We start from the raw sequence: 56545 nt of genomic DNA, 5'->3' as shown, positions 1-56545 counted from the left end.
TGGTGCCTGTCCTGGGCGCCGATCGTTAGACACGTACGTAATCTCCGGCGACACGCCGGAACAGGTCCGTGAGGGGACGCACAATGGCGATGACGGCTGCGGTCAAGGACGAGCTGAGTCGGGTCGACGTGCCCAAGCCCTGCTGCCGGCGGGCGGAGATGGCCGCGCTGCTGCGCTTCGCCGGCGGGCTGCACATCGTCTCCGGCCGGGTCGTGGTGGAGGCCGAACTCGACACCGGGGCGGTGGCCCGGCGGCTGCGGCGGGAGGTCGCCGAGGTCTACGGCTATCCCAGCGAGATCCACGTGCTCGCCTCCGGTGGCCTGCGCAAGGGCAGCCACTTCATCGTCCGGGTGGTCAAGGACGGTGAGGCCCTGGCGCGGCAGACCGGGCTGCTCGACGTCCGGGGCCGCCCGGTGCGGGGGCTGCCGCCGCACGTCGTCGCCGCGAACGTCTGCTGCGCGGTCTCGGCCTGGCGGGGCGCGTTCATGGCGCACGGCTCACTGACCGAGCCCGGTCGCTCCAGCGCGCTGGAGATCACCTGCCCGGGGCCCGAGTCGGCGCTGGCCCTGGTGGGCGCGGCCCGCCGCATCGGCATCACCGCGAAGAACCGCGAGGTGCGGGGCGTGGACCGGGTGGTGGTCAAGGACGGCGACGCGATCGCCGCGCTGCTCACCCGCATCGGCGCGCACTCCAGCGTGCTGGCCTGGGAGGAGCGCCGGGTACGCCGCGAGGTGCGGGCCACGGCCAACCGGCTGGCCAACTTCGACGACGCCAACCTGCGCCGCTCCGCGCGGGCCGCGGTCGCCGCCGCCGCCCGGGTCACCCGGGCGCTGGAGATCCTCGCCGAGGACGCGCCGAACCACCTGACCTCGGCCGGCCGGCTGCGCCTGGAGCACCGGCAGGCCTCGCTGGAGGAACTGGGCGCGCTGGCCGACCCGCCCCTGACCAAGGACGCGATCGCCGGCCGGATCCGCAGGCTGCTGGCGCTGGCCGACAAGCGGGCGCGCGACCTGGGCATCCCGGATACGGAAGCGGCCGTCACGCCCGACATGCTCGTGGTCTGATGGGACGGTGAGGCGTCGCGCCGTGGCCGGGATCTCCACCCGCCGCAGCGTGGCGGCGCACGCTCGGATAGGGTCGCTGCGTACGGCAAGGGGGCCGGCACAGGCACTCCTCGTCGTGCCCACCGCCTCCGGCGGTCAGGTCGTTCGGGACCGCGGCGGGGTGGCCGAGATGTAACGTCAACGGCCGGCTCCACGGTCGGCGCACACACCTCCGCCGGCCCGGGTCTTACGCCGGCGGACCAGAACGCGAGGAGATGGGACCTGTGACCATCCGGGTTGGCATCAACGGCTTCGGCCGGATCGGACGCAACTTCTTCCGGGCAGTGCTGGCGTCCGGCGCTGACATCGAGGTCGTGGCGGTCAACGACCTGACCGACAACGCGACGCTCGCCCACCTGCTCAAGTACGACAGCATCCTGGGCCGCCTCCCGCACGAGGTGAAGGCCACCGCGGACGAGATCACCGTCGGTGGCAGGACCATCAAGGCGTACGCCGAGAGGGACCCGGCGAAGCTGCCGTGGGGCGACGCCGGCGTGGACGTGGTCATCGAGTCCACCGGCTTCTTCACCGACGCCACCAAGGCGAAGGCGCACGTCGACGGCGGGGCCAAGAAGGTCATCATCTCCGCCCCGGCGAAGAACGAGGACGTCACGGTCGTCATGGGCGTCAACCACGACCAGTACGACCCGGCCAAGCACACCATCATCTCGAACGCGTCCTGCACCACCAACTGCCTCGCCCCGATGGCGAAGGTCCTGCACGACACGTTCGGCATCCAGCACGGTCTGATGACGACGATCCACGCGTACACCCAGGACCAGAACCTCCAGGACGCGCCGCACTCCGACCTGCGTCGGGCCCGCGCCGCCGCGCTGAACATCGTGCCGACCTCGACCGGCGCGGCGAAGGCGATCGGCCTGGTGCTGCCGGAGCTGAAGGGCAAGCTGGACGGCTACGCCCTGCGGGTGCCGATCCCGACCGGCTCGGCCACCGACCTGACCGTCAACGTCGACCGGGAGACCACGGTGGACGAGGTCAACGCCGCGCTGAAGGCCGCCGCCGAGGGCCCGCTCAAGGGCATCCTGGTCTACAACGAGGACCCGATCGTCTCCTCGGACATCGTCACCGACCCGGCGTCGTGCATCTTCGACGCGCCGCTGACCAAGGTCGTCGGCAACCAGGTCAAGGTCGTCGGCTGGTACGACAACGAGTGGGGCTACTCGAACCGCCTCGTCGACCTGGTCAAGCTGGTCGGTAAGTCCCTGTGAGTGCGAGGAGTGAGCTCGCGAGCCCCGCGGTCACGAACGGAGGGCTGGCCTAAGTGAGCATCCGTACCCTCGACGACCTGCTCGCCGAGGGGGTGTCGGGTCGGCGTGTGCTGGTGCGCGCCGACCTGAACGTCCCGCTCGACAAGCAGACCGGGGACATCACCGACGACGGCCGGATCCGCGCCGTCCTGCCGACGCTCGGCGCGCTGGTCGAGGCCGGCGCCAAGGTGGTCGTCTGCTCGCACCTGGGTCGCCCGAAGGGCGCCCCGGACCCGCAGTTCAGCCTGCGTCCGGTCGCCGGTCGCCTCGGCGAGCTGCTCGGCGCGCCGGTGCGCTTCGCCACCGACACCGTCGGCGAGTCCGCCCGCTCCACCGTCGACGCGCTCGCCGGCGGCGAGGTCGCGCTGCTGGAGAACCTGCGCTTCAACAAGGGCGAGACCAGCAAGGACGACACCGAGCGGGGCGCCTTCGCCGACCAGCTCGCCGCGTTCGGCGACGCGTACGTCGACGACGCGTTCGGCGCGGTGCACCGCAAGCACGCCAGCGTCCACGACGTGCCGGCCCGGCTGCCGCACGTCGCGGGCCGGCTGGTGCTGCGCGAGGTGGAGGTCCTGTCCCGGCTGACCGGCGAGCCGGAGCGCCCGTACGTCGTGGTGCTCGGCGGCTCGAAGGTCTCCGACAAGCTGGCGGTGATCGAGGCGCTGCTGCCGTCGGTCGACCGGCTGCTCATCGGCGGCGGGATGTGCTTCACCTTCCTCAAGGCGCAGGGCCACGAGGTGGGCTCCTCGCTGCTGGAGGAGGAGATGGTCGAGACCTGCCGCAACCTGCTGGAGCGCTCCGAGGGCAAGATCATGCTCCCGGTCGACGTGGTGGCCGCCGACGCGTTCGCCCCGGACGCCGCGCACGACACCGTGCCGGCCGACGGCATCCCCAGCAAGCGGGTCGGGCTCGACATCGGGCCGGAGACGGTCGCCGGGTTCGCCGCCGCGCTCAAGGGCGCGCGGACGATCTTCTGGAACGGCCCGATGGGCGTGTTCGAGATGGCGGCGTTCGCCCACGGCACCCGCGGGATCGCCGAGACGATCGCCAGGTCCGACGCGTTCACCGTGGTCGGCGGCGGTGACTCGGCCGCCGCCGTGCGGGCGCTAGGGCTGGACGAGTCGTCCTTCGGGCACATCTCCACCGGCGGTGGCGCATCCCTCGAATATCTGGAGGGCAAGACCCTCCCCGGCATCGCGGCCCTGGAGAACTGATGGCGAGCGCCACCCGCCGGCCCCTGATGGCCGGCAACTGGAAGATGAACCTCAACCACCTCGAGGCCAACCTGCTGGTGCAGAAGCTGGCGGCCAGCCTCACCGAGAAGCAGCTCACCGACGTCGAGACGGTGGTCCTGCCGCCGTTCACCGACCTGCGTACGGTGCAGACCGCGGTCGACGGCGACAAGCTGCGCATCGGCTACGGCGGGCAGGACCTCTCGCCGCACGCGTCGGGCGCCTACACCGGGGACATCTCCGGGCCGATGCTGGCGAAGCTCGGCTGCACCTACGTGGTGATCGGGCACTCGGAGCGGCGGGCCTACCACCACGAGGACGACTCGGTCGTCAACGCCAAGGTGCAGGCGGCGCTGACCCACGGGCTCACCCCGATCCTCTGCGTGGGCGAGGGGCTCGACGTGCGGGACAAGGGCACCCACGTGGCGCACTGCAGCGACCAGCTCGACGGCGCCCTGAAGGGGCTGACCGCCGAGCAGGTGGCGAAGGTCGTGGTGGCGTACGAGCCGGTCTGGGCGATCGGCACGGGCAAGACGGCCACCCCGGAGGACGCCCAGGAGGTCTGCGCAGCGGTCCGTCAGCGCCTGGCCGAGTCCTTCGGCCAGGAGACCGCCGAGCAGGTCCGGGTCCTCTACGGCGGGTCGGTCAAGTCCTCGAACGTCGCGGCGATCATGGCTCAGCCGGACGTGGACGGGGCGCTGGTGGGCGGCGCGAGCCTGGACGCCGAGGAGTTCGCGAAGATCTGCCGGTTCCCGGAGCACATCACCCGCTGATCGCTCGCTATCCTTGACTCCGCCCGTCCGTCGGTCGGTGCCACCGTGCCCGATCTGCCCGGGCGAGGATCGTAACGAGAGGACTGACCCCAGCCATGCCGATCTGGTTCGCATACACGTTGATCGTGTTGCTGGTCATCACGAGCATTCTGCTGACCATGCTGATCCTGCTGCACCGCGGCAAGGGCGGCGGGTTGTCGAGCATGTTCGGCGGTGGCGTCAGCTCCAGCCTCGCCGGTTCCTCGGTGGCGGAGAAGAACCTCGACCGCTACACCGTCCTGGTGGGCATCGTCTGGTTCGCCTGCATCGTCGGGCTCGGGCTCTGGCTCCGCCTCCAGATGGCCAGCGGCACGGTCTGAGCGCCGTCGAGTCGTACAATCTGCGCGCGGCCCGTCACCGACGGGCCGCGCGCAGTCCGTTTCACCCGCTGCACCGCGTCGCCCGCCGCCCTCTCCGCGGCGGTATCCCCTCCGACGACAGGAGCAAGCAGCCGTGCCGAGTGGCAACGTCATCCGGGGCACCCGTGTCGGCTCCACGCCCGACCGCCACGCCGAGCGCTACCAGCCGGCCCCGTGCCGGACGGTCGCCTACTGGTGCCGCAACGACCACCACACCGAGATCAGGATCGCCGCCGACGTCGAGGCGCCGGAGCTGTGGGACTGCCCGCGCTGCGGCCTGCCGGCCGGGCAGGACGCGCAGAACCCGCCGGGCCGCGCCCGCCCCGAGCCGTACAAGACCCACCTGGCGTACGTGAAGGAACGCCGTACCGCCGAGGAGGGAGCGGCCATCCTGGCCGAGGCCCTCGCCAACCTGCGTCGCCGTCGGGGCCGTCCCACCACCTAGCCGGCCCACGACGGGCACGCGAGGGCCCCCCGCCGGCGGCAGAGGGCCCTCGCAACACACCTCAGCGCAGGCTGCGCGACCGGGCCGGCACGTCGACGGCCGCGGCCCGGTCCAGCAGCCAGAGGGTCCGGCCGGTGCCCCGCGCGCCCGCCGCCGGCAGCTGCACCGGACCGGCCCCGGCCAGCGCCATGCCGACCGCACCTGCCTTGTCCGCCCCGCTGGCCACCAGCCAGACCTCCTCGGCCGTGTTGATGGCCGGGAGGGTCAGGGTGGTGCGCACCGGCGGCGGCTTCGGGCTGCCCCGCACCGCGCTCACCGGCCGGCTGTCGTGGTGCACCGGGTGCTCGGGGAAGACCGAGGCGACGTGCCCGTCCTCGCCGACGCCCAGCATCAGCACGTCGAAGTGGGGGAGCGCGGCGTGCCCCGGGCGCGCCGCGCGGGCCAGTTCCTCGGCGTACCGGGCCGCCGCCTCCTCCGGGTCGGGCCCGGCCGGGCCGTCGGAGGCCGGCATCGGGTGGACCCGGGCCGGGTCCACCGGCACCGCGTCCAGCAGCGCCGCGCGGGCCTGGGTCTCGTTGCGCTCCGGGTCGCCGGCCGGCAGGAAGCGCTCGTCGCCCCACCACACGTCCACCCGGGACCAGTCCACCGCGTCCCGGGCGGGCAGCGCGGCCACCGCCCGGTACACCGCCGCGGCGATCCGCCCCCCGGTCAGCACCACCGACGCCTGGCCCCGTTCGGCCTGCGCGTCGAGCAGCTTGACCACCAGCCGGGCGGCCACCGCCTGGGCCAGCAGGTCGGCGTCGGCGTGGACGGCGACACTCGCCTCACTCATCTTGTGCCTTCATCTCTCCGGCCGCCCGCGCGGCCGGTGTTCCGTCGTGCGCCCGGATCGGGGCGCTCAGTGCTCGGCGCTCGTTCCGGCGTGCGCGGCGACCCCCGCCTCGGCCCGCTGGGCGGTGGCCGGGTCCTTCCAGACGTGCACCCGCTGGACCGGGCGCTGGTCCAGGCCGGTGATCCCGGCCGCGGTGCCCAGCGCCTCCGCGTACACCTGGTCGGCGTCGAGCCGACGCAGCTCCTCGGCCAGTTCGTCGCCGAGCGGCCGCCGGACGAGCGGCAACTGCCGATCCTCCTGGCCGGTACGCCGGAACGTCGCCACGCTGTCGTCCCGGGTCAGCGTGAGCGCGTCGCCGTTGGCGCAGCGCAGCTGCACCTGCCGCATCCGTGGGGACTCGTCGCTGTGCTCCTCGGCCGGCTCGATGCCGAGCCGCGCGGCCAGCCAGCCCCGCATCAGCGCGGCCGTCGGATCGCTGGGCGGGGCCACCACGGTCGCCTCGGTCACCTCTGCCTGGGTGGTGTCGAACGCCCCGGCGACCAGGGTGCGCCACGGGGTGATCCGGGTCCAGGCGAGGTCGGTGTCGCCGGGCGCGTAGTCCCGGGCCCGCTGGCGCAGCGCCTCGATGGGGTCGGGGGCCTGCGCGGAGTCGGTGATCCGCCGGTCGGCCACCACCCCGAGGAAGTCCGTGGCGATCTCGACCGGCGGCTCGCCGTGCCACCACGTCACCACCGGCACGTCGGGCACCAGCAGCGGCATCACCACCGACTCGGCGTGCAGGGCCAGCCGCCCGTACATCCGGGTGACCACCGCCTCGCACGGGCCGAGCCGGCCGCCGACGACGATCTCCGCGTCCAGCCGGTTGCGCTCGCGCTCGACGTCGGAGCGGACCACCACCACCAGCCGGCAGGGGTGCGCGGCGGCAGCTATCGTCGCCGCCGCCTCCGCCTCGCGGACCCGCTTCTCGTCCACCACCACGATCAGGGTGAGCGCCATGCCGCTGGCCACCCCGCCGGCGCTGCGCCGCTCGGCGGCCAGCGCCTTGACCACCTCGTTGCCGGTGGTGTCCCACAGGCCGATCAATGGAGCCTCCTGGTTTGCTCGCTGCGGCTGCTCACGGCACCTGCGTTCGTTCGCGACTGCGGGGCTCGCAGAACCGGCTCACTCCTCGCGCTCACGCCCGCCGCCAGGCCCGGCCCTCGCGGGCCAGCATCTCGTCGGCGGCCCGGGGACCCCACTCGCCGGCCCGGTACGGCTCCGGCCGGGCACCCGCCCACGCGTGCTCCAGCGGGTCCACCACCTGCCAGCTCTGCTCGACCTCGGCGGCGTCCGGGAAGAGGGTGCGGTCGCCGATCAGCACGTCCAGCACGAGCCGCTCGTACGCCTCGGGGCTGGACTCGGTGAACGCCTCGCCGTACTGGAAGTCCATCGCGATGTCGCGGACCTCCATCGTGGTGCCGGGCACCTTGGAGCCGAACTTCAGCACCACGCCCTCGTCCGGCTGCACCCGGATCACGAGCTGGTTGTTGCCCAGCGACTCCATGTCGGCCTCGTTGAACGGCAGGTGCGGTGCCTTCTTGAACATGATGGCGACCTCGGTGACCCGGCGCGGCAGCCGCTTGCCGGCCCGGATGTAGAACGGCACCTCCGCCCAGCGGCGGTTCTGGATGCCGAGCCGGACCGCCACGTAGGTCTCCGTGGTCGAGTCCTCCGGGACGCCCTCCTCCTCCAGGTAGCCGACGGCACGCTCGCCGCCCACCCAGCCCGGCAGGTACTGGCCGCGTACGGTGCCCTCGGAGACGTCCTTCGGCAGGGTGATCGCGCGGAGCACCTTGAGCTTCTCCGTGCGGATCTCGTCGGCGTCGAAGCTCGTCGGCTCCTCCATCGCCACCAGCGCCAGCAGTTGGAGCAGGTGGTTCTGGAGCACGTCGCGGGCCGCGCCGGCCGAGTCGTAGAAGCCGGCGCGGGTGCCGATCCCGACGTCCTCGGCCATGGTGATCTGCACCGAGTCGACGTACTTGGAGTTCCACAGCGGCTCGAACAGGTTGTTGGCGAACCGCAGGGCGAGGATGTTCTGGACGGTCTCCTTGCCGAGGTAGTGGTCGATGCGGAAGACGTCCTTGCGGGTGAAGACGTCGTCGACCAGGTCGTTCAGCGCCTTCGCCGAGGGCAGGTCGTGCCCGAAGGGCTTCTCCACCACCACCCGGCGCCAGCCACCGGACTTGGCGTTGTCGGCCATCCCGGTGCGGGCCAGCTGCTTGAGGACCACGGGGAACGCCGCCGGGGGGATGGAGAAGTAGAAGGCGGCGTTGCCCGGGATGCCGTGCGTCTGGCGAAGCTCGTCGAGCATCTCGGAGAGGTGGTCGAAGGCGGCGTCGTCGTCGAACGAGCCGCCGACGAACTTGATGTTGCCGGCCAGCCGCGCCCACACCTCCTCCCGCCAGGGGGTGCGGGCGTGCTTCCTGGCGGCCTCGTGGGCCACGGACTCGAAGTCCCCGTCGCCCCAGTCCCGGCGGGCGAAGCCGAGCACGGCGAAGCCCGGGGGCAGCAGCCCCCGGTTCGCCAGGTCGTACACCGCCGGTAGGAGCTTCTTGCGGGCCAGGTCGCCGGTGACGCCGAAGATCACCAGAGCGCAGGGCTCCGGGATCCTCGGCAACCGGCGGTCCTGCGGGTCGCGTAGCGGGTTCACGCCGCCTCCTCGCTCCGCGTCGTCCACGTTCCTCATCGTCACGCCCGCGACGCTCCGGCCGCGTCGAGCAACTGGGCCACGCCCGCCGACCGGTCGGTCAGGTGCAGCCGCACCAGCGGGCGCTCCCGCTCGGCCAGGGCCTGCCGGTCGCCGGCGGCCTGCGCCGCCTGCAACTCCCCGAAGGTGTACGGCCTGCCCGGCACCGGCAGGTCGTCGGCGACCGCCCCGGTGAGCTGGAGGAAGCTGCCGACCTGCGGACCGCCCTTGTGGTACTGGCCGGTGGAGTGCAGGAACCGGGGCCCCCACCCGAAGGTCACCGGCCGCGCGCCGGCGCCGGCCAGCAGCGGCCGCAGCCGGGCCGCGTCGGCGTCGGCGAACCGGTCGAGGTACGCCATCACCGCGACGTAGCCGTCGTCACCCGCCCCCTCGACCAGCCAGCGGAGCACGCCGGCCAGGTCACCGGGGGCACCCTGCGGGGCGTACACCTCGATCGCGCCCTCGGTGAACGACGGCGCCTCCGCCGGCGGGCCCGAGGCGAGGATCCGGTTGGTGTTCTCCTTGGACTCGGTGACGTTGGGCTGGTTGAACGGGTCGATGCCGAGCACGACCCCGGCGATCGCGGTGGCGTACTCCCAGGCCAGGAACTGCGCGCCGAGCGGGCCGTTGACCGCCACGTCGGCGTCGGCCCCGCCGCCGGGAACGGCGCCGGCGGAGAGCGCGCCGCCGTAGGTCACGGTGAGCACGTCGTCGCCGGTGGCGCCCGGGCTGCGCGGGGACTCCACGACGACCGGCAGGATGCCGACGCCGGCCTTGCCGGTGGACTCGGCGATCAGCTGCTCGGCCCAGTCGCCGAGGCCGTCGATGCCGGTGCCGTCGGAGATCAGGGCGATCTTGTCCCGCCCCATGGTGGCCGCCGACCCGAGGGCCGCGCCGAGCGCCAGGCCCGGGTTGTCGCGGTCCCCGCCCAGCGACCGCGCCAGCGCCTCCGCCTCGTCGAGCAGCTCGGCGACCTCGACCCCGGCCAGCGCCGACGGGACCAGCCCGAACGCGGTCAGCGCGGAGTACCGGCCGCCCACGTTCGGGTCGGCGAGCACGGTGAAGGCGCCCATCTCGGCGGCGGTGGCCTCCAGGGGCGAACCCGGGTCGGTGACGACGACGAAGTGCCGACCGGCCTCCGCCTCGGTCATCCCCGCGTCGAGGAAGGCCTGCCAGTAGGCGCGGCGGTGGCTGTCGGTCTCCACCGTCGAGCCCGACTTGCTGGCCACCACGACCACGGTGCGCTCCAGCCGGTCGGCCAGCGCCGCCCGGACCTGTCCCGGGTCGGTGGTGTCGAGCACCGTCAGCTGCTTGCCGAGGGTGCGGGCGATGACCTCGGGGGCGAGCGACGAGCCGCCCATCCCGGCGAGCACCACGTGGTCCAGGTCGGCCAGCTCCGCCTTCAGCTCGGCGAGCTGGGGGAGCAGCTCCCGGCTGCGCAGGTGGGTGTCCACCCAGCCGAGGCGGATCTTCGCCTCGGCCTCGGCGTCCGCGCCCCACAGGGTCGGGTCCTTCGCGGCCAGCTTGCCCGGCACGCCGGCGTTCACCAGCGCGTCCCGGGTCGAGGCGGGGGCCGACCGGTCGACCGCGTCGGCCCCGTGCACGGCGAGCCCGGCGGCCGTCTCGACCGCCCCGGCGAGCAGATCACTCACGCGTTTCCTCCCGCCTGCTGCGCGGCCTGCGCGTTCTCGGTCGCGGCGTCGCCCGGGTGGCCGGCGCCCCGGTCCGCGGCGGACAGCGACTTGCGTACGCCGGCGAGCAGCTCCTGCCAGCTCGCCTCGAACTTCTCCACGCCCTCGCGCTCCAGCGTCTCGATCACGTCGGCCAGGTCGATGCCGACCGACTCCAGGCTCGCGAAGACCTCGCGCGCCTCGTCGTACGAGCCGGTGATGGTGTCACCGCGGGTCTCGCCGTGCTCGGCGTACGCGTGCACGACCGGCTCCGGCATGGTGTTCACGGTGCCGGGGGCGATCAGCTCCTCGACGTAGATGACGTCGCGGTAGTCCGGGTTCTTGGTCGAGGTGGAGGCCCACAGCGGCCGCTGCGGGTGCGCCCCGGCGTCGGCGAGGGCCTGCCACCGGTCGGAGGAGAACACCTTGCCGTAGCGCTCGTACGCCAGCTTGGCGTTGGCGACGGCGGCCTTGCCGCGCAGCGCCTTCGCCTCGTCGGAGCCGATCTTCTCCAGGCGCTTGTCGACCTCGCTGTCGACCCGGGAGATGAAGAACGAGGCGACCGAGCCGATCTTGGACAGGTCGTGCCCGTTCGCCTTCGCCTGCTCCAGCCCGGCCAGGAACGCCTCCATCACCTGGGAGTAGCGGTCCAGTCCGAAGATCAGCGTGACGTTGACGCTGATCCCCTCCGCCAGGGCGGCGGTGATCGCCGGCAGGCCGGCCTCGGTGGCCGGGATCTTGATGTAGAGGTTGGGCCGGTCGACCAGCCACCACAGCGCCTTGGCCTCGGCCACGGTCTTCCCGGTCTCGTGGGCCAGCCGCGGGTCCACCTCGATGGAGACCCGCCCGTCCACCCCGCCGCTGCCCTCGTACGACGGCCGCATCACGTCGCACGCCCACCGCACGTCGTAGGTGGTGAGCATCCGCACGGCCTCCTCGACCTCCACGCCGCGGGCGGCGAGGTCGCGCAGCTGCCAGTCGTACTCGTCGGCGTCGCTCAGCGCCTTGGCGAAGATGGTCGGGTTGGTCGTCACCCCGGCCACGTGCTTCTCCCGGCGGAGCTGGTCCAGTCCGCCGGAGCTCAGCCGTACCCGGGAAAGGTCGTCGAGCCAGACCGCCACGCCTGCGGCGGTGAGTTCACTCAGCCTGTCCGTCATGCCGTCCACGCTCCCCTCAGTTGCCGGTCGTGAAACCGGTGATGTCGCCCAGCCGGGTGAGCGCCGCGTGCGCGGCGGCCACGATCCGGTCGGGGGTGAAGCCGAACTGCTCGAAGAGCACGGAGTGCGGGGCGCTCGCGCCGTAGTGCTCCAGGCTGACGCTCTCGCCGCAGTCGCCGACGATGGCGTGCCAGGACATGGCGATGCCCGCCTCCACGCTCACCCGTGCCTTTACCCCGCGCGGCAGCACCGACTCCCGGTATGCCTCGTCCTGCTCGAAGAACCACTCCTGGCAGGGCATCGAGACGACCCGGGTCGGGGTGCCGTCGGCCTCCAGCCGCTCGCGCGCGGTCAGGCAGAGCTGCACCTCGGAGCCGGTGCCGACGAGGATCACCTGCGGCTTGCCATTGGACGCCTCGGCCAGCACGTAGCCGCCCTTCGCCACGCCCTCGGCGCCGGCCAGGGTGGACCGGTCGAACGTCGGCAGCGCCTGGCGGCTCAGCGCCAGCGCGGTGGGGCGGTCGCTGTGCTCCAGCGCCTGCCGCCAGGCCCAGGCCGTCTCGTTGGCGTCGGCGGGCCGGACGACGTCCAGGCCCGGGATGGCGCGCAGCGCGGTCAGCTGCTCCACCGGCTGGTGCGTCGGGCCGTCCTCGCCGAGGCCGATCGAGTCGTGCGTCCAGACGAAGACCACCGGCAGCTTCATCAGCGCGGCGAGGCGCACCGACGGGCGCATGTAGTCGCTGAACACCAGGAAGGTGCCGCCGTACGGGCGGGTGCCGCCGTGCAGGGCGATGCCGTTGAGGATCGCGCCCATGGCGTGCTCGCGGATGCCGAAGTGCAGCGTGCGGCCGTACTCGTGGCCGGGGAAGTCCTTGGTGGCGTGGACGGCCGGGACGAACGACGGCTCGCCCTTCATGGTGGTGTTGTTGCTCTCCGCCAGGTCGGCGGAGCCGCCCCACAGCTCCGGCAGCACCGGGGCGAGCGCCTCCAGGACCTTTCCGGAGGCGGCCCGGGTGGCGATGCCCTTGGCGTCGGCCGGGAACTCCGGCAGCGCCTCGGTCCAGCCGGCCGGCAGGATCCGCCCGGCCATCCGGTCGTAGAGCGCGCGACGCTCCGGGTCGGCCTTCGCCCAGCCGTCGAACGCCGTCGTCCACTCCTGCTGCGCCCGGGCGCCGCGCTCCATCACCGTGCGGGCGTGGCCGAGCACCTCCTCGTCGACCTCGAAGGTCCGCGCCGGGTCGAAGCCGAGGAGCTGCTTGGTGGCGGCCACCTCGTCGCCGCCCAGCGCCGACCCGTGGATCTTGCCGGTGTTCTTCTTGTTGGGCGCGGGCCAGCCGATGATGGTGCGCAGCGCGATGAAGGAGGGGCGGGCGGTCTCGGCCTTCGCCGCCAGCAGCGCCCGGTGCAGGGCCTCGACGTCCTCGTGGTAGTCGCCCTGGTCGGCGTCGCCGGCGCGCCAGTCGACCGTCTGCACGTGCCAGCCGTACGCCTCGTAGCGGGCCGCGACGTCCTCGCTCTTGGCGATGCGGGTGTCGTCCTCGATGGAGATCTCGTTGTCGTCGTAGATCACCGTGAGGTTGCCCAGCTGCTGGTGCCCGGCGAGGGCGCTGGCCTCGTGGCTGATGCCCTCCTCGATGTCGCCGTCGGAGACGATGCACCAGATGTCGTGGTCGAAGACCGACCGGCCCGGCTCGGCCTCCGGGTCGAACAGGCCGCGCTCGCGGCGGGCGGCCATCGCCATGCCGACCGCGTTGCCCAGGCCCTGCCCGAGCGGGCCGGTGGTGGTCTCGACGCCGGGGGTGTGCCCGTGCTCGGGGTGCCCCGGGGTCAGCGAGCCCCACTGCCGCAGCGACTTCAGGTCCTCCAGTGCCAGCGGGTAGCCGGAGAGGAAGAGCTGGATGTAGAGGGTGAGGCTGGAGTGGCCCGCCGAGAGCACGAAGCGGTCCCGGCCCGGCCAGTTCGGGTCGGCCGGGTTGTGCCGCATCACCCGGTTGAAGAGCAGGTAGGCGGCGGGCGCGAGGCTCATCGCGGTGCCCGGGTGGCCGTTGCCGGATTTCTCCACGGCGTCCATGGCCAGCACGCGGACGGTGTCGACGGCCCGGCGGTCGAGGTCGGACCAGTTGAGTGCGGGGTGCTCGGGTCGGTTGGCAGCCACGATGGTTGTGCTCCTCGGCAGATGGGCGGAACCCTCAACGATGACCCTATCGAGCGGTCCTAAACGTCCGCCCGGGGATCTCCGCATGCTGGTCCGTGCGTGTTCGGGCGGGTCGCGGGTTCGTCCCGCGATGTGACCGCCCGCACCGTGGTCGGGTCGCCCGGGCAGCCAAAACGACGACGCGTAGTGTGTGGGGCGGTGTGTGGACCGTTGCGGACCCGACCGACCCGATCTCCCCCTCGCCGACGCCGGAAGGTGGCAATCCGTGAGCATGATCACCGAGCGCCCCGTCAGCAACTCCGCCGGCCAACCGCCGGTGCGGACCGCGGCGGAGGCGACGACGGTGGCTCGCCGGGACGTCCGCGCGGTGGTCGCGGCGTACGTGGCGCTGACCAAGCCGCGGATCGTGGAGCTGCTCCTCGTCACCACCGTGCCGGCGATGATGCTCGCGGACGGCGGCATGCCGTCGCTCTGGCTGGTGGCGGTCGTGCTGGTGGGCGGCTCGCTCGCCGCCGGCGCGGCCAGCGTCATCAACTGCTACATCGACCGGGACATCGACCAGCTGATGCGGCGCACCAAGCGCCGCCCGCTGCCCGCGCACACGGTCTCCCCGCGCAGCGCCCTCGTCTTCGGGCTGGTGCTGGCGGCGGTGTCGGTGGTGCTGATGGCGGCGTTCACCAACCTGCTGGCCGCCGGCCTCACGCTCGCCGCGATCGTCTACTACGACGTCGTCTACACCCTGTGGCTCAAGCGGACCACGACGGCGAACACGTTCTGGGGTGGGGCCTGCGGGGCGGCGCCGGTACTGATCGGCTGGGCGGCCGTCACCGGCACCCTGGCACCGGCCGCGTGGGCGCTGTTCGCGGTGGTCTTCTTCTGGCAGATGCCGCACTTCTACCCACTGGCGATGAAGTACAAGGACGACTACGCCCGGGCCGGCATCCCGATGCTGCCGGTGGTGGCCTCCGCCCGCCGGGTGAACGCCGAGATCATCGTCTTCGCCTGGCTGACGGTGGCGTCCTCGCTGGCCGTGTGGCCGCTGGGGATGAGCCTGGTATACGCGGTGCCCGCGGTGGCGGTCGGCGCCATCTTCCTGCTGGAGGCGCACCGGCTCGCCCGGCGGGTCGCCCGGGGGCAGGCCGTCAAGCCGATGCGGCTGTTCCACTGGTCGACGACCTACCTGACCATCCTCTTCGCCGCCGTCGCGCTCGACGCGCTGGTCTGAGCGCGCTGACCGGCCCGGGCGCGCCCCCGGCCGGGCTCCCGGCGGCCGGAAGCGGTGCCGGCAAATCATCATCATGTATGGCTTGTCCTGGTTTCTTGTCACATTCCGTAGGCGTCGGATGGGCCCCGGAACCGCGCGGGATGGCCCGAACCGAGCCCTTGGGGGCGGTAACTTGCCCGACTATGTCCGTACAAACCCGGACGTATAGCTCTCGTTGAGTCTTAAACCTGCGGGTAATTGGCATCACAAAAGGTTCATGGTTCTCGCCCGCCCAGGTGCAAATCTGCTTACGCTTCGCGTCATGGCAGATGGTTCCGATACGACGATGACGGCCGAGCAGACCGCCGAGGCCCCTCACGGCCTGGTGGCCGGCATCAGGTCGTTCGCCGCCGGTCACGGCGGGGCGAAGGCGGTCATCGAGTACGTCGGCAAGCGTGGCGCGCGCATCGTTCTCGTGGGCGAGGACGGGGTCTGGGGCGACCAGTTCGCCGACGACACCGTCGTGGCGCGGCAGGCCTGTGCGGAGGCGGGAGTCACCGTCGAGAACGCCTGGGAGCGTGAACTGATGGACCAGATGCGTCCGAGCAACGACCTGTGGCGGTCGATGGCTCGGCGCACCATGGCCCGTTGAACATAAGTTGACCGACCACCACCAGCCGACCCGGGGGAAACCCCGGGTCGCTCTCGTCACCTGTGCCTGGCTGCCCGACCTCGATCCCGACGACCGCCTGGTGCTCGCCCCGCTGGCGCGCCGCGGCGTGACCGCCGAGGCGGTGGGCTGGGCCGACCCGACCGCCGACTGGTCGGCGTACGACCTGGTGGTGCTGCGCTCGCCGTGGGACTACGCGCTGCGCCACGACGAGTTCGTCGCCTGGGCCTCGACCGTGCCCGCCCTGGCCAACCCGGCCGACGTGGTGCGCTGGAACACCGACAAGCGCTACCTGGGCGAGCTGTCGCGCGCCGGGGTGCCCACCGTGCCGACCGACTGGGTCGCGCCGGGGCAGAGCTGGCGCCGGCCCGCCGAGCGCGGCGAGTACGTCATCAAGCCGGCCGTCAGCGCGGGCAGCCAGGACACCGGCCGCTACGACCTCGCCGACCCGGAGCACCGGGAACTCGCCGCGGCACACGTACGGCGGCTGTCGGACGCGGGACGGCTGACCATGGTGCAGCCGTACCTCGACGCGATCGACACGGCCGGCGAGACGGCGCTGCTGTTCCTGGCCGGTCCGCAGGGCCCGACGTTCAGCCACGCCATCCGCAAGAGCCCCATGCTGACGGGCCCGGACCTCGGCGTCGAGGGGCTCTTCCGGCCCGAGGAGGTCGCCGCCCGCACCGCCACGCCCGAGCAGCTGGAGGTGGCGCGACGGGCCCTCGCGGCGGTGCCGGGCGGGCCGGGCCGGCTGCTCTACGCCCGGGTGGACCTGGTCCCGGGCCCGGACGGCGCGCCGGTCCTGGTGGAGCTGGAGCTGACCGAGCCGTCGCTGTTCCTCGGGTACGCCGACGGCGCCGCCGACCGCCTGGCCGACGCGATCGCGAGCCGCCTGGGCCACGCCGTCGCCTGAGCGGCCCCGGCGCCGCCGGCGTCAGGCGGCGACCGGTACGCCCCGGTCGGCGGCGGCCGGGGCCGGGGTGGCGCCGACCGGGCGGCGCTCGCGCGTCGACCACTGCACCGAGAGCGTGGCCAGCAGCACCAGGCAGGAACCCAGCATGTGCGCGCCCACCAGCAGCGCCGGCAGGTCGGTGAAGTACTGCACGAAGCCGATGACGCCCTGGCCCAGTTCCACGGCTACCAGCACAACCGCGGCCCGCGCGGCCTTCCGGGCGCCGACCGCGCGGAAGGCGAAGACGAGCGCCACGGAGAGGCCCACCAGCAGGAAGACGGCGTCGGCGTGCACCTGGGAGATCGTCTCAGGGTCGAGCCCGTTGCGGGCCGCGCCCTGGTCGCCGGCGTGCGGACCGCTGCCGGTCACCCACGTGCCGATCACCAGCACGGCGGCGCTGACCGCGGTGGTGAGCGCGGCCAGGCTCCGCAGCGGGGCCGGCACGACGGGCACCGCCGGGCCGTCCGGGTCGCCGATCCGCCGCCACAGCGCGTACGCGGCGGCGATCACCAGCATCGAGGCGAGGAAGTGCAGGCCGACCACCCACGGGTTGAGGTTGGTCAGCACGGTGATGCCGCCGACGACCGCCTGGGCCGGGATGCCGAGGAGCACGGCGACCGCGAGCGGGACCAGCTCCCGGCGCCGGGGACGGTGCAGCAGCACGGCCACCAGGACCGCCAGCGCGATGACGCCGACCGCGAAGGTGAGCAGCCGGTTGCCGAACTCGATCATCCCGTGCACGCCCATCTCCGAGGTCGTGACGTACGACTCGTCGGTGCACCGGGGCCAGGTGGGGCAGCCGAGACCGGACGCGGTGAGCCGGACGGCCCCGCCGGTGACGACGATGCCGACGTTCGCGATGATCGAGGCGAGCGCGAGACGGCGCAGCAGGGCGGTGGTGACCGGGAACCGGACGGATCGCTTCACGGCGCAAATCCTACGCACCGTAGTGGAGCGCGATCGGGTGACTCCGGCCGTGCGGTGGTTCGGATCACCGGGACCCGGTTTGCGGGCCCCGGACGAATTACGTAACGTTGGTGTTGTGAAAAACGCGGCGGCGCTCTCCGAGCAGCGGCCGGCGACCGCTCCGGCCGCCGGTCGGTCCGCGTCCGCCGCGGATCTCTCCACCCGTGACCGGGTCACCAGGCTGCTGCTGGAGCGGGGCGCGACCACCGCCGCGCAGCTCGGCTCGGCGCTCGGGCTCAGCCCCGCCGCGATCCGCCGGCACCTCGACGCGATGCTCGCCGACGGCGACGTGGTCGCCCGCGACCAGGCCGTCCGCGGCCACCGCGGCCGGGGCCGGCCGGCGCGGGTGTTCGTGCTGACCGACGCGGCCCGGGGCCGCTGCGGCACCCACCACTACGACAACATGGCCACCGCCGCGCTGCGCTGGATCGCCAGCAACGGCGGTTCGCAGGCGGTCGAGGCGTTCGCCGCCGACCAGGTCGCCGCCCTGGAGACCCGCTGCCGGGCCGCCATGGAGGACGCCGGCGACGAGCCGCTCGCGCGGGCCGAGGCGCTCGCCGGCGCGCTGACCGCCGAGGGCTACGCTGCGAACGCGTCCACGATCGCCTCCGGCGGCCAGCTATGCCAGCACCACTGCCCGGTGGCGCACGTGGCCGCCGAGTTTCCCCAGCTGTGCGAGGCCGAGACCGCGGTGATCTCCCGCCTGGTCGGCACCCACGTGCAGCGCCTGGCCACCATCGCGCACGGCGACGGGGTGTGCACCACGCACATCCCGACCCAGCCGGGGCGTGCCCAGTCCGCGAAGACCGTCACCACTGTGAGGACAGATAGATGACCGAGCAGATCGTCCAGCCCCTGACCCAGGAAGAGCAGCTCGCCGCCCTGGGTCGCTACGAGTACGGCTGGGCCGACCCGGACGCCGCCGGGGCGGTCGCCCAGCGTGGCCTCAGCGAGGCGGTGGTGCGGGACATCTCGGCCAAGAAGAGCGAGCCGGCCTGGATGCTCGACCTGCGGCTGAAGGGCCTGCGGCTGTTCGGCCGCAAGCCGATGCCGGCCTGGGGTGCCGACCTCACCGGGATCGACTTCGACAACATCAAGTACTTCGTCCGGTCCACCGAGAAGCAGGCCACCAGCTGGGAGGACCTGCCCGAGGACATCAAGAACACCTACGACCGGCTGGGCATCCCCGAGGCGGAGAAGCAGCGGCTGGTCGCCGGCGTCGCGGCGCAGTACGAGTCCGAGGTCGTCTACCACAAGATCCGTGAGGACCTCGAGGAGCAGGGCGTCGTCTTCCTCGACACCGACACCGCGCTGCGCGAGCACGAGGACGTCTTCAAGGAGTACTTCGGCACGGTGATCCCGGTCGGCGACAACAAGTTCGCCGCGCTGAACACCTCCGTCTGGTCCGGCGGCTCGTTCATCTACGTGCCCAAGGGCGTGCACGTGGAGATCCCGCTGCAGGCGTACTTCCGGATCAACACCGAGAACATGGGCCAGTTCGAGCGGACTCTGATCATCGTCGACGAGGGTGCGTACGTGCACTACGTCGAGGGCTGCACCGCGCCGCTCTACTCCTCCGACTCGCTGCACAGCGCGGTCGTGGAGATCATCGTCAAGAAGAACGCCCGGTGCCGCTACACGACCATCCAGAACTGGTCGAACAACGTCTACAACCTGGTCACCAAGCGCGCCGTCTGCCACGAGGGCGCGACCATGGAGTGGGTCGACGGCAACATCGGCTCCAAGGTGACCATGAAGTACCCGGCGGTCTACATGACCGGCGAGCACGCCAAGGGCGAGGTGCTCTCGGTGGCCATGGCCGGCGAGGGGCAGCACCAGGACGCGGGCGCCAAGATGGTGCACGCCGCGCCGCACACCAGCAGCACCATCATCTCCAAGTCGATCGCCCGGGGCGGCGGCCGCACGTCCTACCGCGGCCTGGTCCAGGTACTGGAGGGTTCGCACAGCAGCCGGAGCACGGTCAAGTGCGACGCCCTGCTGGTCGACACCATCTCCCGCTCGGACACCTACCCGTACGTCGACATCCGCGAGGACGACGTGTCGATGGGACACGAGGCGACCGTCTCCAAGATCAGCGACGACCAGCTCTTCTACCTGATGAGCCGGGGCCTGAGCGAGGACGAGGCGATGGCGATGATCGTGCGTGGCTTCATCGAGCCGATCGCCAAGGAACTCCCGATGGAGTACGCCCTGGAGCTCAACCGGCTCATCGAGCTCCAGATGGAGGGCGCGGTCGGCTGACCCCGCCCGGCCCCCGCGCGGCGCCGCGTCGAGGCCAGCCCGACCGACCCTCCGACCAACCGCAGAACAGACCAAGGAAGAGATGACTACCCAGGCTTCCGCGCCGCCCAGCACCAAGTCGCAGGCGCTCCGCTCGTACGACGTCGCCGACTTCCCGGCCCTGACGGGCCTGGAGGAGGAGTGGCGTTTCACCCCGCTCAAGCGGCTGCGCGGGCTGGTCGGGGGCGACGGCTCCGGGTCGCGGCCCCGCGCCGGCGGCGCCGAGCTGGCGTCGTCGGGGGCGCAGGCCGCCACCGGCACGGTCCGCCACGAGTACGGCGACCTGCCCGAGGGCGTCACCGTCGAGCGGATCGCCTCCGACGACCCGCGGGTGGGTAGCGTGCTCACGCCGGTCGACCGGGTCAGCGCGCTGGCGTACGGCGGGGCCGGGCAGGCGCTGCTGGTGCGGGTGGACTCCTCGGCGGTGGTCGCGGCGCCGGTGAGCCTGCGGGTGGTCGGCGACAGCGCCGAGGGCGTGGCCTTCGGGCACACCTTCATCGAGGTGGAGCGGTTCGCCGAGGTGACCGTGGTGCTGGAGCACGTCGGCTCGGCCACGCTGGCCGACAACGTCGAGGTGTCGGTGGCCGACGGGGCGAAGCTGACCCTGGTCACCGTCGCCGACTGGGCTGACGACGCCGTGCAGGCCCAGCACCTGAAGGTCCGGTTGGGGCGCGACGCCAAGGTGGTGCACGTCCAGGTCTCCCTCGGTGGCGACCTGGTCCGGCAGTCCACCTCGGTGGAGTACACGGAGCGCGGCGGCGAGGCCGAGCTGTACGGCCTCTACTTCGCCGACTCCGGGCAGCACCTGGAGCACCGCCAGCTGGTCGACCACACGGTGCCGGACTGCCGCAGCTACGTCGGCTACCGGGGCGCCCTACAGGGCGAGAGCGCGCGCACCGTCTGGGTGGGCGACGTGCTGATCCGCGCCGAGGCGACCGGCACCGACACGTACGAGATCAACCGGAACCTGCTGCTGACCGACGGCGCGCGGGCGGACTCCGTACCCAACCTGGAGATCGAGACCGGCGAGATCGCCGGCGCCGGCCACGCGAGCGCCACCGGCCGCTTCGACGACGAGCAGCTCTTCTACCTGATGGCCCGGGGCATCCCGGAGTCCGAGGCGCGGCGCCTGGTGGTCCGCGGCTTCTTCGCCGAGCTGATCAACAAGATCCCGGTCGAGGAGCTGCGCGAGCGGCTCGGCGACGCCATCGAGGCCCGGTTGGCGAGCGGGGGGAGCGAGCTCGCGGCCCCCGCGCTCGCGGGCGGAGACCCCACGGCGAGGGCCGGCGCCTGATGATCCGCCTCTGCTCCACCGACGACGTGCCGAAGGGCACCGCGATCAGCGCGGACGTCGACGGCACCCCGATCGCGCTGGTGCACGGTGAGGACGGCGTCTTCTACGCCGCCTACGACGAGTGCTCGCACGCCGCGGTCGCCCTCTCCGAGGGGGAGGTCGACGGCTGCACGCTGGAATGCTGGCTGCACGGATCCCGTTTCGACCTGAGGACCGGCGAGCCCACCGGGCTGCCCGCCACCGAACCCGTTCCCGTCTATCCCGTCGAAGTCCGAGACGGCGACATCTACGTCAGTCTCACGCCGAGCAATGGAGTGACCCGATAATGAGCACCCTGGAGATCCGCGACCTGAAGGTGTCGGTCAAGCTGCCCGAGGGTGAGCTCAAGCCGATCCTGGCCGGTGTCGACCTGACGGTCCGCTCGGGCGAGACCCACGCGATCATGGGCCCGAACGGCTCCGGCAAGTCGACCCTGGCCTACTCGATCGCCGGCCACCCCAAGTACGAGATCACCGGCGGCTCGGTGACCCTCGACGGCGAGGACGTGCTCGCCCTCTCCGTCGACGAGCGCGCCCGCGCCGGCCTCTTCCTGGCCATGCAGTATCCGGTCGAGGTCCCCGGCGTCTCGGTGGCGAACTTCCTGCGTACCGCCAAGACCGCCATCGACGGCCAGGCGCCCAAGCTGCGCACCTGGGGCGGCGAGCTGCGCGGGGCCATGGAGCGCCTCCAGATGGACCCGGCCTTCGCCCAGCGCAACGTCAACGAGGGCTTCTCCGGCGGCGAGAAGAAGCGGCACGAGATCGTGCAGCTGGAGCTGCTCAAGCCGAAGATCGCCATCCTCGACGAGACCGACTCCGGCCTCGACGTCGACGCGCTGCGCGTGGTCAGCGAGGGCGTGAACCGGGTCCGCGACAACGGCGACACCGGAATGCTGCTGATCACCCACTACACCCGGATCCTGCGCTACATCAAGCCGGACTTCGTGCACGTCTTCGTCGCCGGCCGGATCGTCGAGCAGGGCGGCCCGGAGCTGGCCGACAAGCTCGAGGAAGAGGGCTACGAGCGGTACGCCGCCGGGGCCGGCGCGGCACGGGCCTGAATCCCCTCGGAAGAATGGGTGGGCCGGTCGACATGACTTCCATCGCGATCCCGGCGGGGATGCCGCAGTACGACGACGTGCCGCGTTACGACGTGGCGAAGGTGCGCGCCGACTTCCCGATCCTCGACCGGGAGGTCAACGGGCACCGGCTGGTCTACCTCGACAGCGCCAACACCTCGCACAAGCCGCGGCAGGTGCTCGACGTGCTCGGCGAGCACTACGCGATGCACAACGCCAACGTGTCCCGCTCCGTGCACACCCTGGGCACCGAGGCCACCGAGGCGTACGAGGGCGCGCGGGCGAAGATCGCCGCGTTCGTCAACGCCCCGAGCGTGGACGAGGTGGTGTTCACCAAGAACTCCACCGAGGCGATCAACATCGTGGCGTACGCGTTCTCCAACGCCTCGCTGCGGCCCGACGCCGACCCCCGCTTCCGCCTCGGCCCCGGCGACGAGGTGGTGATCTCCGAGATGGAGCACCACTCGAACATCGTCCCGTGGCAGCTGCTCTGCGAGCGCACCGGCGCGACCCTGCGCTGGTTCCCGGTCACCGACCAGGGGCGCCTGGACGAGTCGGGGCTGGAGGACCTGGTCACCGAGCGGACGAAGATCGTCTCGCTGGTGCACATGTCCAACATCCTCGGCACCGTCAACGCCCTGTCCCGGATCACCGCGCGGGTCCGGGAGGTGGGGGCGCTGCTGCTGCTCGACTGCTCCCAGTCGGTGCCGCACATGCCGATGGACGTGGTCGACCACGATGCCGACTTCGTCGTCTTCACCGGCCACAAGATGTGCGGTCCGACGGGCATCGGGGTGCTGTGGGGCCGGTCGGAGCTGCTGGCGGCGATGCCGCCGGTGCTCGGCGGCGGTTCGATGATCGAGACGGTCACCATGGCCCGGTCGACGTTCGCCGCGCCGCCGGCCCGGTTCGAGGCGGGCACCCCGCCGATCGCCGAGGCGGTGGCGCTCGGTGCGGCCGTCGACTACCTCACCGGCATCGGGATGCGGGCCATCCAGTGGCACGAGAAGGAGCTGACGGCGTACGCGCTGGACGCCCTCGCCACGGTCCCCGGCCTGCGGATCTTCGGGCCGAGCGTGCCGGTGGGCCGGGGCGGCACCATCTCGTTCGCCCTCGGCGACATCCACCCGCACGACGTGGGCCAGGTGCTCGACTCGCTCGGCGTGCAGGTACGCGTCGGCCACCACTGCGCCAAGCCGGTCTGCACCCGGTTCGGCGTGCCGGCCATGACGCGCGCCTCGTTCTACCTCTACACCACCACCGAGGAGATCGACTCCCTGGTGGCGGGCCTGGAGCAGGTGCGGAAGGTGTTCGAGTGAGCGGCGACGCAGCAGCCCGCGGATCGACGGGAGTTCAGCCGGATGCAGCTTGAATCTCTTTACCAGGAGATCATCCTGGACCACTACAAGCACCCGCACGGTCGCGGCCTGCGTGACCCGGACGCCACGGGCGCCCGGGTGGCCGAGGCGCACCACGTCAACCCGACCTGCGGTGACGAGGTCACCGTGCGGGTGGCGACCGACGGCGACGTGCTGCACGACGTCTCGTACGACGGCATGGGCTGTTCGATCAGCCAGGCGTCGGCGAGCGTGCTGCACGAGCTGCTGGTGGGCCGGGGCGCGGGCGACGCGTTCCGGGTGCACGAGGCGTTCGTCGAGTTGATGTCCGGCCGTGGCCAGGTCACGCCGGACGAGGACGTGCTCGGTGACGGGGTCGCGTTCGCGGGCGTCGCCCGCTACCCCGCCCGGGTGAAGTGCGCGCTGTTGCCGTGGATGGCGTTCAAGGACGCCGCGGCACGCGCCGGCGTGGGCGCGAGCCCTTCGGAGGTTGAGGCATGAGCAGCGAGGACACCGCCACCGCGGCCACCCCGGCGACCGGGGACGCGGCCGTACCGGCCACGGACGCCGCCGCGACGGCGGCCACGAACGGCGCGACCGCGGGCGTGGACGGCGCGACGGCGGACACCGGGCAGGCGGCGGGCTCCGCGCCGGGCGCCAGGGGGAAGGCGGCCGTCGCCGACGTCGAGGAGGCGATGAAGGACGTCGTCGACCCCGAACTGGGCATCAACGTGGTGGACCTCGGCCTGGTCTACGGCGTGCACGTCGGCGACGACAACGTGGCCACCCTGGACATGACGCTGACCTCGGCGGCCTGCCCGCTGACCGACGTGATCGAGGACCAGGCCCGGCAGGCGCTGACCACCGGCCCGGGCGGCGGCCTGGTCGACGACATCCGGATCAACTGGGTGTGGCTCCCGCCGTGGGGCCCCGACAAGATCACCGACGAGGGACGCGACCAGCTCCGCTCCCTCGGCTTCAACGTCTGACCCGAGCCGTCCCGCCGAGCGCGTCGCCCCCACAGGGGGCGACGCGCTCGCCCGTCCCCGCCCCACGAGATCCTCGCGATCTTGCACTTTGCGCCCGGAGCTATTCGGGAAAGAGTGGGGAAAAGCCGCGCTTCGAAGGGCGGCAAGGGCAAGATCGCGGGGGAGGGGGGGGTGGGGGCGGGGGGGGCGGGGGGGGGGGTGAGGATGGGTGGGTGATCGGGGCGTACCCGCCGAAGACCGTCGCCGCGGCCACCGCCGTGTGGCGACAGTGGGGGGCGTCCGGCCGGGGCCCGATCCGCCACCGGCCGTCGTGACCGGGGCGTTCCTGGCCGGTCTGGTCGCCGGCTACGGCGTCGCCATCCCGGTCGGCGCGATCGCGGTCCTCATCCTCGGGCTCAGCGCCCGCACGTCGTTCCGGGTCGGCGCCGCTGCCGCGCTCGGGGTGGCCACCGCCGACGGGCTCTACGCCGCCGTGGCGGCGCTCGGCGGGGCCGCCGTCGCCGCGCTGATCGCCCCGGTCGCCGGGCCGCTGCGGCTGGCCGCCGCACTGGTGCTGCTCGTCCTCGCCGGCCACGGCGCCTGGCGCGCGCTGCGTCCCCGCGGCGCTACCGGGGCCGCCGGCGTCCGTCGGGGCATGGACACCCCGGTCCGCGCCTTCGCCGGCGTGCTCGCGCTGACCCTGCTGAACCCCGCGACCGTGGTGTACTTCGCCGCGCTGGTGCTGGGCCGCGCGGACCGCGCCGAGCCGGATCCGCTCGCCGCAGGGCTCTTCGTGCTCGGCGCGTTCGTCGCCTCGGCGAGCTGGCAGTTGGTGATCGCGGGCGGCGGGACGCTGGTCGGCCGGGTGCTCACCGGCCCGCGCGGCCGGCTCGTGACCGCACTGCTCTCCAGCACGATCATCGCCGCCCTGGCGGTGGCGATGCTGCTGCCCGACTGGGCCGCCGGCGCCGTCGTGCCGTAGGTTCGGGCCTATGAGCAGCCGACCCGCCGCCGGAGGCGGCCGCTGGGTCGAGGTGGAGCCGGCCCGGGTGGCCCGCTGGGTCGAGGGCTTCGCCGGGCGGCACGGCCCGCCCACCACCACCGGCCAGGCGTACGGGCTGCTGCTCGCCGCCGCCGACGGCGCGACCGCCGAGCTGCACGCCCCACCCGGCGCGCCGGCCGCCCCGGACGTGCCCGGCTTCGTGGCAGCCGCCGCCGCGCCCCGCCGGATCGGCCTGCTGCTCGCCCGCAAGGGCGCGGTGGCGGTCGGTGTGGCGGCGGGGGAGGAACTGGTGGTCTCCAAGGTGGACACCCGCTACGTGCAGGGGCGCACCGCCGCCGGGGGCTGGTCGCAGCAGCGCTTCGCCCGACGGCGCGACAACCAGGCGAAGGCGGCGCTGGGCGACGCCGCCGACCTGGCCGTACGGCTGCTGCTGCCGGAGGCGTCGTCGTTGCGCGCGCTGGTCTGCGGCGGCGACCGGCGGGCGGTGGACACCGTGCTCGCCGACCGGCGGCTGGCCCCGCTGGCGGCGCTGCGCGCCGAGCGGCTGCTGGACGTGCCCGAGCCCCGGCGCGCCGTGCTCGTCGGCGCGATCGCGGCGGCCCGGGCGGTCCGGATCCTGGTCCGCGACCCCGCGCCGTCCTGACCCGGGTGCCGCGGCTGATGCGGGGGTCGCGGCGGCCACGGGCCCGGCCGCTGCGGCAGAGCGGGACGGCCACGGCGGGGCGCGGCCCCGATCGTGCCCCGCCGCCCGGATCACCGGCGTACCAGGCGGGGCGCGACGGTCGGGAGGGGCCAGGATGGCGGAGACGGCGGCGGCCAACGTCGCCGCGGCCGGGGCGTCGGCTCCCGTGACGACGCGGTCGGGGAGAGCCCGGGGCACCGGATCCGGCGGCTGCGCCTGACCCAGCAGCAGGTCGTCGGCTTCCGCTACACCCGCGCCTGCCCGGGTGCCGTCGAGCCGGGTGCCCGGATGCCCAGTCCCGAGGCGCTGGCCCATTTCGCGGGCCGCCTCGGGCTGCCGGTGGACGACCTGCGCCACGGCCGACCGGCGAACGCGGCCGCCGAGCTCGCCGCCGAGCAGGCGGCGGCCCGCCGGGACCTCTCCGCCGGCCGGTTGGACGCCGCCGAGCGGGCGTTGACCGGGATGCGCGCCGGGCGGAGCGCGGTCTGACCGCCGCTCCGCCGATACGCGTACGCGCCACGGGCCCGGTCGCCGACCGGGCCCGTGGCCTGTCCGTCCGGAAGGGGCTCGCCCCGCTCAGAGGCTGCCGCGGAAGGTGTCGCAGGACTTCGGGTCGCCGGTGGTGTAGCCCCGGGTGAACCACTCCTTGCGCTCGGCGGAGGAGCCGTGGGTGAACTCCTCCGGGTTCACCGGCCGGTTGGCCCGCTTCGAGATGGCGTCGTCGCCGATCTTCTCGGCGGCGTCGACGGCCTGCTGGATGTCCTGCTCGCTGATGTTGTTGAAGATCTTCTGGCCGCTCGCGTCGGCGGTGCCGGTGGCGTTCTTGGCCCAGGCGCCGGCGTAGCAGTCGGCCTGGAGCTCCAGCTTCACCGAGAGCGCGTTCGCGTTCTCCGGGTCGCGCTGCTGCTGGCGGCGCATCTGCGCCTCGGTGCCGAGCAGGTCCTGCACGTGGTGGCCGTACTCGTGGGCGAGCACGTACGGCTGGGCGAACTCGCCGGAGGCGCCGAGCTGCTGGGCGAGCACCTGGTAGAACGTCAGGTCGATGTAGACCAGGTCGTCGGCGGGGCAGTAGAACGGGCCGACGCCGGAGTCGGCCTGCCCGCAGGCGGTGTTCACGCCCTGGCTGAAGAACACCGTCCGGGAGGGCCGGTACTGCTCGCCGAACGCCTCGGGCAGCGCCTTCTGCCAGTACGCCTGGATCGAGTTGACGTAGAGGGCGTTGCGGCAGTCGAGCTGCTGGAGGGCGTCCTCGGCCGCGCACTTCTGCTCCAGCGAGGTGTTGTCGCCCTGCGGCTCGTCGCCGCCGTTGGTGGCCGCGTTCAGGCCGAAGCCGCCGCCGACGAGCGCGACGAGCACGGCGATGACGAGGCCGACGATGCCGCCGCGGCCCCCGCCGATCGGGATCGGGATGCCGCCCAGCCCGCCGCCCCCGCCGGATCCTCGCCGGTCGTCCACCTGACTGGTGTCGACCCGGGCGTTCTCGTTCAGCTCCATGTCTACCCCGATCACGTTCTGAGGCGTTTTGGTGGTTGCGGTACCGGACCGATCCGGACGACGTTTCCGGTACCCGATGATCTTGGTCGGTAATCCGGCGGGACGGTCCGGCCGCGCCCGGTACACTTGGCGGGTGCTGCTCTGCGAAGGCTGAACCGCCCCGCGCCGACGGGCCTCGTGCTCGCCGGCGTTTTCGCGTGCCCTGAGTCAGCCCTTCCAGAACCCGAGAGCGAGTCCTCCGACATGATCACTGCCACCGGCCTGGAGTTGCGCGCCGGCGCCCGGATCCTGCTGTCCGACACCACGCTGCGGGTGCAGCCGGGCGACCGGATCGGCCTGGTGGGCCGCAACGGCGCCGGCAAGACCACCACGCTGAAGGTGCTCGCCGGCGAGGGCCAGCCGTACGCCGGGCAGATCGACCGGCGCAGCGCCATCGGCTACCTCCCGCAGGACCCGCGCACCGGCGACCTGGAGGTCACCGGCCGCGACCGGGTGCTCTCCGCCCGGGGCCTGGACGTGCTGATGGCCCAGATGAAGGAGATCGAGAACCGGCTCGCCGACGGCGCCGACGACAAGCTGGTCCGGCGCTACGGCGCGCTGGAGGACCAGTTCGCCTCCCTCGGCGGGTACGCGGCCGAGGCCGAGGCCGCCCGGATCTGCGCCAACCTCGGCCTGCCGGACCGGGCGCTCGCCCAGACCATCGGCACGCTCTCCGGCGGTCAGCGCCGCCGCATCGAGCTGGCCCGGATCCTGTTCCGCGACGCGGGCGAGAACGGCGGCGGCATCCTGCTGCTCGACGAGCCGACCAACCACCTCGACGCCGACTCGATCACCTGGCTGCGCAGCTTCCTCGCCAACCACAAGGGCGGCCTGATCGTGATCTCCCACGACGGCTCGCTGCTGGAGTCGGTCGTCAACAAGGTGTGGTTCCTCGACGCCACCCGTTCGGTGGTCGACGTCTACAACCTCGGCTGGAAGGCGTACCTGGAGGCCCGCGAGACCGACGAACGGCGCCGTCGCCGGGAGCGGGCCAACGCCGAGAAGAAGGCCGGCGCGCTGATGGCGCAGGCCGACAAGATGCGGGCCAAGGCCACCAAGACCGTCGCCGCGCAGAACATGGCCCGGCGGGCCGAGAAGCTGATCTCCGGCCTGGAGGAGGTGCGGGTCGCCGACAAGGTGGCGAAGGTTCGCTTCCCGAACCCCGCGCCGTGCGGCAAGACCCCGTTGACCGCGAGCGGCCTGTCCAAGTCGTACGGCTCGCTGGAGATCTTCACCGACGTCGACGTGGCGGTCGACCGGGGCTCCCGGGTGGCCATCCTCGGGCTCAACGGCGCCGGCAAGACGACCCTGCTGCGGATGCTCGGCGGCCTGCTGGAGCCGGACACCGGCGAGGTGCACGCCGGCCACGGCCTGCGGCTCGGCTACTACGCGCAGGAGCACGAGACGCTCGACGTCGACCGGACGGTGCTGGAGCACATGCGCAGCGCCGCCATCGAGCAGACCGACACCGACCTGCGCAAGATCCTCGGTGCGTTCCTCTTCTCCGGCGAGGACGTGGACAAGCCGGCCGGGGTGCTCTCCGGCGGTGAGAAGACCCGGCTGGCGCTGGCCACCCTGGTCTGCTCCGGGGCGAACGTGCTGCTGCTCGACGAGCCGACGAACAACCTCGACCCGGTCAGCCGGGAGCAGGTGCTGGACGCCATCGCCCGCTACCCGGGCGCGATCGTGCTGGTCACCCACGACCCGGGCGCCGTGATGGCGCTGAAGCCCGACCGCGCCATCCTGCTGCCCGACGGCGACGAGGACGCCTGGAGCGACGACCTGCTCGAACTCGTCGAGCTGGCCTGAGCCGAGCGCGGCGCCGGCGGGTGACGCGGGCCGGCGTGGTCAGCGCGGCGGGCCGAGCAGGCCGAGCAGGTGGGGCAGTACGCCCGAGGTGGCCAGGATGACCACGCCGATGGCGATGAAGATGGCCGGGACGAGACGGCCGCCGACGCGCCCGACCAGCCGGACCACCCTCGGATGGCCGCCCAGCCAGGCCCCCGCGGCGCACCACAGCGCGATGAGCACCACGAAGACCAGCAGGAACACCGCGCTGTCGGCGGGGCCGAGCGCCCGGAACACGGGCACGTAGACGGCGATGTTGTCGGCGCCGTTGGCGATCGTCACCCCGGCCACGCCGAGCGCCGAGCCGACCACCGCCGGGGTGTCGTCGGCGTCGTGGCGCCGCAGCGCGCGGATGCCGAGGGCGATCGGCAGCAGGCCGAGCAGCCCGGTCCACGGCTCGGGCACCACCAACAGCCCGGCCGCGACGACCACGCTGGCGAGGGCGAGGGCGCCGATGCCCAGGTACTGCCCGGCGACGATCTGCCAGGGGCGGGGCCGGCCGGTGGTGCGGGCGGCGACGAAGAGGAGCGTCAGGACGACGATGTCGTCGACGTCGGTGGCGGCGAACACCACGGCCGCGCCGGCGGCGGTGCCCAACAGGTCGATCACGCCAGCAGGGCACGGCGCACGGCCCGCAGCGCCCGCCGCGCAGGGTTGGGCGCGCCTCCCGGACGGGTCGGCAGCATCACTCTATCGGGAACCTGACATCGCATAGCGTGTCGGTTGGCGAAGAGTTGATATCTGGCGCATGATCGTTCGAGGCGGTCTAATAGGTGGGACCGTATCCGAACCGCACAGTCTGGGACGTGAGGACACAGCATGGCAGCCACTGGCACAGCCACCAGCACTGAGAAGGGTCGCCGGATCGTCGGAGCCGAGCGTCAGACGCTCGCCAAGGACCTGGTAAAGCGGTACACCTCGGGTGAGAGCATCCGCGCGCTCGCGGCCTCGACCGGCCGTTCCTACGGCTTCATCCACCGGGTGCTCACCGAGTCCGGGGTCCAGCTGCGGCAGCGTGGCGGCGCCCGACGCCGCAAGAAGGCGTGACCCGCCCACCAGCGTCGTCCATCAGCGCCGCTCCCCGGGCCGCTCGGTGACCGCCGAGGCGACCGGGGTCCGGCTGGAATGCGACGGGCCGGTCGCGACGGTCACGTTGTGCCGGCCCGACGTGCTCAACGCGCAGACCCCGGCGATGTGGCGCGCGATGAGCGAGTTCTCCCGGGATCTGCCCGGCGACGTACGGGTCGTCGTCGTGCGCGGCGAGGGGCGGGCGTTCTCCGCCGGCCTCGACCTGTCGGTGGCCGGTGCCTCCGGCCCCGGTTCGTTCGCCGAGCTGGCCACGCTGCCCGAGCAGGAGTGCGCCGACCGCATCGCGGAGTACCAGGGCGGCTTCACCTGGTTGCACCGCCCCGACGTCATCTCCGTCGCCGCCGTGCAGGGGCACGCGATCGGCGCCGGCCTCCAGCTGGCGCTCGCCTGCGATCTGCGGGTGCTCGCCGAGGACGCGAAGCTCTCCATGGCCGAGGTGACGCTCGGCCTGGTACCGGATCTCGCCGGCACCGGGCGTCTGGTCGACCTGGTCGGCTACGCCCGCGCGCTGGAGATCTGCGCGACCGGGCGCCGGATGGACGCCGCCGAGGCGGACCGGATCGGGCTGGCCACCCTCGTGGTGCCGAACGCCGAGCTGGACGCCGCGGTGCGCGACCTCACCGCCGGGCTGCTGGCCAACGACCGCGACGCGGTGGTGGAGATCAAGGCCCTGCTGACCGGGGCCGCCGGCCGGTCCGCCGCCGACCAGCAGCGGGCCGAGCGGGAGGCGCAGACGCGCCGGCTGCGGGACCTGGCCGGCCGGGGAGAATAGTAAGGACCATTCGGGAAGATCCGGGTTACGGCCGAGGTTGTCAGAGGCGTCGGGAGAATTGACCTGACGGTGCGGTCCGCCCGACGACCCGGAGGTGAGCGTGTCCCACTCGATGTCCGGCGGCGGCATGGCCGGTTGGAGCATGCTCCGGTCGATGCGTAACCGCGACGAGGTCTCCGCCCACCGGCTCCGGCGCGGGGTCGCCGGTCGGATCACGGCCTTCGCCCGACCCTACCGGCGCGACATCGTCGTCTTCCTGGTCACCGTCGTGCTGGCCGCCGTCATCGGGGTCGCCACCCCGGTGCTCGCCGGCGACGTGATCGACACGATCACCCGGGGCGGCAGCGCCGCCGGCAACGCGGTGGTCCGGCTGGCCTTCGTCATCGCCGGGCTCGCGGTGGCCGACGCGCTGCTCTCCCTCGCCCAGCGGTGGTATTCGGCCCGCATCGGCGAGGGCATCATCCTCGACCTGCGCACCCGGGTCTACGACCACGTCCAGCGGATGCCGCTGCAGTTCTTCACCCGCACCCAGACGGGCGCGCTGGTCAGCCGGCTCAACAACGACGTGCTCGGCGCGCAACGGGCGTTCACCTCCACGCTCTCCGGAGTGGTCAGCAACGTCATCCAGCTCGTGCTCACGGCCGCGGTGATGTTCACCCTCTCCTGGCAGATCACCGCGCTGTCGCTGGTGCTGCTGCCGGTCTTCATCCTCCCGGCCCGCCGGGTCGGCAAGCGGCTGGCCGAGATCACCCGGGAGTCCTACAACCTCGACGCCAAGATGAACGCGACGATGACCGAGCGGTTCGGCGTCTCCGGGGCGTTGCTGGTCAAGCTCTTCGGCCGGCCCGAGGTTGAGGCGCGCCGCTTCGCCGGGCGGGCCGAGCGGGTCCGTGACATCGGCATCCAGTCCGCGATGTACTCGCGGACCTTCTTCGTGGCGATGCTGCTGGTCGCCTCGCTGGCGCAGGCGCTCACCTACGGCCTCGGCGGCTGGCTCGCGGTTACCGGCGACGTCAGCGCCGGCACCGTGGTCACCCTCGCCCTGCTGCTCACCCGCCTCTACGGCCCGCTGACCGCGTTGTCCAACGTCCGGGTCGACGTGATGAGCGCGCTGGTCTCCTTCGACCGGGTCTTCGAGGTGCTCGACCTGAAGCCGACGATCGAGGAGCGCCCCGACGCCGTCGCGGTGCCCCGGGGCAGCGGCCGGGTGGAGTTCCGCGACGTGCGGTTCCGCTACCCGAGCGCCGCCGAGATCTCGCTCGCCTCCCTGGAGGAGGTCGCCGCGCTCGACCGTACGGTCAACGAGCCCGTGCTCAAGGGCGTCTCCTTCGCCGTGCAGCCGGGGCAGATGGTGGCCCTGGTGGGCCCCTCCGGCGCCGGCAAGTCGACGCTGTCCATGCTGATCTCCCGGATCTACGACGTCACCGACGGGCAGGTGCTGGTCGGCGGGGTCGACGTCCGCGACGCCACCCTCGACTCGCTGCGCGACGAGATCGGCGTGGTCACCCAGGACTCGCACCTGTTCCACGAGACCATCGCCGAGAACCTGCGCTACGCCAAGCCGGACGCGACCGACGACGAGATCTGGGCGGCCCTGGCCGGGGCGCAGGTCGCCGACCTGGTGCGGTCGTTGCCGGACGGGCTGGACACCACCGTCGGCGAGCGCGGCTACCGCTTCTCCGGCGGCGAGAAGCAACGCATCGCCATCGCCCGGCTGCTGCTCAAGGCCCCGTCGATCGTGATCCTCGACGAGGCGACGGCACACCTGGACTCGGAGAGCGAGGCCGCGGTGCAGCGGGCGCTCTCGGTCGCGCTGACCGGTCGTACCGCGCTGGTGATCGCGCACCGGCTATCGACCGTCCGCGACGCCGACCAGATCCTGGTGCTCGACGACGGGCGGATCGTCGAGCGGGGACGGCACGAGGAACTGGTGGCCGTGGGCGGCCTCTACGCCGAGCTCTACCGCACCCAGTTCGCCGTCGCCGACTCGCCCACCCCGTACGCCGACGCGACCGGGCCGGACCCGGTGGCCGTGCCGCCGTTCCGGCCCTACCTCGCCGACGAGGCCCTGCCGCCCGCCGCGGCCAACTGACCCCGGCACCCCGACGGCCGGCCGGTCGCGCACCCCGCCGGGGCCGCCCGGCCCGGTCACCGCGCGGCGGTCGCCGCCCGCAGCTCGGCGAACGCGGCCCCGAGCGTCTCGGGCGTGAAGTGCGCGTTCAGGCCGCTGGGGTTGGGCAGCACCCAGAGCCGGGCACCGGCCAGCCGCTCCGGCTGCGGCCCGAAGGCGGCCTTGGGCCGGACGAACCCGATCCGGTACGCGGTCACCCCCACCACGGCCACCCAGCGGGGCCGGTGCCGCTCGACCTTGCCGGTGAGGACGGCCGCCCCCTCGACCAGCTCGGCCGGGGTCAGCTCGTCGGCCCGGGCGCTGGCCCGCGCGACCATGTTGGTGATGCCGAGGCCGTGCCCGGGCAGCTCGTCCTGCTCGCTGGGGTGCAGCAACCGGGGCGTGAACCCGCCCCGGTGCAGTGCCGGCCAGAACCGGTTGCCCGGCCGGGCGAAGTGCCACCCGGTCGCGGCCGACCAGAGGCCCGGGTTGATCCCGACGAAGAGCACGTCCAGGCCGGGGGCGACGACGTCGGGGATGGTGCGCTCCGCCGCCGCCGCGAGTTCCGCCCGGGTGGGCCGTGGATACCGTCCGGCCGCCTCCGCCGCCCGCGCCCGCCGCCGGTGCGAGGAGCCGGGGCGCGGCCCGCCGGTGGACGCCGCCATCAGAGGCTCCGCAGCACGCCGCCGTCGACCGGGACGGTGACGCCGGTCAGGTAGCTCGCGGCGGGGGAGAGCACGAACGCGGCCACCCGGCCGAACTCGGCCGGGGCGCCGATCCGGCGCAGCGGAACGGCCGCCTCGGCCTCGGCCCGCGCCCGCTCGGGGTCGCCCGTGGCGGCGAAGAGCTGCACGTTGCGGTCGGTCATGATCCGCCCGGGCAGCAGGCCGACGACCCGCACGCCCCGGGGCCCGTACTCGTCGGCGACGTCCTTGGCCATGCCCACGAGACCGGGCCGCAGGCCGTTGGAGATGCCCAGGCCGGGCACCGGCCCGCGCGCGGAGGTCGACAGGACCAGCCCGACGGCGCCGCCCTCCCCCTGGGCCAGGGCATCCGCGGCGGCCCGGACCATGCGGACGGTGCCGAGGAAGACGGTCTCGAAGGAGTGGCGCCACTGCTCGTCGGTGACCGAGGCGGCGCTGCCCGGCGGCGGCCCGCCGACCGACACCAGCGCGCCGTCCAGCCGGCCGAAGTGCTCGCGGGCCGCGGTCAGGAGGCGCTCCGGTGTCTCCGCGTCGGCCAGGTCGGCGCTCAGCCCGACTGCCCGTTCCGGCCCTCCGAGGCGCGCCGCGGCGGCGGCCACCGCGTCGGCGTCGCGGGCGGAGACCACGACGCGGGCCCCGTCGGCGACGAGACACTCGGCGGTCGCGTAGCCCAGCCCCCGCGAGGCGCCGGTGAGTACGTACACCCGATCGGTCAGTCCGAGATCCATGCCGTCGATCCTGCCCCACCCGGCCGGATCCGCCAGCGGGGCCCTCGGCGCCCGCTGCTCAGCGGCGGGCGGGGCGCAGCAGGCGTACCCGACCGGCGACCTGGACCGCGACGGCCCCGCCGGCGCGCCCCCAGCCCGGCAGCCGGCGCGGGCGGGGCGGCCCGTGCCCGTCGTAGCGGTCGGCAGCCTCCCGCGCGGCCAGCTCCTCCGCGCCCAGCGGCGGCAGCGTGCCCCGCTCGCGCAGCTCCCGGGCCAGGTCCCAGCCGTCGCGCAGGGAGCCGCCGGTCGGCCGACCCGCCGCCCACCCGGCGAAGGTCACCGCCCAGCGCGGGCCGAGCCCGGCGGCGAGCAGCGGCCAGTGCCGGGCCACCTCCCCGGCGCGCTTGCGCAGCAGCGCGGCCCGGGCGACGGCGAGCGCCGCCGGGTCGAAGCCCGGCGGTGGGGGGCCGCCGGCGACCAGCGCCGCCACCAGCGCCGCCTGCCGCTCGGCCAGGTCGCCGCTCACGTCACCGCCGGGAAGCCGGACGCGGCGGCGAGGGCGTCCAGTTCGGCGCGGAGCGTCGGCGCGGGCGGGTAGTGCCCGTCGCGTTCGAGCAGGAGCGCCGGCGGGCGGTGGCGGGCGCACAGCTCGCGCAGCAGATCGAGCACCGCCGGGGGCACCGGATCGGTGTGCGTGTCGTGGTAGTGGCCGCCGTGCTCGGCGCCGCCCGCGACGTGCGCGTAGGCGACCCGCTCCAGCGGCAGCCGGTCGAGCAGCGCGGCCGGGTCGCCACCGGAGTTGCGGGCGTTGGCGTAGACGTTGGCGACGTCCAGCAGCAGGAACGCCCCGGTGCGCTCCAGGATCTCGGTGAGGAAGGCCGCCTCGTCCAGTTCGTCGTCGGGCCAGTCGAACAGGGCCGCGATCGGTTCCAGGGCGATCGGCACCGGCAGCTCGGCCTGCGCGCGGGCGACGTTGGCGCAGACCGCGTCGACGGCCTCCCGGCTGCGCGGCAGCGGCAGGAGGTGGCCGGCCTCCACGCCGCCGGCCCGGACGAAGGCGATGTGTTCGCTGACCAGCGGCGCGCCGACCAGCTCCGCCACCGCGCCCAGGTGGGCGACGCGCGCCGGGTCGACCGGTTCCGCGCCGCCGAGGGAGAGCCGCACGCCGTGCGGTACGACGGTCACGCCGCGTTCGCGCAGCGCGGCGAGGCCCGCGGGCAGCGGCCCGGTCGCGGCGACGCCCTCCGCGATCACCTCCACGAAGCGCAGCCCGGGCAGGTCGGCGACGAAGCCGGCGATCTCGGGCCGCCAGCCGATGCCCACGCCCCACGGACCGGTCATCCGCCGCACCCGCCCCCGCCACCACCGCCGCCGCCGCCGCACGAGCTGCCCCCGCCGCACGAGCTGCCGCCACCACAGCCCGAGGAGCCGCCGGCGCTGCTCGTCGCCTGGCGCCGGATCTCGGCCTCGGCGGCGAATCCGGGGTCCATCGCGTAGAGCGACGCGGTGCCGAACAGCGCGACGCCCATCGCGGCGCCGGCCGGGCCGTAGGTCGCGTAGGCGGGGGCCGAGGCGGGCGCGAGGTAGGTGTGCTGACGCCGCAGGTCGCGCAGGATCCGGGTGGCGGCGCGGGTGCGCCACGGCACCCGGTGCAGGAGGACGGCCACGACGATCAGCGGGACCTGGCTCAGCACGAGCCAGCCCACCGGACGGTCGTTGGAGAGGCCCGCGAAGATGCGTGCCATGCCGACCAGCAGCAGGGCGGAGAGCAGGAACGCGCCCCGGCGCAGCGCGGCGCGGCGAGCCGGTTCGAGCGCGAGCCCGCGCTGCTCCAGGCTGGCCCTGAGCTGGTCGAGTGCCCGGCGGACCCACTCGTCGCGGGCCAGCTCCCGGCTGGTGGCGTTCCGGCCGGCCGCGAAGTGGATCGCCTGGTCCAGCGGCGTGGTGCCGGCCGGCAGCGGTCCGCCGGTGGTGAGTCGCCGGTCCGGCCGTACGCCGATCGCCCCGCTGCCGCGCAACCCGCCGAGCGAGGACCAGATGGCCAGTTGCTGCCCGCCGTTGAGGTAGGCCACCTGCTGCGGGCCGAGCTGGCCCACCTCGCCCACCGACGGACCGGAGAGGACCGAGACCCGATGGGCGACCGTACCGGCGACGACCACGACGGCCGCGAGGAGATAGATCCCGAGGAAGGTGGGGCCGGGGACGCCCCAGGTGTCACCAGGCGCGGCGAGAACGAACATGTGCTGCTCCTGTCGGGCGAGGGGGACCGGCGACCCAATTGTGGAGCAGGCCCGCCAGGCCGTACCCGCCGCGTGGACCGAGTTACCGGACCGATACGCACCGCGCGACGCAGCCGGCGCCCGAGGGGCGGCCGCGCCGGGGAGGCGGGCGCGGCGGTGGGCGGTCAGCGGCGGCGCACGGCCTCCTCGACCAGGTCGAGGACCGGGCCGAGGTCGCCGGCGGGGCGGCCCATCGCCAGGTGCAGCACCAGGCCGTCGTAGGCGAGTTCCAGGAACTGGGCCAGCACGTCGATGGGTACGTCCTCGCGGAGCACGCCCGCGTCCCGCTGGCGGGCCAGCCGGTCGCGAGTCGCCTCGGCGATGGCGGCGGAGCGCTCCGCCCAGCGCTTGGCGAACGCCGGGTCGGTCCGCAGTCGCCGGGACACCTCCAGCTGGCTGCCGAGCCAGCCGGTGGTGTCGGGGGAGACGGCGCGGGCCAGCAGGTCCCGCATCACCTGGACGAGGCCGTTGCGGGCCACCGTCTCCACCATCGCCGCGGCGTCGTCCTCGGCCACCGCCAGGAAGAGCGAGTCCTTGTCGCGGAAGTGGTGGAAGATCGCGCCCCGGGACAGCCGGGTGGCCTCCTCCAGCCTGCGCACGGTGGCGCCCTCGTAGCCGTGCCGGGCGAAACACGCCCGCGCGGCGGTGAGGATCTCCTGTCGGCGCGCGTCGAGCTGGTCCTGGCTTACTCTGGGCACGGGTCGATCGTGTCAGCTCGCCCCGCGCCACGCAAACCGTACGTACGGCTTGGTTTGCCCGCTCGCTTGATCATCAGGCCGGCGGGCTCCGGCTAGGATCGGCCCGTGACGCCACTCCCCGCCGCCGTCGCGGTCCCCGCCGCACCACTGACCGTCGCGGCCGTGCAGGCCGAACCCGTCCCCGGCGACGTGGCCGGCAACGCGGCGAGCGCCGCCCGGCTGGCCCGCCTCGCCATGGAGCGGGGCGCCCGGGTGAGCGTGCTGCCCGAGCTCTTCCTGCCCGCGTACCACCTGCCGACGCTCGCGGCCGACCCGGCCGGCACCGACGTCGCGGCCGACGCGGCGGCCGTCGTCGACGACCCGCGCCTGGACCCGCTGCGCGAGGCGGCCCGCGACGGTGGCGGCGCCGTGGTGGTCGGCGCGGCCGTCCGGCACCCCGACGGCCGGCGGACGATCTCCGCCCTGGTGGTCGACCGGGCCGGCGACGTCCGCGTCGGGTACGACAAGCAGCAGCTGTGGAGCGGCGAGCGGGAACTCTTCGTCGCCGGTGACCGCGGCGCCACCCTGGTCGTCGACGACTGGCGGCTCGGGCTGGGCATCTGCTACGACGGCTGCTTCCCCGAGCACGGCCGGGCCGCCGCGGCCGACGGGGCGCACGGCTACCTCTGCCCCAGCGGCTACCTGGCCGGCTCCGAGCACCGCCGCGACCTCTACTACCCAGCCCGCGCGCTGGACAACACCATGTACGTGGTGTTCGCCAACCTGGTCGGGGGCGCCGACCCGTGGCGGTTCAACGGCGGCGCGGCGGTCTACGACCCGCAGGGCCGGCCGCTGGCCCGGGGCGCGGACACCGGCGAGGCGGTGCTGGTCGTCGCGCTCGCCCCGGAGGAGCTGGCGGCGACCCGGGCGGCCCACTGCATGCTGCTCGACCGCCTGCCCGACCAGGGGCGAATGCGTTCGTCGCTGGCGGTCTGACGGGCGCCGGTACTGTCGGCGGGACCCCGCTGTCCCGTAAGGTGCCCAAGTGCCGCTGCTCCTGCTGGACCTGGAGAACACGCTGCTCGACCGGGCCGGTCCGTTCCGCGCCTGGGGGGAGCGTTTCCTGGCCGGCGTCGGCGCGCCGCCGACGGACATCGACTGGCTGCTCTCGATCGACGCCGACGGGCTGACCGACCGGTGGGACGTGGCCGACGCCGTGCGGCAGCGGTACGGGTTGCGGATGCCCTCCATCGACCTGGTCGAGGAGCTGCACGAGGGCGTGCTGGACGCCGTCCGGCTCGACCCGCTGGTCGCGTGCGCGCTGCGGGTCGCCGACTGGGCGGGCTGGACGCCGGTGGTGGTCAGCAACGGCGGGGTCCGGCAGCAGGAGGCCATGATCCGGCGGTCCGGGCTGGACGGCTTCGTCGCCGACTGGGTGATCTCCGAGGAGGTCGGCGTCAGCAAGCCCAACCCGAGGATCTTCGCGGTGGCCGCCCGGCGTGGACGGCTGCCGCTGCGGGGCGCCTGGGTGGTCGGCGACGGCCCGGAGGCGGACATCGGCGGCGCGGCCGCCGTCGGCCTGCCCAGCGTCTGGCTGCACCGGGGGCGCAGCTGGGGCGACAGCCGGTTCGCGCCCACCCGTACGGCGGACGGCGTGCTCGCCGCCGTCGCGGCGGTGCTCGGCGCCTGACCGCCGGGCGGCGCCCGGGAAGGTGGTGCTCGGCGGCGCGTGCCGTGGGCGGCGGGGGTAATTCGGTTGACCCGGGCGGCGCGGAGCCGTGAGCATGGTCGCGCATCGTGCACCCGGGTCCGCGCCCGGTCGAGGAGAGGGGGTCGGTCATGGCCGTCTTCGCAGGTCACTTCCACCTGCCTCCATCAGCCTCGAGCAAGGGATCACCACCGCAGTGCGCGATCACGACCTTTCGGCGCCCGAGCGCCGTACCCGCGGCAAGCGCCGCTTCGACGACGACGAACAGCTCTTCCTGAAGCGGGGCCGGCCGGCCGAGCCCGCTCCCGCCGACCCCGACGCCGAGCCCGACCCCGACACGGGGGAGCGCTGGTCCTCCTGGGACGACGCCGTGCACGGCCCGGAGCCCCACCCGGACTGGCTGGTCACCGACCTGGCCGCCAAGGACACCGAGCTGGGCGTGCTGAAGACCGGCAAGGAGGCGGACGTCCACCTGGTCCGCCGCGCGGTGCCCGGCACCGACCGGTCCTGCCTGCTGGCGGTCAAGCGGTACCGGGATCCCCAGCACCGGCTCTTCCACCGCGACGCCGGGTACCTGGAGGGACGCCGGGTGCGCCGGTCCCGGGAGAACCGGGCGATGGCCGGCCGGACGGCCTTCGGCCGACAGATGATCGCCGGGCAGTGGGCGGCGGCCGAGTTCGCCGCGCTGGGCCGGCTCTGGGAGTTCGGCGCCCGGTACGGCTCGATCAGCGTCCCCTACCCGGTGCAGCTGCGCGGGACGGAGCTGATGCTGGAGTTCCTCGGCGACCAGGAGGAGGGGCTGGCGGCGCCCCGGCTGGCCCAGCTGCGGCCGGAGCCGGGGCAACTGCGCGAGCTGTGGGGGCAGCTCGTCGACGCGCTGGTGGTGCTCGCCCGCGCCGGCCTCGCGCACGGTGACCTGTCGCCGTACAACCTGCTGGTGCACGCGGGACGGCTGGTGCTGATCGACCTGCCGCAGGTGGTCGACGTGGTGGCCAACCCGCAGGGGCCGGAGTTCCTGGCCCGCGACGTGCGGGTGGTGGCCGCCTGGTTCGCGGCCCGGGGCCTGCCCGGGGCGGACGCCGACCCGGGCGCGCTGACCGCGTCGCTGCTGCGGGAGGCGGGGATCCGCTGACCGCGACGTCCCGGGTGGCCCGTCGCGGGCCGCCCGGGACCGGGTCACTGGAGGTAGCGCTCGACCTCCGGCCGGGGGCGCGTGCCCTGGGCGTCCGGGTCGCCGTGGGTGTGCCGGGCGGCCCGGCGCCGGCGCAGCAGGTCCCAGCACTGGTCGAGGGACTCCTCCAGCTCGCGCAGCCGGGTGCGGGCGTCGTCGTCGGTGCCCGACTCGCCGGCCTGCGCGTCGGCGCGCAGCCGGTGCTCCTCGTCGACCAGCTCGGAGATCCGGTTAAGGATGGTTCTGTCGTCCATGCCCTGAGCCTGGCACAGGGCGCGCGGGCGCGCCCGGCTTCCACCGCCCCGCGCCCGCCGCTGCGGTAAGTTGCCCAGTCGTGGTCCCCACCGTCCGGGCCGCCGGCCCCGCCGACACGGTGCCGGTCGTCGCCCTGCTCCGCGCCGCCCGGCCCCACCTGGTGGTCACGCCGGAGCTGCTCGCCTGGCAGGCGACCGGCAAGCCGGCGGAGCGCTTCGGGATGCTGGTCGCCGAGGCGGGCGACGGAATCGTCGGCGTCGCCCGCACGGGGCTGCTGCACGAGAGCGCCGAGCCGGGGCTCGGCTTCGTCAACCTGGTCGTGGACCCCGAAGGGCGGGGGCGCGGCGTCGGATCGGCGCTGCTCGCCGCCGCCGAGGAGCGGCTCGTCGGGCTCGGCGTCAGCCGGGCGTACGCGCGGGTCGTCGACGAGCCCGCCCCGCTCGCCTTCGCCGAGCGGCGCGGCTACCGGCGCGACCGACGCAACGTGGTCCTGGGACTGGACCTGGCGACGGCGGCGCTGCCGGCCGCGCCCGCCCCGCCCGGCGGGGGTTCGGCTGATCACGGCCGCCGAGCTGGTCGACCCGCGCCCGTTGTACGAGGCGGACCTGGCCGGCGCCGACGAGCCGGGCGACGTGGGGATGGACGAGATCGGCTTCGCGGACTGGCGGGCGGCATACTGGGACCGGCCGGACCTGGACCCGGCGCTGAGTACCGTGGCGGTGGCCGACGGTGTGGTGGTGGCGTTCACCGTCGCGCTGACCGACGGCCGGGACCGCTACCTCTCCGGGATGACCGGCACCCGGGGCGGGTGGCGTGGCCGGGGCCTCGCCCGGCTGGTCAAGCACGCGTCGCTGGGCACCGCCCGGGTGGCCGGGCTGCGCCGGGCGTACACGGTGAACGACGCCGGGAACGCCCCGATGCGGACGGTCAACGAGTGGCTCGGGTACCGGCCGGTAAGCGCCGAGTGGCGCTCCGGGCGCACCCTCCAGAAGTGACACCCGACACCTGATCCTTCACGGATCAGCATTCCCGTGAACAAAATTCTTGTATGGCCGCTAGCGGATTTTCGACGGGTGGTGGCATGCTTCCCGGGATCGTGACGCAGGCGGTCGCGCCGGCGACGTTGGGTCACGACGCTGGGTGACGGTGGGCGAGAGGGAGCCGCGGGTGCGGGGGTGTCATGGCTGACCGGAACGGCGACGACGGGGGCGGGCGGGCGCCGCGCCACGTGCCACTGTGGAGGATGGCCGGCCTGCTGCGTGACCCGCTCGGCGGGCTCGTCGCGTTGGCGGACGCGCACCCGGGCGAGGTCCTCCGGCTCAACGTCGGCACGATCCGGCCCTACCTGGTGACGGAGCCGGCCCACGTGCAGCACGTGCTGCGGGACAACGCGGCCAACTACACCCGCGGCGGCCGGAGCATGCTCTGGCGGCCGGTGCGGCGGCTCACCGGCGACGGCATCATGTCCGACGGCCCACAGTGGCAGGCCAGCCGCGGGCGGATGCAGCCGCACTTCACGGCCAAGCGCATCGACGCCCTGGTGGACCCCATGAGCCGCGCCGTCAGCGACGCCGTCGACGAGTTCGAGGAGCCGGCGCGGGCGGGCCGTTGGCTGGACGCCGGCGCCGAGCTGGGGCGGGTCATCTGCCGGGCGATCAGCAGCGTCTTCTTCGCCGACCGGCTCAGCCTCGCCGACCAGCTGCGGATCGTGGCCGCCCAGGACACCATCGTGACGGCGCTGCGGCTCCGGCTGCTGCTGCCCTTCGTGCCCGACGCCGTGCCGGTGCCGGGCGACCGCGCCCTGAAGCGGGCCGTCGGCGTCGTCGACGACATCATGCTGCCCCTGGTCCGGGCCGAACGGGCCCGACCGCGTGACGGCGACGACCTGCTCGCCGCCCTGGCGAACGCCCGCGACGACGACGGCCGGCAGCTGGACGAGCGGCGGGTCCGCGACGACGTGGTCTCCATGTTCGCCACCGCGACCGAGACGACCTACGCGGTGCTGACCTGGCTGTGGCCCATCCTGGACGCCAACCCGGAGGTGGCCGGGCGGCTCTACGCCGAGCTGGACGAGGTGGTGGGCGCCGACCGGGTGATCAGCCGGGAGCAACTGCTCGCCCTGACCTACACCCGGTCGGTGGTGGACGAGCTGCTGCGCATGTACCCCGCCGGGTGGCTGGTGCCCCGCACGGCGGTGGCGGAGGACGTCGTCGGCGGCACCCGGATCAAGGCCGGCAGCATCGTGGCGGTCAGCTCGTACGTCACCCAGCGGCTGGCCCGGTACTGGGATCGTCCGGACACCTTCGACCCCGACCGGTTCCGCGCCGACCAGCCGCGCCGGGGGCACCGGTACGCGTACTTCCCGTTCGGTGGCGGCCCGCACCAGTGCCTGGGCATGTACCTGTTCAACCTGGAGGCTCCGCTGGTGGTGGCTACGATCCTCAGCCGTTACCGCTTCCGGCTGCGCGAGGCCGCGATGCCGCCCAAGCAGCTGGCGGCGACCCTGCGCCCGGGCCGGCCGGTGGTCATGGCGCTGACCCCGGTCCACGAGCGGAGGCCGGTGTGATCCCGGCGACGGGCCGCGACGGGCGGGACGAGCTGCGCGACGCGCAGGAGCAGGGCCGCATCTGCGGCCTGGCCGTACGCGGCCAACGCGACCTCCAGGCGTCGGCGGCGGCACACCCCGAGCTCTTTCCCGCCGACCCGTTCGACACCATGCTGTTCGCCAACATCTCGCTGGCCATCGCCTTCGGCGCGCCGTGGTGCACGGCCGAGCAGCTGCGCGCCGCCAACCGGACCGTGCTGTGGGGCTTCGCGCTCGACTGGCTCATCGACCACCGGGCGGGCTCCCGCGAGGAGGTGGACGGGCTCGTCGCGCGCTGCCTCGCGGTGGCCGCCGACGAGCCCGCCGCCCCCGACGACCACCTCGGCGCCTACCTGACCGGGCTGCAACGGGAACTCGCCACGGCGCCCGCCTTCGCCGCGCACCGCGCGCTGTGGCGGGACCGGCTGCACGCGACGGTGCGGGCGATGGCCCGGGAGTGGGAGTGGAAGGCGGCGTGGCGCTCCGCCGGCCGGGAGGCCCTGCCCGGCCTCGACGCCTACCTCGACAACGCCGACAACCACGCCTGCACGATCGTGAACGTGGCGCACTGGCTCTACACCGGCGACGAGGCCACCCTGTCCCGGCTGGACGAGCTGGTCGCGGTCAGCGACCAGGTGCAGCGGGCCCTGCGCCTCGTCAACGACCTGGGCACGTACGAGCGGGACCTGCGCTGGGGCGACCTGAACGCCCTCCTGCTGGTCGACGACCGCGCCCGGGTGGAGCAGCGGCTGGCGGAACTCGTGCGGACCTGCCGCGAGATGCTGGTCCCGCTCCGCGCGGCCTGTCCCCGCGAGGCGGACTACCTCGCCCGGCAGATCGGGTTCAGCAGCGGCTTCTACGAGCTGGCCGACTTCTGGGGGATGTCGTGACGGCCGCCCCGGTCACGGTCGCGGAGGTCACCGGCTCCGGGCTCGCCGCCGCCCGGCGCGAACTGGTCGCGGCGATGCTCGCCGCGCCCGCCGGCACGGTCTCCCCGTCGGTGTACGAGACCGGGCGGCTGGTCAGCGACGCCCCCTGGCTGCCGGGGCACGACGAGCGGGTGCGGCACCTGCTCGTCACCCAGCGCCCCGACGGGGGGTGGGGGGCGCCGGGCGCCTACGGCCTGGTGCCCACCCTGAGCGCGGTGGAGGCGCTGCTGAGCTCCCTGGCCGCTCCGGGCCGTTCCGCGCCGCTGCGGGCGTACCGGCTATCGCCGGCCGTGGACCGGGGTGTCGCGGCGCTGCGCGACCGGCTGCTGGTCGCCGCCGGGCCGGTGCCGGACATGCCCGGCGTCGACCTGATCGTGCCCGCCCTGATCGACCGCATCGACACGCTCCTCGCCGTCACCGCTCCCCTGTCGGGGTGGCGGGTGCCCCCGCTGCCGATGCCGCAGGGCATGACCCGGCACCGGGCCGAGGCGGTCGGACGGCTCCTCGCCGCCGGCCGGCCCGTGCCCGAGAAGCTGTGGCACGCCTTCGAGGTGCTCGACGAGCGGGCGCGCGCCCATCCGCGGGCCCGGCTCGTGTCCGGGGCCGTGGGCGCCTCGCCCGCGGCCACCGCCGCCTGGCTGGGCGACCCCGCCCGTGGGGGCGCGGACCGGGTCGCGCTGGGCTGGCTGACGGGGGTCGTCGCCCGCGGCGGCGGGCCCGTGCCCTGCACGACCCCCATCACCGTCTTCGAGCGGGCCTGGGTGCTCAGCAGCCTGGCCCGGGTCGGCGCGGCGGCGGACGTCCCCGCCGCGCTGACCGCCGGCCTGGCCGACGCGCTCGGTCCGACCGGCGCGGCCACCTCGCCGGGGCTGCCGACGGACGCCGACACCACGGCCGCGACCCTCTTCGCGCTGGCCCGGCTGGGCCGCCCGGTCGCGCCGGACAGCCTGTCGGCGTACGACACCGGCGCGCACTTCTGCACCTGGCAGGGCGAGGACGGCGCGTCGGTCACCACGAACGCCCACGTGCTGGAGGCGCTGGGCTGGCACGCCCGGCACGGCCCCGGCCGCCCGTACGCCGACGTCGCCCGGCGGGTGGCCGGCTGGCTGGTCGACGCCCAACGCGCCGACGGCAGCTGGACGGACCGGTGGCACGCCTCGCCGTACTACGCGACGGCCAGCGCCACGGCGGGGCTGGCCGAGTACGGCCCTGGCACCGCCGGCGCCCGGCTGGACCGGGCGGTCGACTGGGTGCGCGACACCCAGCGCGAGGACGGTTCGTGGGGGCTCTGGACGGGCACGCCGGAGGAGACCGCGTACGCCCTGCAGGTGCTGCTCGGCACCGGCCGGCCGCCCGGTCCGGGCCTCGCCGGGGTCGTCCGCCGGGCGATGGCCTACCTGGACGGGCACCCGGACCCCGCCGACGACGGCGTTCCACTATGGCATGACAAGGATCTCTATCATCCGGTGCTCATCGTCCGGGCCGCCCTGTTGGCGGCGCGGCACCTGGTACGGCTGAGCGGCCACGCGGGACCGTGAGTCCCGCGCGACCCGTGGCCGCCAGCACGCACCGGTCATGATCAGGTCCGCTTGAGTGATCGTCGTGACACTGCTACCGTGCGCCGGTCGGTCGAAGCGCCATGCGGATACCGCCGATCGGATGAATCAGGCTCCCCGCCAGGGATGGTTTCAAAATGGGTTCCCGCAGCTCCAATCTGCGCCGGAAAGTCGTGGCTCTGCTGGCCTCACTCGTAGCGCTGTGGGCGTTCGCCGCGTGGGTCACCCTGCGAGAGGGCGTCAGTCTCCTGCGGGTGCAGGTGCTCGACGCGCAGGTCGCCCAGCCGGGCGAGCCGCTGGTGCTCGAACTACAGGCGGAACGCCGGGCGTCCGCGGCGTACCTGGGCGGGTCGGGCCCCGCCGAGCGGGAGCAGCTCGACGCGCAGTGGCGCAAGACCCAGGGTGTCGCCGACGACTTCCGGGAGTCCGTCAGCAGCTGGCGGGTGGACCTGGCGGCCCAAGAGAGCCAGCGGCGCGTCGACGCGGTCGTCAGCGGGCTCGACCGGCTCGACGGCGTACGCGAGGCGATCCGCGCCCGTCAGCTGGACCGCGCCGCCGCCACCCAGGCGTACACCGAGCTGATCGACACGGTGCTGCGGATGTACGGGTCGCTGGGCAACCTGGACGACGAGCGGTTCACCCAGGAGACGGCGGCGCTGATCCAGCTCGTCCGGGTCCGCGAGCTCATGTCCCAGGAGGACGCCCTCGTCACCGGCGCGCTGGCCGCGGGCCGGATGACGCCCGAGGAGACCGCCACCTTCGCCCGCGCCGCCGGCGCCCAGCGCTACCTCGACAGCCAGACCCGCACCGAACTCTCCACCGCCGACCGGGCGCGCTACGAGGCGCTGCGCGGCGGCCCGGCGTACACCGCGTTCCGCGTCCTGGAGGACCGGGTCGTCCTGCAGGGACGCACGGCCGACGCGCCGGCGGTCTCGGCGGCCGAGTGGCGCAAGGCGGCCGACGCGGCGATGGAGGAGCAGCAGCGCTTCATCATCGAGGCCGGCGACGCGCTCGTGGAGCGGGCCATCCCGATCGCCGTCGGCGTCGTCCTGCGGCTCGTGCTGGCCGCCGGTCTGGGCCTGCTCGCCGTCATCGCCTCGATCGTCGTCTCCGTCACCACCGCCCGGGCCCTGGTGCAGCAGTTGGAGCGGCTGCGCGAGGCCGCCTTCCGGCTGGCGAACGAGCGGCTGCCCGGCGTGGTCGAGCGGCTCGGGCGCGGTGAGGAGGTCGACGTCGCCAAGGAGGCGCCCCCGCTGGAGTTCGGCGACGACGAGATCGGCCAGGTGGGCAAGGCGTTCAACGCCGTGCAGGAGACCGCCATCCGCACCGCCGTCGAGCAGGCCGAGCTGCGCCGCAACGTGCGCGACGTCTTCCTCAGCCTGGCCCGGCGCACCCAGGCGCTGGTGCACCGCCAGCTCACCCTGCTCGACGCGATGGAACGCCGCGAGCACGACGCCGAGGAGCTGGAGGACCTGTTCCGGGTCGACCACCTCGCCACCCGGATGCGGCGCAACGCGGAGAACCTCATCGTGCTCTCCGGCTCCACCCCCGGGCGCGCCTGGCGGCGCAACGTGCCGATGGTCGACGTGGTCCGGGGCGCGGTCGCCGAGGTCGAGGACTACACCCGGGTCAACGTGCTGCCCCTCGGCCAGGTCTCGCTCACCGGCCGCGCGGTCGGCGACATCATCCACCTGCTCGCCGAGCTGATCGAGAACGGCCTGTCGTTCTCCCCGCCGCACACCTCCGTGGAGGTGCGCGGGCAGCTGGTGGCCAACGGCTTCGCCGTCGAGATCGAGGACCGCGGCCTGGGCATGAGCGACGAGGACCTGGCCGCCGCGAACCACCGGATCGTCGACCAGTCCGAGCTGAACCTGGCCAACGCCTCCCGTCTGGGGCTCTACGTGGTGAGCCGGTTGACCGAGCGGCACGGCGTGCGGGTGCAGCTGAAGGAGTCCGCGTACGGCGGCACCACCGCGGTGGTGCTGATCCCGGCCGAGCTGGTCACGACGGACGAGGACCCGAGCACCTCGGGCGGGTTCCCGGCCGGGCTGCCGGCCGGCCCGGCGGCCGGTGTGCCCGGCCAGCTCCCGCCCGCCGCCGAGCAGCCGGCCGCCCCGGCGCCGGTGGCGCTGGTGGAGCCGCTCGCCCCGCGGTCGGCCCCGGAAGCCGCCGCCCCCGCCGCGAGCGACCCCGCCGGGGACGCCCTGCCCACCCGCTCGCGCGGGCGGAGCCTGCCGGCCACGGCGCCGGCCCTCGACGTACGGCTGCCCGTCCGGTCGCCCGGCGGTTCGGAGCGGTACGCCCTGGACGGCCCGACCTTCCCGACCGGCCTGCCGCTGGCCACGGCCCGACCCGCGTCCGGGCCCGCCGCCCCGGGTGCGCCGCAGGCGCCCGTCGCCCCGGCCGAGCCGGACGCCGCGGCGCACGGCGGCCCGGTGCCGACGGCGCGACAGGCGTCGGCGCGTACCGACTCGGGGCTGCCGGTGCGGGTCCGGCAGGCCAGCATCGTGCCGGAACTGCGCGACGAGCCGACCGCGGACGACGGCGACGAGGACGTGGTGCGCCCGCCGGAGCAGGTGCGCCGGATGATGAGTTCGTACCAGACCGGCACCCGGCGCGGCCGCACGGACGCCGCCCGGTTGCTCGGCGGGGCGGGCGACAGCCGTACCGACGCCGGCGAGGAACCCGACGCCGGCGACGATCTGCAAGCGACCTGACCGGCGCCGCCGCGCCGCGGGAGACCCGCGCGGCGCGGCGGTCGGCGAGACGAGCACGGCGACAACTGCCGGGGGAGAAGAGGACGACGAGTGGGGCAGAAGACGGCTTCGAGTGCCGACCTGACGTGGTTGCTGGATGATCTGGTCGGCCGGGTGAAGCAGGCCGACCACGCGGTCGCGCTCTCGACGGACGGCCTGTTGATGGCCGCCTCGCGAGGGCTCAGCCGGGACGACGCCGAGCACCTCGCCGCCATGGCGGCCGGCATCCAGAGCCTGGCCAGGGGCGCGGGCAAGCGGTTCGGCGGCGGGCAGGTGCAACAGACCATCATCGAGATGCAGTCGTCGTTCCTGTTCGTCACGGCGGCCGGGCGCAACGCCTGTCTCGCCGTCCTCGCCAGCGAGGATGCCGACGTCGGCCTGATCGCCTACGAGATGGCGATGCTGGTCACCCGCGTCGGCAAGTACGTCGCGTCGCCGTCACGGACCGCCGAGCAGCCGGCCGGCGAGAAGTAGGGCGATGACGGTGCGGGGGGAGTCCTCAGAGCACCAGTGGGTCGACGACCATGCCGGCCCGGTCGTACGTCCCTACGCGATGACGCGCGGCCGGGCCCGGCCGGTCACCGGCACGTTCGACCTGATCTCCCTGGTGACGGCGACCCGGGCGGACGTGAACCCGGAGGTCGGGCTGGGCCCGGAGCACCTGGCGATAGTCGGGCTCTGCCAGCGGATCCAGTCCGTCGCCGAGATCGCCGCCCACCTTGACCTGCCGGTGGGCACCATCCGGGTCCTGCTGGGTGACCTGGCGGCCCGCAGCCTGGTGCAGGTACGCGAGCCGCACACCACGGCCGGCCTTCCCGACAACAGCGTTTTCGAGGCGGTAATCAATGGACTACGGGCACTCTGAGCGGCCGGCGGGAGCGACGCCACTGCCCACCGCGATAAAGATCCTCGTCGCGGGCGGTTTCGGCGTGGGCAAGACCACCATGGTCGGCGCCGTCAGCGAGACGCGCCCGTTGCGTACCGAGGAGGTGTTGACCGAGTCGGGCGTCGGCATCGACGACCTCTCCGGGGTGGAGAGCAAGACGACCACCACCGTGGCCATGGACTTCGGTCGCATCACCATCAGCGACGACCTCGTGCTCTACCTCTTCGGCACCCCGGGCCAGGACCGGTTCTGGTTCGTCTGGGACGAACTGGCGCTGGGCGCGCTCGGCGCGGTGGTGCTGGCCGACACCCGTCGGCTGGCCGACTGCTTCCCCTCGATCGACTACTTCGAGGGCCGGGGCACGCCGTTCGTGGTGGCGGTGAACTGCTTCGAGGGCGCCCGGCAGTACCGGCTCGACGAGGTGCAGGCGGCGCTCAACCTCGACCCGGGGGTGCCGGTCCTGCTCTGTGACGCCCGGCAGCGGGAGTCCAGCAAGGAGGTGCTCATCACGCTGATGGAGCACGCCATGAAGACCCGGGAGGCCCGCCGCCGCGCGGCCGCGTCCGAGTAGCCGCGTCCCGCCGCTCCACCGCCCCGGCGTGGCCCCGCCTCGCCCTGGCCGCGTGTCGCCGTCCCGCCGCCACCGCTCGCGCCGCGAGGAGGTCCTGGTCCGGAACGCCCTCTCCGGAGGGCTTCCCCGACCGGGACCTTCTCGCGCTCGACACTCGCGCGGCGCCCGGGGTCTGATTGATTGACTTCGATCATTCGGGCTGCCTAGCATGGGCTCGGAAAGCGCTTTCCGCCGTCCATCACCTGGCTGATCGCCGGAGCCGGTCCGCACTCCCGACGCGATTCCGTCCCCCTCGCGTCCGGTTCCGCGCGGCCGCGCCGGCACCCCGAACGGCACCGGCGCGCGTGCCGGCTCCGGCGGTCCGCCGTACGAGAAAGGCGGAACCCCATGCTCGCTGCCCGCCACCCCGACGGGCCGTCGCGGCCCGGGCCTCGCCGGCGGCTGCTCACCGCCGTCGGCCTGGCCGCCGCGCTGCTGGCCCCGGCCGCGCCGGCCGGCGCCACGCTCCCACCAACGGCCTACGCCCCGCTCGAAGCCCCCGGAGCCGCCCCGCCGGCGCCCGGCGGCACGCCGCTCGCGGGGGCCGACGCCGCTCCCCGGGCGGCCACCACCGTCCCGCTCGCGGCGACGGCCGACGGCTTCGCCAGCGTGGACGCCCTCGGCCAGCGGGGGACCACCGGCGGCGCCGGCGGTCCCGAGGTAACGGTCACCACCACCGCCCAGTTCCTGGACCACATCGCCCGCCCCGGGCCGTACGTCATCCGGGTCTCCGGCACCATCGCGCTGCCCGCGGGCGACAACGACGGGATGTGGAACGTCGCCTCCGACAAGACGATCGTCGGGCTCGGCGACGACGCGACGCTCTCCGGCGGGGGACTCAACATCGGCGTGCCCGTCGACGACGACGTGACCTCGCCCCCGGCGAACGCGGTGCACAACGTCATCATCCGGAACCTGCACCTCACCGGCGCGACGGACGACCTGATCAACGTGCAGATGTTCTCGCACCACATCTGGATCGACCACAACGAGTTCTCCGACGGCGACGACGGCGCCGTCGACATCAAGCGCGGATCGGACTTCGTCACGGTCTCCTGGAACCACTTCCACGACCACGACAAGACGCTGCTGCTGGGCCACGACGAGGACGCCGGCCCGCAGGACACCGGCCGGCTGCGGGTCACCTACCACCACAACTTCTTCGACCGCTCCGACCAGCGCAACCCGAGGGTGCGCTTCTCCGCGCTCGCGCACGTCTACAACAACTACTACAACGACAACAGCTACGGGGTGGCCTCCACCTACGACGCCGCCGTGCTGATGGAGAACAACTACTTCTACAGCGTCAACAACCCGGGTCGGGTCGACTTCAGCGGAGACCTGGGCCGTATCGTCGAGCGGGGCAACGTCCTGGTCGCCTGCAACCACCCGATCGAGACCCGGGGCACGGTGCCGGACCCGCGCGGCTACTACCCCTACACCCTCGACCCGGCCGTGGGCGTGCCCACCATCGTCCCGGCGGGCGCCGGACCCGGCAAGGTCGCGACCGAGGCCGCCCGGGCGTCGGCCGCCGCCGGCCCGGACGGATTCGCGGCCGTCAACGCCCTGGGCCAGAACGGCACCACCGGCGGTGCCGGCGGGCCGACCGTGACCGCGACGAACGCGGCGGACCTCCTGGAACACATCGACACCGTCGGCCCGCTGGTCATCCAGGTGACCGGCCGGATCGCGATCACCAGCAAGCAGGGGGTACGCCCGCACAAGACCATCGTGGGGGTCGGCGACGCCGAGATCACCGGTGGCGGGCTGGACTTCTACCGGTCGTACAACGTGATCGTCCGAAACATCGACTTCACCGACGCGGAGGACGACGCGATCAACGTCGGCCAGCACTCGCACCACATCTGGATCGACCACAACCGCTTCTCCGGCGCGGTGGACGGCTCGGTCGACATCGTCCGCGGCGCCGACTACGTGACGGTGTCGTGGAACCACTTCGACCACGCCGACAAGTCCATGCTGATCGGCCACTCCGACGGCTCCGCCTCCACCGACGTGGGCCGGCTCAAGGTCAGCATCCACCACAACTTCTTCGACAACAGCCGCCAGCGGCACCCCCGGGTCCGCTTCGGCGAGCCGGTGCACGTCTACAACAACTACTTCCTCGGCAACGCCCTCTACGGCGTGGCGTCGACGGAGAACGCCGGCGTGCTGGTGGAGGGGAACTACTTCCGCGACGTGCCGCACCCGATCTGGTCGGCCAGCGGCTACGCGGACAGCGGACCCGGCCGGGCGGCGCAGCGGAACAACGTGTGCGCCAACTCCGGCACGCCGGAGACGAACGGCACCGTGGTCGAGCCGCGCACGTACTACCCGTACACCCTCGACCCGGCGGCGGACGTGCCCGCCCTGGTCGTCGCGGGCGCCGGCACCGGCCGCGTCTGACCGGACACGCGAGGGGCCCCCTGCCGTCGTGGCAGGGGGCCCCTCGTCCGTGCCGTCAGTCGGCGATCATGCGTCGCAGCACGTACTGCAGGATGCCGCCGTGCCGGTAGTAGTCGGCCTCGCCCGGGGTGTCGATCCGGACCACCGCGTCGAACTCGACGCCGGTGTCCGTGCTGACCTTGACCGTACGCGGGGTCTCGCCGTCGTTCAGCGCGGTCACGCCGGAGATGGCGAAGGTCTCCGTGCCGGTGAGGCCGAGCGACTCGGCGGTCTCGCCGGCCGGGAACTGCAGCGGAAGCACGCCCATGCCGATCAGGTTCGAGCGGTGGATCCGCTCGTACGACTCGGCGACGACCGCCCGGACGCCGAGCAGCATCGTGCCCTTGGCGGCCCAGTCCCGCGACGAGCCGGAGCCGTACTCCTTGCCGGCCAGGACGACCAGCGGGACGCCCGCCTCCTGGTAGGCCACCGAGGCGTCGTAGATCGAGGTCTGCTCGCCGGTCAGGTGGTTGACCGTGAAGCCGCCCTCGGGGAGCGCGGCTCCCGCATCGGAACCGGCGCCCGGGACCCGCAGCTGGTTGCGCAGCCGGATGTTGGCGAAGGTGCCCCGGATCATCACCTCGTGGTTGCCCCGGCGCGAGCCGTACGAGTTGAACTCGTGGCGCGGCACGCCGTGCTCGGCGAGGTACTTCCCGGCGGGGGAGTCGGCCTTGATGGAGCCGGCCGGGGAGATGTGGTCCGTGGTGACCGAGTCGCCCAGCTTGGCCAGCACCCGGGCGCCGGTGATGTCGACGACCGCCTTCGGCTCCCGCTCCATGCCCTCGAAGTACGGGGGCTTGCGGACGTAGGTGGAATCGTCCGCCCAGGCGAAGGTGTCCCCGGTCGGGGTGGGCAGCGACTGCCAGCGCTCGTCGCCGGCGAAGACGTCCGCGTACGCCGAGCTGAAGCCCGTGGCGCCGATCGCCGAGGCGATCACGTCCTGGATCTCGGCGGTGTTCGGCCAGATGTCGCGCAGGAACACCGGGTTGCCCTCGCTGTCCTCGCCGAGGGGCTCGTTGGCCAGGTCGATGTCCATCGTGCCGGCCAGCGCGTACGCGACCACCAGCGGCGGGGAGGCCAGGTAGTTCATCTTGACGTCCGGGTTGATCCGGCCCTCGAAGTTCCGGTTGCCGGAGAGGACGGAGACGACGGCCAGGTCGGCCTCGTTGACCGCGGCCGAGACCTCCTCGGGCAGCGGGCCCGAGTTGCCGATGCAGGTGGTGCAGCCGTAGCCGACCAGGTGGAAGCCGAGCTTCTCCAGGTAGGGGGTGAGGCCGGCCCGCTCGTAGTAGTCCATGACGACCTTGGAGCCCGGGGCCAGGGTGGTCTTCACCCACGGCTTGCGGCTCAGGCCCCTCTCGACCGCGTTGCGGGCCAGCAGGGCCGCGCCGATCATCACCTGCGGGTTGGAGGTGTTGGTGCAGGAGGTGATCGCCGCGATCACCACGGCGCCGTGGTCCAGCTCGTACTCGGCGCCGTCGGCACCGGTGACGCGGGTCGGGTTGGTGGCCCGGCCGCCGGCGCCCACCGCGGCGGTGTCCAGGTCGCGCGGCGCGTCGGCCGGGTCGCTGACCCCGTTGGCCGGCGGGTCGCTGGCCGGGAAGGACTCGGCGCTGGCCTCGTCGGCGTGGCCCTCCGCCCCGAACGGCTTCTCCAGCTGCGGCACGCCCGCCTTGCGGGAGCGGTCGCCGCCGGTCTCGTCGGCGGCCACGTAGTCGGTCAGCGCGGAGCGGAACAGCGTCTTGGCGTTGCCCAGCGGGACCCGGTCCTGCGGGCGCTTCGGGCCGGCCAGGGACGGCTCGATGGTGCTCAGGTCGAGCTCCAGGCGCTCCGAGTACGCCGGCTCGGCGTCCGGGTCGTGCCAGAGGCCCTGCTCCTTGGCGTACGCCTCGACGAGCGCGACCTGGGCGGCGTCCCGGCCGGTCAGCTCCAGGTAGCGGACGGTCTCGGCGTCGATCGGGAAGATGGCGACCGTGGAGCCGTACTCCGGGGACATGTTGCCGATGGTGGCCCGGTTGGCCAGCGGTACGGCGCTCACGCCGGGGCCGTAGAACTCGACGAACTTGCCGACCACGCCGTGCTTGCGCAGCATCTCGGTGATGGTGAGCACCAGGTCGGTGGCGGTGGTGCCGGCCGGCATCTCGCCGGATAGCTTGAAGCCCACCACGCGCGGGATCAGCATGCTGACCGGCTGGCCGAGCATGGCCGCCTCGGCCTCGATGCCGCCGACGCCCCAGCCCAGTACGCCGAGGCCGTTGACCATCGTGGTGTGCGAGTCGGTGCCGACGACCGTGTCCGGGTACGCCTGCCCGTTGCGCTCCATGATCGTGCGGGCCAGGTACTCGATGTTGACCTGGTGCACGATGCCGGTGCCCGGCGGGACGACCTTGAACTCGTTGAACGCGGTCTGGCCCCAGCGCAGGAACTGGTAGCGCTCCTTGTTGCGCTCGTACTCCAGCTCGACGTTGCGCTCGAAGGCGTCCTCGCGACCGAAGAGGTCGGCGATGACGGAGTGGTCGATCACCAGCTCGGCGGGGGCCAGGGGGTTCACCTTGGAGGCGTCGCCGCCCAGGTCGCGGACGGCCTCGCGCATGGTGGCCAGGTCGACCACGCACGGCACGCCGGTGAAGTCCTGCATGAGCACCCGCGCCGGGGTGAACTGGATCTCCACGCTCGGGTCGGCGTCAGGGTCCCAGCCACCGAGCTGCCGGATGTGGTCGGCGGTGATGTTCGCGCCGTCCTCGGTCCGGAGCAGGTTCTCCAGGAGGATCTTCAGGCTGTAGGGGAGCCGTTCCTGCCCCTCCACCTTGCTGATCTTGAAAATCTCGTAGCTCGCGTCTCCGACGCGCAGCTGGGTCTTCGCACCGAAGGTGTCGAGGCTCGCCACGTCGTACTCCTTCACACCAGCGACCGTGAGTAGTCCTGAGCAGTCTGTCGCACCGGTCGGGGTGCCGCCGTGGTTAGGGGACACTTACCGCCGATTCTCGTCGTCAACAAAACCGTACGTCCGTCTTGCTAACTTCGCAACCTCGTGCCATCGTTCGGGACGAGGAGGTACCACCATGATCCATCACGTCCAGCTCGCCTGCCCACGCGGCTCCGAGGAGGCGTCCCGGGCCTTCTACGTCGGGGTGCTCGGCCTGACCGAGAAGCCCAAGCCGCCAGCGCTCGCGGCCCGCGGGGGCTGCTGGTTCACGGGGTACGGCGCGGAGCTGCACCTGGGCGTGGAGGACGATTTCCGCCCCGCCGGCAAGGCTCACCCCGGCCTGCTCCGGCCGGACCTGGACGCGCTGGCCGCCCGGCTGGCCGCCGCGGGCTACCCGGTCACCTGGGGCGACGGAGAGTTGCCGGGGATGCGGCGCTTCCACTCCCGGGACGCGCACGGCAACCGGCTGGAGTTCCTCGCCCCGCTCGACTGACCGCCGCCCTCGGGAGCGGGGACCTGCCGACTCGGGGCGCCCGCCGCGCCCCGCGCCCCGCGCCCCGCGCCCCGCGCCCCGCGCCCCGTGCCCCGTGCTCGGCGGGCCCAGGCGCGGGCGGGTCGGGTCGGGTCGGGTCGGGTCGGGTCGGGTGGAGCTGACGACAAGGGCCGGATCCCGTGCGGGGTCCGGCCCTTGTCGTCGGGTGGTGCGGTGTGGTCGCCGGTCAGGCGGTGTAGCCGCGGGTGGCGATCC

55 protein-coding genes and 1 pseudogene (1 of these 56 cut by a window edge) are annotated in these 56545 nt (G+C 73.6%); 39 read left to right on the top strand and 17 right to left on the bottom strand.

The genetic code is table 11. The features are described from left to right. The 7 genes from V6V16_RS11540 to V6V16_RS11510 all read left to right on the top strand — a co-directional run. A protein-coding gene (locus V6V16_RS11540) for a gluconeogenesis factor YvcK family protein (protein WP_334561975.1) crosses the window boundary here: on the top strand, positions 1 to 29 show its 3' portion. 1057 nt of this gene lie to the left of the window's left edge; 29 of the gene's 1086 nt are visible here — the last part of the coding sequence; the start codon falls outside the window, past its left edge; the stop codon is at positions 27 to 29. A gap of 54 nt (positions 30 to 83) precedes the next feature. After that, positions 84 to 1064 (top strand): DNA-binding protein WhiA, encoded by a 981-nt coding sequence (gene whiA, locus V6V16_RS11535; protein WP_210776688.1) that lies wholly within the window; start codon positions 84 to 86, stop codon positions 1062 to 1064. Positions 1065 to 1327: 263 nt separating this feature from the next. Next, a complete protein-coding gene (gene gap / locus V6V16_RS11530; RefSeq protein WP_334561974.1) occupies positions 1328 to 2332 on the top strand; it encodes a type I glyceraldehyde-3-phosphate dehydrogenase in 1005 nt (334 codons plus the stop codon). Between the two features lie 53 nt (positions 2333 to 2385). Beyond that, positions 2386 to 3585, top strand: coding sequence for a phosphoglycerate kinase (locus V6V16_RS11525; RefSeq protein WP_334561973.1), 1200 nt, complete (start codon positions 2386 to 2388; stop codon positions 3583 to 3585). Then, positions 3585 to 4376, top strand: coding sequence for a triose-phosphate isomerase (tpiA, locus tag V6V16_RS11520; protein ID WP_334561972.1), 792 nt, complete (start codon positions 3585 to 3587; stop codon positions 4374 to 4376). The genes V6V16_RS11525 and tpiA overlap by 1 nt, the downstream gene beginning before the upstream one ends. A 95-nt stretch (positions 4377 to 4471) precedes the next feature. After that, positions 4472 to 4735: a preprotein translocase subunit SecG gene (secG, locus tag V6V16_RS11515; protein ID WP_121400676.1), complete on the top strand. Its 264-nt coding sequence runs from the start codon at positions 4472 to 4474 to the stop codon at positions 4733 to 4735. A 133-nt stretch (positions 4736 to 4868) separates the two neighbouring features. Continuing rightward, positions 4869 to 5219: an RNA polymerase-binding protein RbpA gene (locus V6V16_RS11510; protein WP_334561971.1), complete on the top strand. Its 351-nt coding sequence runs from the start codon at positions 4869 to 4871 to the stop codon at positions 5217 to 5219. A gap of 61 nt (positions 5220 to 5280) precedes the next feature. On the opposite strand, the gene pgl is transcribed toward V6V16_RS11510, so the two are convergent. The 6 genes from pgl to tkt all read right to left on the bottom strand — a co-directional run bounded on the left by pgl (position 5281) and on the right by tkt (position 13758). Beyond that, positions 5281 to 6051, bottom strand: coding sequence for a 6-phosphogluconolactonase (pgl, locus tag V6V16_RS11505; RefSeq protein ID WP_334561970.1), 771 nt, complete (start codon positions 6049 to 6051; stop codon positions 5281 to 5283). A gap of 66 nt (positions 6052 to 6117) precedes the next feature. After that, positions 6118 to 7134 (bottom strand): glucose-6-phosphate dehydrogenase assembly protein OpcA, encoded by a 1017-nt coding sequence (locus tag V6V16_RS11500; protein WP_334561969.1) that lies wholly within the window; start codon positions 7132 to 7134, stop codon positions 6118 to 6120. Positions 7135 to 7225: 91 nt separating this feature from the next. Next, the gene (gene zwf / locus V6V16_RS11495; protein WP_334562010.1) at positions 7226 to 8776 is read right to left on the bottom strand and encodes a glucose-6-phosphate dehydrogenase; all 1551 of its coding nucleotides are present in this window, start codon (positions 8774 to 8776) and stop codon (positions 7226 to 7228) included. A 2-nt stretch (positions 8777 to 8778) separates the two neighbouring features. Continuing rightward, positions 8779 to 10428 carry a glucose-6-phosphate isomerase gene (locus V6V16_RS11490; RefSeq protein ID WP_334561968.1) on the bottom strand — a complete coding sequence of 550 codons (1650 nt, stop codon included), beginning with the start codon at positions 10426 to 10428 and terminating at the stop codon, positions 8779 to 8781. Further along, positions 10425 to 11603, bottom strand: a complete 1179-nt coding sequence (tal, locus tag V6V16_RS11485) for a transaldolase (protein WP_334561967.1) — start codon at positions 11601 to 11603, stop codon at positions 10425 to 10427. Before tal ends, V6V16_RS11490 begins: the two co-directional genes overlap by 4 nt. Before the next feature lie 16 nt (positions 11604 to 11619). Further along, complete coding sequence (gene tkt / locus V6V16_RS11480) at positions 11620 to 13758, bottom strand: transketolase (protein ID WP_334561966.1); 2139 nt, start codon at positions 13756 to 13758, stop codon at positions 11620 to 11622. Positions 13759 to 14023: 265 nt separating this feature from the next. Here tkt and V6V16_RS11475 point away from each other — a divergent pair, with 265 nt between their 5' ends. The 3 genes from V6V16_RS11475 (at position 14024) to V6V16_RS11465 (ending at position 16545) form a co-directional block, all read left to right on the top strand. Next, the gene (locus tag V6V16_RS11475) at positions 14024 to 14983 is read left to right on the top strand and encodes a heme o synthase (RefSeq protein ID WP_334561965.1); all 960 of its coding nucleotides are present in this window, start codon (positions 14024 to 14026) and stop codon (positions 14981 to 14983) included. 301 nt (positions 14984 to 15284) lie between these two features. Further along, positions 15285 to 15614, top strand: coding sequence for a hypothetical protein (locus V6V16_RS11470; protein WP_334561964.1), 330 nt, complete (start codon positions 15285 to 15287; stop codon positions 15612 to 15614). A 7-nt stretch (positions 15615 to 15621) separates the two neighbouring features. Beyond that, on the top strand, positions 15622 to 16545 hold the full coding sequence (locus V6V16_RS11465) for an ATP-grasp domain-containing protein (protein WP_334561962.1): 924 nt from the start codon (positions 15622 to 15624) through the stop codon (positions 16543 to 16545). A gap of 21 nt (positions 16546 to 16566) precedes the next feature. On the opposite strand, the gene V6V16_RS11460 is transcribed toward V6V16_RS11465, so the two are convergent. Next, positions 16567 to 17529, bottom strand: a complete 963-nt coding sequence (locus V6V16_RS11460) for a COX15/CtaA family protein (RefSeq protein WP_334561961.1) — start codon at positions 17527 to 17529, stop codon at positions 16567 to 16569. Between the two features lie 97 nt (positions 17530 to 17626). Between V6V16_RS11460 and V6V16_RS11455 the strand changes: the two genes are divergently transcribed. From V6V16_RS11455 to V6V16_RS11405, 11 genes are all read left to right on the top strand, one after another. After that, positions 17627 to 18385, top strand: coding sequence for a helix-turn-helix transcriptional regulator (locus V6V16_RS11455; RefSeq protein WP_334561959.1), 759 nt, complete (start codon positions 17627 to 17629; stop codon positions 18383 to 18385). Continuing rightward, positions 18382 to 19812, top strand: a complete 1431-nt coding sequence (gene sufB / locus V6V16_RS11450; protein WP_334561957.1) for a Fe-S cluster assembly protein SufB — start codon at positions 18382 to 18384, stop codon at positions 19810 to 19812. The genes V6V16_RS11455 and sufB overlap by 4 nt, the downstream gene beginning before the upstream one ends. Positions 19813 to 19894: 82 nt before the next feature. After that, complete coding sequence (gene sufD / locus V6V16_RS11445) at positions 19895 to 21145, top strand: Fe-S cluster assembly protein SufD (protein ID WP_334561955.1); 1251 nt, start codon at positions 19895 to 19897, stop codon at positions 21143 to 21145. Then, positions 21145 to 21471, top strand: a complete 327-nt coding sequence (locus V6V16_RS11440) for a non-heme iron oxygenase ferredoxin subunit (RefSeq protein WP_334561953.1) — start codon at positions 21145 to 21147, stop codon at positions 21469 to 21471. The genes sufD and V6V16_RS11440 overlap by 1 nt, the downstream gene beginning before the upstream one ends. Next, the gene (gene sufC / locus V6V16_RS11435; protein WP_088999375.1) at positions 21471 to 22244 is read left to right on the top strand and encodes a Fe-S cluster assembly ATPase SufC; all 774 of its coding nucleotides are present in this window, start codon (positions 21471 to 21473) and stop codon (positions 22242 to 22244) included. Before V6V16_RS11440 ends, sufC begins: the two co-directional genes overlap by 1 nt. Before the next feature lie 32 nt (positions 22245 to 22276). Next, positions 22277 to 23581: a cysteine desulfurase gene (locus V6V16_RS11430; protein WP_334561950.1), complete on the top strand. Its 1305-nt coding sequence runs from the start codon at positions 22277 to 22279 to the stop codon at positions 23579 to 23581. Positions 23582 to 23623: 42 nt separating this feature from the next. Next, the gene (sufU, locus tag V6V16_RS11425; protein ID WP_334561948.1) at positions 23624 to 24100 is read left to right on the top strand and encodes a Fe-S cluster assembly sulfur transfer protein SufU; all 477 of its coding nucleotides are present in this window, start codon (positions 23624 to 23626) and stop codon (positions 24098 to 24100) included. Next, entirely contained in the window at positions 24097 to 24588 is a 492-nt protein-coding gene (locus V6V16_RS11420; protein ID WP_334561947.1) for a metal-sulfur cluster assembly factor, read from the top strand. The genes sufU and V6V16_RS11420 overlap by 4 nt, the downstream gene beginning before the upstream one ends. Positions 24589 to 24898: 310 nt before the next feature. Further along, positions 24899 to 25549, top strand: coding sequence for a LysE family transporter (locus V6V16_RS11415; RefSeq protein ID WP_334561946.1), 651 nt, complete (start codon positions 24899 to 24901; stop codon positions 25547 to 25549). 10 nt (positions 25550 to 25559) lie between these two features. Then, positions 25560 to 26213 (top strand): acVLRF1 family peptidyl-tRNA hydrolase, encoded by a 654-nt coding sequence (locus tag V6V16_RS11410; RefSeq protein ID WP_334561945.1) that lies wholly within the window; start codon positions 25560 to 25562, stop codon positions 26211 to 26213. Between the two features lie 327 nt (positions 26214 to 26540). Next, complete coding sequence (locus V6V16_RS11405; RefSeq protein ID WP_334561943.1) at positions 26541 to 26741, top strand: hypothetical protein; 201 nt, start codon at positions 26541 to 26543, stop codon at positions 26739 to 26741. Positions 26742 to 26828: 87 nt separating this feature from the next. Here the strand turns inward: V6V16_RS11405 and ypfJ are convergent, their stop codons facing one another. Continuing rightward, entirely contained in the window at positions 26829 to 27746 is a 918-nt protein-coding gene (gene ypfJ / locus V6V16_RS11400) for a KPN_02809 family neutral zinc metallopeptidase (RefSeq protein WP_334561942.1), read from the bottom strand. A gap of 243 nt (positions 27747 to 27989) precedes the next feature. Here ypfJ and V6V16_RS11395 point away from each other — a divergent pair, with 243 nt between their 5' ends. Continuing rightward, positions 27990 to 29594 carry an ABC-F family ATP-binding cassette domain-containing protein gene (locus V6V16_RS11395; protein ID WP_334561940.1) on the top strand — a complete coding sequence of 535 codons (1605 nt, stop codon included), beginning with the start codon at positions 27990 to 27992 and terminating at the stop codon, positions 29592 to 29594. Between the two features lie 39 nt (positions 29595 to 29633). Here V6V16_RS11395 and V6V16_RS11390 read toward each other — a convergent pair whose 3' ends face one another. Then, complete coding sequence (locus V6V16_RS11390) at positions 29634 to 30242, bottom strand: cadmium resistance transporter (RefSeq protein WP_334561939.1); 609 nt, start codon at positions 30240 to 30242, stop codon at positions 29634 to 29636. A 210-nt stretch (positions 30243 to 30452) separates the two neighbouring features. Here V6V16_RS11390 and V6V16_RS11385 point away from each other — a divergent pair, with 210 nt between their 5' ends. The 3 genes from V6V16_RS11385 to V6V16_RS11375 all read left to right on the top strand — a co-directional run bounded on the left by V6V16_RS11385 (position 30453) and on the right by V6V16_RS11375 (position 33586). Further along, positions 30453 to 30680, top strand: a complete 228-nt coding sequence (locus V6V16_RS11385; RefSeq protein ID WP_007462679.1) for a helix-turn-helix domain-containing protein — start codon at positions 30453 to 30455, stop codon at positions 30678 to 30680. 46 nt (positions 30681 to 30726) lie between these two features. Further along, a complete protein-coding gene (locus V6V16_RS11380) occupies positions 30727 to 31494 on the top strand; it encodes an enoyl-CoA hydratase/isomerase family protein (RefSeq protein ID WP_334562009.1) in 768 nt (255 codons plus the stop codon). A 112-nt stretch (positions 31495 to 31606) separates the two neighbouring features. Further along, on the top strand, positions 31607 to 33586 hold the full coding sequence (locus V6V16_RS11375) for an ABC transporter ATP-binding protein (protein ID WP_334562008.1): 1980 nt from the start codon (positions 31607 to 31609) through the stop codon (positions 33584 to 33586). 56 nt (positions 33587 to 33642) lie between these two features. Here V6V16_RS11375 and mug read toward each other — a convergent pair whose 3' ends face one another. From mug to V6V16_RS11345, 6 genes are all read right to left on the bottom strand, one after another. Then, positions 33643 to 34269: a G/U mismatch-specific DNA glycosylase gene (gene mug, locus V6V16_RS11370; RefSeq protein ID WP_334561938.1), complete on the bottom strand. Its 627-nt coding sequence runs from the start codon at positions 34267 to 34269 to the stop codon at positions 33643 to 33645. After that, entirely contained in the window at positions 34269 to 35036 is a 768-nt protein-coding gene (locus V6V16_RS11365) for an SDR family oxidoreductase (protein ID WP_334561937.1), read from the bottom strand. The genes mug and V6V16_RS11365 overlap by 1 nt, the downstream gene beginning before the upstream one ends. A 58-nt stretch (positions 35037 to 35094) precedes the next feature. Beyond that, positions 35095 to 35541, bottom strand: a complete 447-nt coding sequence (locus tag V6V16_RS11360) for a hypothetical protein (protein WP_334561936.1) — start codon at positions 35539 to 35541, stop codon at positions 35095 to 35097. Beyond that, a complete protein-coding gene (locus V6V16_RS11355) occupies positions 35538 to 36356 on the bottom strand; it encodes a DUF692 domain-containing protein (protein ID WP_334561934.1) in 819 nt (272 codons plus the stop codon). Before V6V16_RS11355 ends, V6V16_RS11360 begins: the two co-directional genes overlap by 4 nt. Next, positions 36353 to 37255 (bottom strand): TIGR04222 domain-containing membrane protein, encoded by a 903-nt coding sequence (locus V6V16_RS11350; protein WP_334561933.1) that lies wholly within the window; start codon positions 37253 to 37255, stop codon positions 36353 to 36355. Before V6V16_RS11350 ends, V6V16_RS11355 begins: the two co-directional genes overlap by 4 nt. Before the next feature lie 164 nt (positions 37256 to 37419). After that, positions 37420 to 37992: a TetR/AcrR family transcriptional regulator gene (locus V6V16_RS11345; protein ID WP_334561932.1), complete on the bottom strand. Its 573-nt coding sequence runs from the start codon at positions 37990 to 37992 to the stop codon at positions 37420 to 37422. 105 nt (positions 37993 to 38097) lie between these two features. Between V6V16_RS11345 and V6V16_RS11340 the strand changes: the two genes are divergently transcribed. The 3 genes from V6V16_RS11340 (at position 38098) to V6V16_RS11330 (ending at position 40811) form a co-directional block, all read left to right on the top strand. Continuing rightward, positions 38098 to 38967 (top strand): carbon-nitrogen hydrolase family protein, encoded by an 870-nt coding sequence (locus V6V16_RS11340; protein WP_334561931.1) that lies wholly within the window; start codon positions 38098 to 38100, stop codon positions 38965 to 38967. A gap of 49 nt (positions 38968 to 39016) precedes the next feature. After that, positions 39017 to 39661 (top strand): HAD family hydrolase, encoded by a 645-nt coding sequence (locus V6V16_RS11335; RefSeq protein ID WP_334561929.1) that lies wholly within the window; start codon positions 39017 to 39019, stop codon positions 39659 to 39661. Positions 39662 to 39875: 214 nt separating this feature from the next. Further along, positions 39876 to 40811 (top strand): serine protein kinase RIO, encoded by a 936-nt coding sequence (locus V6V16_RS11330; protein WP_334561928.1) that lies wholly within the window; start codon positions 39876 to 39878, stop codon positions 40809 to 40811. A 44-nt stretch (positions 40812 to 40855) separates the two neighbouring features. On the opposite strand, the gene V6V16_RS11325 is transcribed toward V6V16_RS11330, so the two are convergent. Beyond that, positions 40856 to 41104: a DUF2630 family protein gene (locus V6V16_RS11325; protein ID WP_334561927.1), complete on the bottom strand. Its 249-nt coding sequence runs from the start codon at positions 41102 to 41104 to the stop codon at positions 40856 to 40858. A gap of 80 nt (positions 41105 to 41184) precedes the next feature. Here V6V16_RS11325 and V6V16_RS27905 point away from each other — a divergent pair. The 10 genes and pseudogenes from V6V16_RS27905 to V6V16_RS11280 all read left to right on the top strand — a co-directional run. After that, a pseudogene (locus tag V6V16_RS27905) lies at positions 41185 to 41571 on the top strand (GNAT family N-acetyltransferase); the annotation flags it as partial. Positions 41572 to 41695: 124 nt separating this feature from the next. Continuing rightward, a complete protein-coding gene (locus V6V16_RS11320) occupies positions 41696 to 42100 on the top strand; it encodes a hypothetical protein (RefSeq protein WP_334561926.1) in 405 nt (134 codons plus the stop codon). Between the two features lie 233 nt (positions 42101 to 42333). Next, positions 42334 to 43671 (top strand): cytochrome P450, encoded by a 1338-nt coding sequence (locus V6V16_RS11315; RefSeq protein ID WP_442934063.1) that lies wholly within the window; start codon positions 42334 to 42336, stop codon positions 43669 to 43671. Next, a complete protein-coding gene (locus V6V16_RS11310) occupies positions 43668 to 44579 on the top strand; it encodes a terpene synthase family protein (protein WP_334561924.1) in 912 nt (303 codons plus the stop codon). The genes V6V16_RS11315 and V6V16_RS11310 overlap by 4 nt, the downstream gene beginning before the upstream one ends. Continuing rightward, complete coding sequence (locus V6V16_RS11305; RefSeq protein ID WP_334561923.1) at positions 44576 to 46156, top strand: prenyltransferase/squalene oxidase repeat-containing protein; 1581 nt, start codon at positions 44576 to 44578, stop codon at positions 46154 to 46156. Before V6V16_RS11310 ends, V6V16_RS11305 begins: the two co-directional genes overlap by 4 nt. A 155-nt stretch (positions 46157 to 46311) precedes the next feature. Then, a complete protein-coding gene (locus V6V16_RS11300; protein WP_334561922.1) occupies positions 46312 to 48891 on the top strand; it encodes a sensor histidine kinase in 2580 nt (859 codons plus the stop codon). A gap of 90 nt (positions 48892 to 48981) precedes the next feature. Then, entirely contained in the window at positions 48982 to 49404 is a 423-nt protein-coding gene (locus V6V16_RS11295) for a roadblock/LC7 domain-containing protein (RefSeq protein ID WP_334561921.1), read from the top strand. A gap of 4 nt (positions 49405 to 49408) precedes the next feature. Then, a complete protein-coding gene (locus V6V16_RS11290) occupies positions 49409 to 49795 on the top strand; it encodes a DUF742 domain-containing protein (RefSeq protein ID WP_334561919.1) in 387 nt (128 codons plus the stop codon). Next, positions 49776 to 50387, top strand: a complete 612-nt coding sequence (locus V6V16_RS11285) for a GTP-binding protein (RefSeq protein WP_334561918.1) — start codon at positions 49776 to 49778, stop codon at positions 50385 to 50387. Before V6V16_RS11290 ends, V6V16_RS11285 begins: the two co-directional genes overlap by 20 nt. Positions 50388 to 50774: 387 nt before the next feature. Next, positions 50775 to 52832, top strand: a complete 2058-nt coding sequence (locus V6V16_RS11280) for a pectate lyase family protein (RefSeq protein WP_334561917.1) — start codon at positions 50775 to 50777, stop codon at positions 52830 to 52832. A 55-nt stretch (positions 52833 to 52887) separates the two neighbouring features. On the opposite strand, the gene V6V16_RS11275 is transcribed toward V6V16_RS11280, so the two are convergent. Beyond that, complete coding sequence (locus V6V16_RS11275) at positions 52888 to 55773, bottom strand: aconitate hydratase (protein WP_334561916.1); 2886 nt, start codon at positions 55771 to 55773, stop codon at positions 52888 to 52890. A 160-nt stretch (positions 55774 to 55933) separates the two neighbouring features. On the opposite strand from V6V16_RS11275, the gene V6V16_RS11270 reads away from it, so the two are divergent. Further along, positions 55934 to 56290 carry a VOC family protein gene (locus V6V16_RS11270; protein ID WP_334561915.1) on the top strand — a complete coding sequence of 119 codons (357 nt, stop codon included), beginning with the start codon at positions 55934 to 55936 and terminating at the stop codon, positions 56288 to 56290. Positions 56291 to 56545 lie beyond the last annotated feature (255 nt).

It is taken from the genome of Micromonospora sp. CPCC 205561 (assembly GCF_036906775.1).
Taxonomy (GTDB): Bacteria; Actinomycetota; Actinomycetes; order Mycobacteriales; family Micromonosporaceae; genus Micromonospora.
Note: the sequence above shows the minus strand (reverse complement) of the source record. Positions and strands in the feature narration are given on the sequence as shown.

Bases quoted from the DNA above. Each gene is read 5' to 3' on its own strand.
- whiA (WP_210776688.1), top strand. From the start codon at position 84: ATGGCGATGACGGCTGCGGTCAAGGACGAGCTGAGTCGGGTCGACGTG.
- tpiA (WP_334561972.1), top strand. From the start codon at position 3,585: ATGGCGAGCGCCACCCGCCGGCCCCTGATGGCCGGCAACTGGAAGATG.
- secG (WP_121400676.1), top strand. From the start codon at position 4,472: ATGCCGATCTGGTTCGCATACACGTTGATCGTGTTGCTGGTCATCACG.
- pgl (WP_334561970.1), bottom strand. From the start codon at position 6,051: ATGAGTGAGGCGAGTGTCGCCGTCCACGCCGACGCCGACCTGCTGGCC.
- zwf (WP_334562010.1), bottom strand. From the start codon at position 8,776: ATGAGGAACGTGGACGACGCGGAGCGAGGAGGCGGCGTGAACCCGCTA.
- tal (WP_334561967.1), bottom strand. From the start codon at position 11,603: ATGACGGACAGGCTGAGTGAACTCACCGCCGCAGGCGTGGCGGTCTGG.
- V6V16_RS11470 (WP_334561964.1), top strand. From the start codon at position 15,285: ATGGCAGATGGTTCCGATACGACGATGACGGCCGAGCAGACCGCCGAG.
- sufB (WP_334561957.1), top strand. From the start codon at position 18,382: ATGACCGAGCAGATCGTCCAGCCCCTGACCCAGGAAGAGCAGCTCGCC.
- sufD (WP_334561955.1), top strand. From the start codon at position 19,895: ATGACTACCCAGGCTTCCGCGCCGCCCAGCACCAAGTCGCAGGCGCTC.
- V6V16_RS11440 (WP_334561953.1), top strand. From the start codon at position 21,145: ATGATCCGCCTCTGCTCCACCGACGACGTGCCGAAGGGCACCGCGATC.
- sufC (WP_088999375.1), top strand. From the start codon at position 21,471: ATGAGCACCCTGGAGATCCGCGACCTGAAGGTGTCGGTCAAGCTGCCC.
- V6V16_RS11430 (WP_334561950.1), top strand. From the start codon at position 22,277: ATGACTTCCATCGCGATCCCGGCGGGGATGCCGCAGTACGACGACGTG.
- sufU (WP_334561948.1), top strand. From the start codon at position 23,624: ATGCAGCTTGAATCTCTTTACCAGGAGATCATCCTGGACCACTACAAG.
- V6V16_RS11420 (WP_334561947.1), top strand. From the start codon at position 24,097: ATGAGCAGCGAGGACACCGCCACCGCGGCCACCCCGGCGACCGGGGAC.
- V6V16_RS11410 (WP_334561945.1), top strand. From the start codon at position 25,560: ATGAGCAGCCGACCCGCCGCCGGAGGCGGCCGCTGGGTCGAGGTGGAG.
- V6V16_RS11405 (WP_334561943.1), top strand. From the start codon at position 26,541: ATGCCCAGTCCCGAGGCGCTGGCCCATTTCGCGGGCCGCCTCGGGCTG.
- ypfJ (WP_334561942.1), bottom strand. From the start codon at position 27,746: ATGGAGCTGAACGAGAACGCCCGGGTCGACACCAGTCAGGTGGACGAC.
- V6V16_RS11395 (WP_334561940.1), top strand. From the start codon at position 27,990: ATGATCACTGCCACCGGCCTGGAGTTGCGCGCCGGCGCCCGGATCCTG.
- V6V16_RS11385 (WP_007462679.1), top strand. From the start codon at position 30,453: ATGGCAGCCACTGGCACAGCCACCAGCACTGAGAAGGGTCGCCGGATC.
- V6V16_RS11375 (WP_334562008.1), top strand. From the start codon at position 31,607: ATGTCCGGCGGCGGCATGGCCGGTTGGAGCATGCTCCGGTCGATGCGT.
- mug (WP_334561938.1), bottom strand. From the start codon at position 34,269: ATGGCGGCGTCCACCGGCGGGCCGCGCCCCGGCTCCTCGCACCGGCGG.
- V6V16_RS11365 (WP_334561937.1), bottom strand. From the start codon at position 35,036: ATGGATCTCGGACTGACCGATCGGGTGTACGTACTCACCGGCGCCTCG.
- V6V16_RS11355 (WP_334561934.1), bottom strand. From the start codon at position 36,356: ATGACCGGTCCGTGGGGCGTGGGCATCGGCTGGCGGCCCGAGATCGCC.
- V6V16_RS11350 (WP_334561933.1), bottom strand. From the start codon at position 37,255: ATGTTCGTTCTCGCCGCGCCTGGTGACACCTGGGGCGTCCCCGGCCCC.
- V6V16_RS11325 (WP_334561927.1), bottom strand. From the start codon at position 41,104: ATGGACGACAGAACCATCCTTAACCGGATCTCCGAGCTGGTCGACGAG.
- V6V16_RS11300 (WP_334561922.1), top strand. From the start codon at position 46,312: ATGGGTTCCCGCAGCTCCAATCTGCGCCGGAAAGTCGTGGCTCTGCTG.
- V6V16_RS11290 (WP_334561919.1), top strand. From the start codon at position 49,409: ATGACGGTGCGGGGGGAGTCCTCAGAGCACCAGTGGGTCGACGACCAT.
- V6V16_RS11285 (WP_334561918.1), top strand. From the start codon at position 49,776: ATGGACTACGGGCACTCTGAGCGGCCGGCGGGAGCGACGCCACTGCCC.
- V6V16_RS11280 (WP_334561917.1), top strand. From the start codon at position 50,775: ATGCTCGCTGCCCGCCACCCCGACGGGCCGTCGCGGCCCGGGCCTCGC.
- V6V16_RS11270 (WP_334561915.1), top strand. From the start codon at position 55,934: ATGATCCATCACGTCCAGCTCGCCTGCCCACGCGGCTCCGAGGAGGCG.